The organism is Helicobacter monodelphidis (assembly GCF_003288845.1).
Taxonomy (GTDB): Bacteria; Campylobacterota; Campylobacteria; order Campylobacterales; family Helicobacteraceae; genus NHYN01.
Map to the genome: position 1 here is coordinate 1 of NZ_NHYN01000012.1, position 57,671 is coordinate 57,671.

Consider the following 57,671-nt stretch of genomic DNA (forward strand, 5'->3'; position numbering starts at 1 on the left):
TAGATTTAGACTTAGATACGATGGGTGAAGAATTAAATCTTGATGAAGCAATGGATTTAGACACTGAAGAATCTGCTACTACATCGCCAGATTCCATAGAACAAGATACACTACTTGATGATTTAGGGTTAGAGACTGAAGCTAAGGCAGAGGCTAACGAAGCTGATTTAGATTTAGATTTAGATTTGGGCATTGATGATTCTTCAGAAGAAACAACAGAAACAAAGGAAGAACCAAATCTTGACTTAGAGGCTGATACCGATTTGGGTACTGATTTAGAATCCGATACTACTTCAGATGACCTAGATTTAGACTTAGATACGATGGGTGAAGAATTAAATCTTGATGAAGCAATGGATTTAGACACTGAAGAATCTGCTACTACATCGCCAGATTCCATAGAACAAGATACACTACTTGATGATTTAGGGTTAGAGACTGAAGCTAAGGCAGAGGCTAACGAAGCTGATTTAGATTTAGATTTAGATTTGGGCATTGATGATTCTTCAGAAGAAACAACAGAAACAAAGGAAGAACCAAATCTTGACTTAGAGGCTGATACCGATTTGGGTACTGATTTAGAATCCGATACTACTTCAGATGACCTAGATTTAGACTTAGATACGATGGGTGAAGAATTAAATCTTGATGAAGCAATGGATTTAGACACTGAAGAATCTGTTGATGAAATGGATACGGCCACTACTGAAAGTATTCTAGATAGTCACGATATTGCTGAAGTTAAAAATCTACTTGAAGAACCTGAAGAAGTCCAAGATCCTTCAGATATTCAAGATTTGCTAGATTCTGCCCCTAGTGCACAAGATTTAGATATTGATATTGAAGCTGCTGAAGCTGCCGCAACAGCTGCAACAGCTGCAAAAACCGCAACAACAAGTGTTACAGAAGAAACTGATAACACTTTAGGTGAATTAAGCACACTCGATGAAGTAGAAGTCGGTGCAGCACTCGGAGAAACTATTCAAGAAACAAAAACAACAAACAAGGATAATGCAGTGAATGAACAAACAAACGACAACATAGAAATTCCTATTGATGATGATTCCTTAATGTTAAATATTCCAGCTATGGAAGACAAAAAAGAATCTGAAACTCAAGCCCAAGCCATACCACCAGCGAATGCAACAACTCAAGCCCTAAATGCTATGCAGGGGCTGCCCATCTCTGCATTGAAACAGTTACTTGATGGAATGCAACTGACAATTTCTATTTCCTTTCCAGATAAGAAAAAATGAAACCTCGTTATAAAGGTGGCATTCTTGTCTTAAGCGGTCCTAGTGGTGCAGGAAAAAGCTCATTAATTAAAAGCCTTTTTAAGCATTTTAGCAATGTTTACTTTTCTGTTTCTTCAACCACAAGGCAACCGCGTATGGGTGAAATTCATGGGCAACACTATTATTTTATCTCAAAAGAACAATTTGAATCAGATATTAAAGAGGGCAAATTCTTAGAATATGCCCGCGTACACGGCAATCTTTATGGCACAACAAAGATACAAGTGCAAAGAGCATTAGAAGAAGGTAAAATTCTTCTTTTTGATATTGATGTGCAAGGACAGAAAGCCATCAAAAAAGAATATGGCGACTACGCTACTTGCGTTTTTGTGACAACGCCCAATAAAAGTACATTACAAAAACGTCTTTACGAGCGAGGGAGCGATGAGGAAAATGTGATTCAAAAACGGCTAGAACACGCTAGCATGGAAATGGCGGAACTAAATTGCTTTGACTATATCCTTATTAATGATTGTTTTGAGGAAGCAGAAAGAAAAATCCTAAGCATTGCTGAAATTATCTTAAATCGTTGTATTTACTGCAATATTCAAAGCTTTATGCAAGATTGGAACACAAACTAAGAAAGCTAAAAGTATCTTAATAATATAATCCCCAAATAAAAAGGAGTAATAATGGGACCAAGCGTTCAACAACTACTAATTATTCTTGCCATCGTTGTTTTAATCTTTGGTGCAAAGAAAATTCCAGAGCTTGCCAAGGGTTTGGGTTCAGGAATCAAGAATTTTAAAAAAGCCGTCAAGGACGATGAAGGAGAAGACGATCAGGCTAATCAATTAAACCAGCCCAGTCAACCTATTGCTATGCAAAATACACAGCCCGTGCAACCAATGCAAACCACACAGCAACCTATGCAACAACCTGCACAACCCATTCAGGCTAATCCGGCACAACCTATGCAACAACCTGCACAACAGCCCAATCAAACAATGAATGTTGCAGGAGAACCCACAGCAAATCCTAAACAATAGGGGAATAGTTTGCACAATCAAGTTAAGCAACAAATTGCACAAGTACTTTCTTTGGATGCAGAGAAAATAATTTTGGAGCGTCCAAAAGACCAGAAATTTGGACATTATGCAACACCTATTTCCTTTGTTATTGCAAAAGAAAAAAAGCAGAATCCAAATATTATCGCAGAAGGTATCGTGCAGACATTGTTGGAATCACCCTTAAAGGATTCTATTTTTGCAAAGATTCAGGCTGTTGGCGGATTTATCAACTTCACTCTTTCAGCACAGTTTCTTTGTCAATTATGTGATTTGGCATTAGAATCGGGGGAGCATTTTGGTAAGCAACAAAAAGATAAAAAGATTCTTCTTGAATTTGTGAGTGCAAATCCTACAGGACCTTTACATATCGGTCATGCAAGAGGAGCAGTTTTGGGTGATAGCCTTGCTTCCTTAGGACGTCACTTGGGCTATCAAATCACAACTGAATATTATGTGAATGATGCGGGGAATCAGATTTTTCTTCTAGGCTTATCTGTTTATCTTGCAGTGCGAGAATCCTTAGGCTTGGATGTGGAATATCCAGAACAATTCTATCGCGGGGAATACATTTTAGAAATCGCAAAGAAGGCTTTGTGCGAGTTTGGAGAAGAGTTTTTTCATGCAGAATCCAATATTCCAATAATCTCTTCTTTTGCTAAGGATTTAATGTTGCAAGAGATTCAACAAAATCTTGCACAAATTGGTATTACATTTGATTCGTATGTTAGCGAGAAAACTCTCTATACGCAATGGGATTCCATCAAAAGTAAACTACTTCAAAATGGTGGAATTTATGAGCAAGATTCAAAAATTTGGATTAAGTCTGAATCTTTTGGCGATGAAAAGGACCGCGTTGTTGTGCGCGAAAGTGGTGAGCCAACCTATCTTGCGGGAGATATTATTTATCACCACGACAAGTTTAATCGTCATTTTGAGCATTACATTAACATTTGGGGTGCAGACCATCACGGTTATATTACACGTGTCAAGGCGGCAATCTCTCTGCTAGGATTTGATTCTAGCAAACTTGAAGTTCTACTTTCACAAATGGTCACCTTGCTTAAGGGCGGAGAACCCTATAAAATGAGTAAAAGGGCTGGAAATTTTATTTTGATGAGTGATGTTATCTCTGAAGTAGGAGCTGATGTATTACGTTTCGTTTTTTTAAGCAAAAAGAATGATACACATTTAGAATTTGATGTAGAGGATTTTAAAAGAGAGGATTCAAGCAACCCCATATACTATATTCATTATGCATACGCTAGGATACACACACTTTTTGAACGAAGCCAGAAAACGCAACAACAGATTAGGCAAACTTCTTTGGAAAAGCTTTTTTCTGATGAGACAATCAAAAAAGATGCACAAGATTTGCTTTTTTTAAGTTTGCAATTATCACAGGTGATTGAAGATGCATTCACAAGTCGCAATCTTGTAAAAATGAGCGATTACCTCAAAAATCTTGCAAATGTCTTCCATCGTTTTTATACAGAGCACAGAGTCATTCAAACACCACTTGAACTAGAATTACTCAAACTTTGTCAAATGGTTGCACTTTCCTTAAATGTAGGATTGGGGCTTTTAGGTATTCAGGCAAAAACAAGTTTATATAGGCAAGGGGCAGATAATGCTTAACTATACATTTTGGCAGAATCTTCTTTTTAAACTTGATGCAGAAAAGGCACACGATTTAACAATACGACTTGCAAAACTCTTAGGTTTTTGTCCTTTTAGCTTATCATTTCTAGCAAAAAAATATGCTTTTTTTGATTCAAGATTAGAGCTAAACATTGCCGGTTTACCTTTCAGTTCACCTGTGGGTTTAGCAGCAGGATTTGATAAAAACGGTGAAGCATTGGAGTTATTAACTAGTCTTGGTTTCTCTCATCTTGAAATTGGCACAATTACCCCAAAACCTCAAGAAGGAAACCCGCATCCTCGATTATTCCGACTCAAAGAGGATAAGTCAATCCAAAACGCAATGGGTTTTAACAATAAGGGGCAAGAAGTAATCGCTAAAAAACTAGATTCCTACACCCCTTTTATCGTCCCACTTGGGATTAACATCGGTAAGAATAAAACAACAGCGAATGAACAGTCTTTAAATGATTACGAAAGTTTATTAAGGAAATTATCACCTTATGCCTCCTATATAACAATTAATCTTTCTTCACCCAACACGCCAAACCTCAGAGATTTGCAGAATGAGGAATTTATTACGGAGCTTTTTTCACTTGCAAAAACTATCACACAAAAACCAATTTTTTTAAAAATTGCACCAGATATGAGCATTGATACCGCATTAGAATTGACTGAAAAAGCGATTGCAGAGGGTGCAAGTGGGATTATTGCAACAAATACAACAACCGACTATAGCCTAAGCTCAAGTGCTAAGGATTTTGGTGGGATTAGCGGACAGCTTTTAAAGCAAAAAAGCTTTGAAATGCTTCAATCTTTAGGTAAGGCTTTTTATTCACAAACCATACTCATCAGCGTAGGTGGTATAGATTCTGCACAAGAAGCCTACAAACGCATTAAAAAAGGTGCTTCTTTAGTGCAAATTTATACTTCTCTCATTTACGAAGGACCTCGCCTTATTTATTCTATAAAAGAAGGTTTGGTTGAGTGTCTAGAGAAAGATGGATTCTCACATATCACAGAGGCAATAGGGGCGGATATTCAATGAATAAGGCTTTATTTATTTTATTATTCTTTACAGGAGTGCTTATGGCAAATGCGTTACCCAAGCATTATGAAAAAACTTTAGAAAATGGGCTAAAAGTTGTGGTAATTCCTCTTGAAAACCACTCAAATGTTATTGCAACAAATATTTTTTACCGTGTTGGCTCTCGTAATGAAATTATGGGAAAGAGCGGAATTGCACATATGCTTGAACACCTCAATTTCAAATCTAGCAAAAATTTGAAAGCTGGTGAATTCGACCAAATTATTAAACGATTTGGAGGCACAACAAATGCATCAACTGGTTTGGACTATACGCATTATTATATTAAAAGTTCGACTAAGAATCTTGATAAATCCTTAGAACTCTTTAGTGAATTAATGCAAAATTTAGCCCTGAAAGATGAAGAATTCCAGCCTGAGCGAAATGTTGTTGCTGAAGAAAGAAGATGGAGAACAGAAAACGACCCTTTCGGTTATCTTTATTTTCGCTTATTTAACACCGCATATACCTATCACCCTTACCATTGGACACCGATTGGTTTTATGGCAGACATAGAAAATTGGACAATTGAAGACATTCGTTCTTTTCATAAAATCTATTACCAACCTAAAAACGCAATTGTTGTTGTGAGTGGAGATATTCAACCTGAAATCGTTTTCCAAAGTGTGGAAAAACATTTTAATACTATTAAGAATCAAGCGGATTTACCAACGTTCTATCAAAAAGAACCGCCGCAAGATGGACCTAGACGTGCGATAGTTAAAAAGGAGAGTGAAGTTGAGATGGTTGCTATCGCGTTTAAAACCCCCCCCTTTAATCATAAAGACCAGCTTGCCCTAGATATGCTAAGTTTCATTTTAGGTAGCGGAAAAAGCTCCCAGCTCAACCGTAACATTGTAGAGAAAAATCGCCTTGCTTCTTCCATCTATGTGCGTAACATGGATACTATTGATGATGGTATTTTCTTTATCTTAGGTATTGCAAATCCAAATATTAATGCAAAAAAAGTAGAAACAGGGATTCTTGACCAAATTGAAAAATTACAAAGAGGCGACATTAGCGATAATGAAATTGCTAAGGTTAAAAAAAATCTACTTTCAAGCTTTGTGTACTCCATTGAAAGTAGTAGCTCTATTGCAAGCTTGTTTGGTAGCTACTATGCAAAGGGAGACATTACACCCTTGCTAGAGTTTGAAGAAAAACTACAAAAAATTACTAAGCAAGATATTATAGCGGTAGCGAATCGTTATTTTACAAAAAATGTTCGCACCACTTTGATTCTAAAAAAATAAGGTTAGGGTATGGCTGAAGTAATTGGCTCAATGAGTGCATTGATTACACCATTCTTGAATGGGAAAATTGATTTTGTTACCTACGAAAAACTTATTAGGAGGCAAATTCAATATGGAATGGATGCTGTTGTTCCAGTTGGTACAACCGGAGAATCTGCAACACTCTCACATGACGAACATAAAGAATGTATTGAGGCTGCTGTGCAAATTTGTAAAAATAGTGGCGTTAAGGTTTTAGCAGGAGCAGGGAGCAATTCTACAAAAGAAGCGATTGACTTAAGTCAATTTGCACAAAAAATGGGGGCTGATGCCATTCTTTCTGTTACACCTTATTACAATAAACCTTCGCAAGAAGGGCTTTTTGAGCACTATAAGGCTGTTGCACAAAGCGTGGATATTCCAGTTATGCTATATAATGTGCCGGGTAGAACAGGCATTAGCATTGAAATAGAAACTATCACAAGGCTTGCAGAAATTAAAAATATCTACGCCATCAAAGAAGCAAGTGGTTCAATGGAAAGAACAATCTCTATTGCTACTTCAGTGCCAAATATTAAAATACTAAGTGGGGAAGATGCGATTAATTATCCTATTTTAGCCGCTGGCGGGGTAGGAGTTATTTCGGTTACAGGAAATTTACTTCCACGTCTTATTGCAAAATTAACAAAAAGTGCCATGAGTGGGGAAGATAAAGAAAGTCGACAAATTAACCAAACTCTTTATCCAATCAACCATACGCTTTTTGTGGAATCAAACCCTATCCCTATTAAAGCAGCGATGTTTATTGCTGGTTTAATACCAAGTTTAGAATATCGTTTGCCTTTACTAAAGCCTAACGAGGGCAATTATCGTTTAATTGAAAAAATCATCAAATTATATGAGGTGGAATTATGAAAGGAAAAACTTTAGTCATCAGCGGTGCGACACGAGGCATTGGAAAGGCAATCTTGTATCGGTTTGCACAAGGAGGAGTGAATGTTGCTTTTACTTACAACAAGAATGAGGAAGAGGCAAAAAAGATTAAAGATGATATAGAAAAAACTTACGGTGTTAAGGCATGTTATTATCCGCTGAATGTACTAGAACCCGAACAATATAAAGAGTTGTTTGTGCAAATCGATGCTGATTTTGAACGCGTTGATTTTTTTGTCAGCAATGCAATTATTTATGGCAAAAGTGTTGTTGGTGGATTTGCCCCCTTTATGCGACTAAAACCTAAAGGATTAAATAATATCTATACGGCGACCGTTCTAGCCTTTGTTGTGGGAGCACAAGAAGCAGCAAAGCGTATGAAAGAAGTCGGTGGAGGAAGCATTATTTCATTGAGTTCTACAGGAAATCTTGTTTATATGCCTAATTATGCAGGACATGGGAATTCCAAGAATGCCGTTGAAACAATGGTAAAGTACGCCGCGACAGAGTTGGGAGAATGGGGAATTCGTGTCAATGCTGTGAGTGGAGGACCCATTGACACAGATGCCTTAAAAGCATTTCCAGATTATGCAGAAATTAAGGCTAAGGTTGAGGAGCAATCCCCATTAAATCGTATGGGAACACCTAAAGATATTGCAGGAGCCTGCTACTTCCTTTGCAATCCAGTTGAAAGTGCATGGCTAACAGGACAAACTATTGTCATCGATGGAGGAACAAGCTTTCAGTGAGAAATATTCCTAATATTCTTACTTTTTCACGCATTGTTTTTTCTTTTTTATTATTGGGGGTTGTGCTCTATGGAGAATTTTTGCTTCCGCCACCCATTCACCCTAGCTGGAGGGATTATTTTGCCTGTTTGATTTTTATCCTAGCAAGCATAACAGACTTTTTTGATGGTTTCATCGCAAGAGAACACCAAATCACCACAACTTTTGGTGAAGTATTCGACCCATTAGCTGATAAAATGCTAATCCTATCAGCATTTTTGGCTTTATTGATTCTAAAGAGGGCTGATGTGTGGGCAATTTTTCTTATTTTAAGTCGAGAATTTTTTATTACTGGGCTACGCGTTGTTGCAATTAGCAAAGGTATTAGTGTTGCTGCTTCTAATTTGGGTAAATACAAGACAACTTTGCAAATTGGGGCTATTGGCTTTTTATTAATGGAATATATGCAAATTGGCACGGTTCTCCTATGGCTTGCCGTTTTGGTTACACTATATTCTGGCTATGACTACCTGAAGAGGTATTGGGGCTATACACAATAATCACAAGGATTAATATGAGAAATACACCTGCTTACACACACCTGCACCTGCATACTGAATATTCTATGCTTGATGGCATCAATAAAATTAAAGCCCTTGCCAAACGTGTCAAACAATTAGGAATGCATAGCGTTAGCTTAACAGACCACGGCACAATGTCTGGAGCATTGGAATTTTATTTAGCAATGAAGGCTGAAGGCATCAAACCTATCATTGGCATTGAAGCTTATGTCCACAATGGTGAGAAAATTGACGATAAAAGTCAACGCTACCATTTCCATCTTTGTCTGTATGCAAAAAATGAAGTAGGCTACAAAAATCTAATGAAGCTAAGCTCTGAAGCCTACATTCATGGATTCTACAGTAAACCGCGTATCAATAAGCAATTATTGTATGAATTGCGTGAGGGCATTATTTGCTCTTCAGCTTGTTTGCAAGGTGAAGTGCAATGGCATTTGAACACCAACAACAATACAGAAGAAAAGATTAAAAAACGCAATGGTTTAACCGCTGGAGGTTATGTAAAAGCCTATGAAATCGCTATGGAATATCGTGATATTTTTGGCGAGGATTATTACTTAGAAATTATGCGACATGGCATTAAAGACCAACTTTTAATCGATGAACAAATTATCCGATTAAGCAAAGAAACAAACATTAAGATTCTTGCCACAAATGACACACATTACCTCAACAAAGAGGATGCAGAAGCCCATGACGCATTTATGTGCATTGCTACAAACAGAGACTACAACGACACTAATCGACTCAAACATAGCGTTCATGAATTCTATCTCAAAAGCCCAGAAGAATTACATAAGCTTTTTTTAGATATTCCAGAAGCACTGGAAAACACACAAGAGGTAGCAGAGAAATGCACACTAGAATTAAAGTTAGGCAACCCAACACCACCTAGCTTTAAATTCACAAAAGAATACGCACAGCAAGAGGGCTTAGACAACACTACCGAAGATAAAGATTATTTTATTCATCGTTGCAAAGAAGGACTCAAAGAACGTTTAAAGCACATTCCACAAGCAAAGCATTCTCTTTATTGGGAACGTTTAGAATATGAAATGAAAATCATTAATGAGATGAAATTTCCGGGTTATATGCTAATTGTTTGGGATTTTGTACGTGCTGCAAAAGAAATGGGAATTCCAACAGGACCAGGAAGAGGAAGTGCTGCAGGAAGTCTTGTAGCGTATGCTTTACGCATTACAAACATTGACCCAATGAGCTATGCATTGCTTTTCGAACGATTCTTGAATCCAGAACGTGTAAGTATGCCAGATATTGATATGGATTTTTGCCAAAATCGTCGCGATGAAATTTTTGAATATGTCGTCAATAAATATGGACGCTACCATGTTGCACAAGTCATTACCTTTAACACACTTAAAGCAAAAGGGGTTGTGCGCGATGTTGCAAGAATTATGGGTATGCCTTATCAAGAAGCTGACGCAATGGCAAAACTCATTCCCGATGAACTAGGAATTACCCTCAATGGAATTGGGACCGAAGGGCAAGAGGGCTTTATTCCGGGTGCAATTCAAAAAGAACCTAAAATTAAGGAACTGATTTCAAGCAACGAGAATGCAAAGCAAGTTTGGCAATTTGCAAAATCGCTAGAAGGCTTAAAGCGCAATTCTGGAATTCACGCTGCTGCTGTCGTGATTGATTCTAATGCAGAATTATGGAATAAAACCCCCTTATATAAACCTAGTGGCGAAGAGAGAATCGTTACACAATATTCAATGAAATATCTTGAAGATATTGATTTGATTAAGTTTGACTTCTTAGGCTTAAAAACCCTCACGCTCATTGATGCAGCAATTAAACTTATTGAATTTCGCTACAATAAAACCATTGACTTAGATACCCTTGATATGAATGATACTCATATCTATGACCTTATCTCAAGTGGAATGACCATCGGCTTATTCCAAATAGAATCTAAAGGAATGCAGGATTTAGCCAAACGTCTGAGACCATCGTCTTTTGAAGACATTATTGCGATGTTAGCTCTGTATAGACCTGGACCTATGGAATCAGGAATGCTTGATGACTTTATTTTACGCAAACATGGCAAAGAACCAATCACCTATACCTTTGATTCACTAGAAGAGATTCTTCGCCCAACTTATGGCATTATCGTTTACCAAGAACAAGTGATGCAAATTGTGCAAAAAATTGGGAAATTCAGCTTAGGTGGTGCAGACCTTGTACGACGTGCGATGGGAAAAAAGATTAAATCTGAAATGGACCGCCTTAAAGGTGAATTTTTGCAGGGTGCAATTCAGCAAGGCTATGACAAAAGAAAGGCTGATGAGTTATTCGATTTAATTGTCAAATTTGCAGGCTATGGATTCAATAAATCCCATTCAGCTGCTTATGCAATGATTACATTCCAAACAAGCTATCTTAAGCATTACTATCCACATGAATTTATGGCAGCCCTTCTCACTTCAGAAGGTGGCGATACAGATAAAATTGTAGAGTACATAGAAGAAGCCAAACGTATGGGTATTGCTGTTTTACCACCAGATATTCACCACTCAAACATTGAATTCAGCGTTGCTGACAAGGGAGAAGAAAAAGTTATTCTTTTTGGTTTAGGTGCGATTAAAGGTGTGGGTGGAGTTGCCTTGAATATTTTACTAGAAGAAAGAAACAAATCTCCATTCAAAGATTTAGAAGACTTCATCTCAAGAATTGACCCACAAAAGGTGAACAAAAAAACTTTGGAATCCCTTATTAAAAGCGGTGCATTAAGCTTTGGTTACTCACGATGTGCCTTGCTAGAATCCATAGAAGATATTACAGAGGCGGCAAGAATGACGCACAAAGCAAAAGAAGAACAGAAAAATTCCTTATTTTGCAATGTAGAGGAATTTGTGCAACTCAATATCAATATTCAAGAAAAAGAAGAATATGGTATCAAAGAAATTTTAGAATTTGAAAAAGAAACTTTAGGCTTTTATGTTTCCGGACATCCACTAGACGCATTTAAGGAAAGAATTGAAAAAATTAACTACACAAAAAGCAATGAATTAGAACGTGTAAAAGATGAATCTACATTGCTTCTTGTTGGTAAAGTTGAAGACATTAAAATCAAATTTAGTAAAAAAGGAAATCGTTTTGGCATTATCTCCTTGCTTGATTTCTATGGTATTACAGAAATTACTGCTTTTGATTCCATTGTACAAGAATTAGAAAATCTTGGCGATAAATTACAACAAGAGCCTATCTGCCTTAAATGCAAACTTGAACGCGATGGAGAAAGAATCCGCTTGAGCGTCAATAGCATTATTGATTTCAACACTGCACATAAAAGCAAAGTGAACACGGAAATGATTAATGAAGATATCATTAATGACTCTACAGAACCATTGATTTTGCTACTAAATGCGGCAGATTCTCCATGCATTATTGAAGAACTTCACTCACAAGCTATTATTCATCAAGGACGACGAGAATTACATCTTAGCATTAAAAGCGGAAGCGATGAACTTTATATCCAAACAGCAATGCAAGTATGTAGCCGAATCAAAGAATCCTTACCAACACTACAGTGGCGCGATGGGGCATAGAATGCGTTTAAATCAATATCTTGCCCACAATTCACAATATTCAAGACGCGAAGCAGACCGCTTAATTAATGAGGGATGCGTAAAAATTAACCATAGGATTGCAAAGCTCGGAGATAGTGTTTATAAAAATGATAAAATCTTTGTAAATGGGCAATTCATCAAAGAAAAAGATAAAAATCAATACTCTGTTATCATCTATCACAAACCAAAAGGGGAAATTGTAAGCAAGAAAGACGATAGAGGAAGACGCATTATCTATGATTCTTTGCCTTCTGGTTTTTCTCATTTTATCCCTGTCGGGCGGTTGGATTTTGCAAGTAATGGACTCTTAATGCTGACTGATAGCCCAATGGTTGCACAAAAGCTAATGCACAGCTCATTAGAAAGAATATACTATCTCAAAATAAAGGGTTATGTGAATGAGCAAATAAAAAGAAGTATGCTGGAAGGTTTGAAATTAGAAGATGCAAGAGCTGGAGGACATAGATTAAACAATATTCAATCAATGGAATTTGCACCCTTTACCGGCTTTGAGATTATTCAAGAAAGCGGAGGATATACGCGTTTGAAAGTAGGCATTGTTGAGGGGCAGAATCGTGAATTGCGTAGATTCTTTGCGGCATTTGATACGCATGTTATGGACATTAAACGCGTTCGCTTTGGTTTTGCTTCCTTAGGAAAACTCGCTTTACAAAAATGGAGATTTCTAGAAAAATCCGAGTACACCAAATTACACCATTTCTTAAAAAAGGAAAGTGAATGAAAAAATTTCTAGTTTTATGTCTTATCGTCATTATAGGGATAGCTACATTCGCTCTATTCAATAGTGCACTTTTTGAAAGTAGCCCTCCAACCATTCATAGCAAAAATGAGATTTATTGGAATTATAAAGATCCCTTAAAAATTAAAATTACTGATGATTCAGGCATTCAGAACTACCGCGTCTATATGAATAGTAGCAAAGAAACATTACTTTTAGACTCTGTGAACCCAGAAGGCACACCCAAAGAAGTTGAGATTGAGATTGACCCACCAAAAAACACGATGTTTATGCAAGAAGATGGCATAGAAATTGAAATTGTCGCGACAGACTCAAGCCTATTTTTTGGAAACTCTACTTCCTTGAAGATTCAAGCAAAAGTTGACACTAAACGTCCACAAATTGAAGTCATTGCACATTCTTATAAAATCACTAAGGGTGGTGCAGCTTTTGTTGTTTTTCGTGCCATCGACGACAATTTAAGCAATATCGTTATTAAAAATGGACAAGATGAATTTGTGCCAGTTTATTTTGCTGATGATGGATATTATGCCGCTCTACTTAATTGGAACATCAAGAGCGAGGGCTTCAGTGCACAAATTTTTGCAAAAGATAAAGCGGGAAATGTCTCTAGTGCCATCATTCCTTTTTATCGCCAAAACAAAAAATACAGGGAATCTACAATCAAAGTTGACGATAGCTTCTTAGAAGGTAAAGTAAGCTCTTTAATTCAAGAAGTAGGTGAAAGAGAATTGCAATCCTTTAATTCTCTTGCAGAACGTCTCACCTATATTAATCAAAAAGTGAGAGGTGAGAATGAAAGTAATATTTTACGCATTGGACAAGCTTATGACACAGGACTTGTGAATCCACAAAATTTTCGCCTAACCGCCTTCTATCCTTTGCGTAACGGGGCAGCTGTTGCTGGTTTTGGCGATCATCGCTTTTTCTCTTACAATAATGAGATTATTAGCGAATCCTACCATTTAGGTATCGATTTTGCAAGCGTTAAACAAGCACCCATCGTTATTACAAACGGTGGCGTGGTAACCTTTGCTGGATTCAATGGCATTTATGGTAATATGGTATTAATTCACCATGGAATGGGTTTGATGAGCCTATATGCACATATGACACAAATCGATATCAAAGAGGGTGATAGACTAGAAGCAGGAACAACAATCGGCAAAACAGGGCTTACAGGGCTGGTATTGGGTGACCATTTACATTTTGGAATCACCATTCAAGGCTTAGAATCCAACACTGCTGAATGGCTTGATAAGCGATGGTTGCAAGATAACATTTTTCGCGTTATCGAGAATGCAAATAAACTCATTCAGTCACGGACAAGATAAATTGCTCTTAAAAAAGCTTATGTTTCAGACGATATAAAAGGAAATCAAATGAAGGTAGATGATGATTCACGCAAAGCAAAAAAACTTAAGAATTTTTGAATTTCAACCCAGTGACGAGAATGCATTATGGCAGTATATTGAACGCAACAAATTCTTGTTACAAGGCTTTTTATTGCTTTTACCCACAGAACCAAGTAGCGAATTTAAAGCATTTTTGCAACAAGAAAATCTTATCTTTATGGATTCGACATACCTTAATCCACTTCTCACTAAAACCAAACAATCTAACCACAGCATCTTACCCACGCGAGAACCAAACATTCCCCAAGAACAAACCCAACAGAATAATCAACAACCACACAATCTTTATCTTAATCGGATTATTCGTAGTGGCGAGGAGATTCATTGCGAAGGTAGCATTATCATCTATGGACGCGTCAATAGTGGAGCTAGAATTTATGCAAAAGGGGATATTCAAATTTATGGCAATATTGATGGCATAATAGAATGCGAGGGAAATTTTATGATACTCACACAAATTACACATGGAAGTGTTTTGTTCGGTGGAGAAATCATTAATCCTGCATTATTTGATGATGGAAAAATGCGTATTCTCACACATAGAGATGGCATTCTACAAGTTCAAGAAATTCAAACTATCTAAAAAAACCTATTCAGAATCTACCCCCTACTTTTAGCTTATTGCAATCATTTCAAGCATATAATATTATATTCTAATATTTGGAGAAACTATGAAATTACTCGCCTTAATCATCACAACAGGTATCCTCTTTCCGTTATATGCAAAAACAACTTCCCCTCTTCCCCCCTCTTTTTTACAACGTCCAACACACCAAAACACTGCTTATAATGGTTCTACATTCATTGCCACCACAAACAAAAGCAACCCAAAGCCCCTACAAATCGATAAAAAAACCTATCAATGGATTCCACACCCCAAAAATCCTCACCAAAAAATCTCTCTTATTGGTATTAACTACCACAAAAAACCTCAAACAATCCAAATTGGTGAGGGCATTACATTGCAAATTCTGAAAGGAAATTACAAACAAGAGCAAATTCAAGTAGAATCAGGCAAGGCAAAACCCAACCCAAAAAATGCAAAACGAATCGCAAAAGAGGCGAAAGAGGCGGCAGAAATTTATGCAAAATATACTCCTCAACGCTACTGGAATAGCCCTTTTATACTTCCAATGAAAAGTAAAATCACTAGCCCTTATGGCACAGCACGCACATTTAATGGGGAAGTCAAAAGCTACCACAGCGGAACAGATTTTAGAGCACCAATTGGAAAAAAAATTTTTGCTAGTAATGATGGCATTGTTGTAATTGCAAGAGACAGATTCTTGTCAGGCAAGGGTATCGTCATCAGTCATGGGGAAGGCATTTTCAGCATGTATTATCATTGTAGCGAACTCAAGGTTAAAGAAGGACAAATCGTTAAAAAGGGTGAGTTAGTTGCATTAAGCGGTAATAGCGGTAGAGTTAGCGGACCTCATTTACATTTTGGCTTTCTTGTAAATGGTGCATCTGTTGATCCTATGGATTTCTTGGAGGCTGTAAATGCTTTATTTTGATGTTTCACATGAAACAAGGGACAAAAATGCTTAAATTTAACTCTATTCCACCAGAGCAATTCCTTGATGTATACGCAGCCACTCCAAAAAAGTATGAAAATTTTCAACAATCGTTAAAAAATTACTTAGAATACCTAAAATCCAACAAAACAGATAGCGAACGTGCCCTTGTGTCAAATGCACTCAAAAATTTTTTTGAGCAATTAGGGTTTAAAACAAAAGTCGAGCAAACTTCAGGCAAGGGTAATTCTAACATCGACCTAGCTTTAATGTGCAATGATAGAGTTAAAGTGCTTATTGAAGCAAAAAAGCCAAATTCTAAAGATTTCTTTTCATCCAACAATGTGAATTGTAAAGCCCTACACGAAGCAATATTATATTATTTTCGCGAACGAGAACAAAACAACTATCCATAATTTATTATTTTGAGTGACTTTTATCGATTCTATATTTTTAGAGCATCGATTTTTGAATTTTATTTCTTCAAGAACAAATCTTTTCAGCAATTTTACAAGAACTATACCGACCCAAATTCACTTTTTAGACACCTCAATACAAATTCAATTAAGACCGAAGAATTTTACAATGAAGCAAAGAGGATTATAGATTCTGAAGAGTATTTATCAAATCTCAAAAAAGAAAACTTGGATAATTCCCTGCAAGGCTATTTTGTAGATTTTAGGCAAATAGACTTGCAGGCAGGAAATAATACATTCTACAAAACTCAAGCTATATCAAAATCACTTGAGAATATTATCTCTATATTTTCGCCAAATTTCTTACTAAATATCCATAGTGTTGATGCAAATGAACTCAATAGAGATTTTTATAACGAGCTGATCCATATCTTAGGGTTAAAAGAATTTGATAATAAAGGCAAGATTCTCATTGTCATTGATGACACCAAAAAAGAAAGTTTTGCAAAACATATTTTAACTAAACTTCAAGATAAATCTAATGAAATGCCAGAATTACTTACAGAAATCACGATGGGACTTTTGATTGTATGGCTTAATAGAATTCTATTTCTTAAACTTATTGAAGCAAATTTAATTGACTTTAATGATAAAAGTCTCGCTTTTCTTAGCTTTGATAGAATTAAAGATTTTAGTACACTTTCACATTTATTTTTTGAAGTTTTGGCCAAGAAAAAAGAAGAAAGAAATTTAAATAAGGGCTTTAACAATCTCCCTTATCTTAACTCATCACTTTTCACACAAACCGAACTAGAAAACAAATATCTTGAGATAAATTCTCTTGATAATACCTTAGAAGTCGAGTATTTTACTCATACTAGAATCTACACAAAAGATAAAAGGCATCAAGGCAAAGTGCGATTTTTACAATATCTTTTTGAATTTTTGAGTATATGGGATTTTGGAAAAATCAAAGGGCAGGACAGGACAAAACTTATCAACTCTGCTGTACTAGGACTAGTTTTTGAAAAGCTCAATGCTTACAAGGAGGGAAGCTTTTATACGCCAAGCTTTATCACAATGCATATGTGTAAAGTTTCGCTAGAACGAATTGTATGCAAAAAATTTAATACTCAATTTCAATGGAACGCAAAAAATCTACAAGAGTTAAGAGAAAACTTTATCGATAGGGATTTTTCGCAAGACAAGAAAATATTATATAAAGAAGTCTTAAAATCTATTCGTATTTGCGATCCTTCCGTTGGTAGTGGCCATTTCCTTGTCTCTGCACTTAATGATCTAATTTATATTTATTACAAGCTTGGCTTGCATGATTTTACTTGTGAATTAAAGATAGATAATGACGAACTTATTATCATAAATAAAAATGGTGAATTATCCTTTGTGTTGCCAAAACAAATTTCATACAATAACATATTTTTAAAGGATAAAAAATGACATACGCATATACAAGGGTTTCTAGCGATAAGCAAACAACAGAAAATCAAAGATTTGAGATTGAAACTTATGCTAAGAAAAATGACATACGCATTGATGAATTTTGGGAGGAAACAATGAGCGGTAAGGTTGCCATAGACCACAGAATCTTAGGGAAGCTAAGAAAAAAGCTAAAAAAAGATGATTTGCTTATTGTGCCAGAACTTAGCCGATTAGGCAGGAGCTTACTGAATGTTATGGCTTTTTTAAATGAATGTGCAGAAAAAGGCGTAAGAATATATTCACTTAAAGAAAAATTTGAGTTAGGAGACAATATCCAAAGTAAAGTCATAGCCTTTGCATTTAGCTTAAGTGCAGAGATAGAAAGGCAACTTATCTCACAAAGAACTAAAGAAGCTTTAGCAAGACTAAAAGTAGAGGGCAAAATACTAGGGCGACCCACAGGAGCTAAGACAAGATTAGAACTCCACCCTTGCTTTCACGCAAGAGAAAGAATCTTAGAATGGGATTTAAAAGGCGAATCCCACGCAAAAATAGCAAAAAGACTAGGGGTGCATAGAGACACATTAAGGCGTTGGTTTATCATAAGCGGCAATGAGAAACTTTTAAAAGGAAGGAGTTATTGAATGGTGAAACTATAAATATATTAATTTTCAAATAGATTCTACAAATAAATCTTTGTGTGATGAGATAGTGGCTTTGGTGGAGAGAATATTAGAATCTAAAGCTAGAGATTCTCATTTGAATACAAATATGCTAGAATCTGAAATAGATTCTTTAGTGTATAAATTGTATAATTTGAGCGATGAAGAGGTAAAAATTATGGAAAATAAGCTACTTTAAATAACAATTAATGCATAATACTCAAAATATTAGGAGGTGTAGTATGGCAATAAGTGCTTTAGAGCTTGCAAAATACATCCTTAACAAATCAGATAAGGAATTGAGTAATCTGGAATTACAAAAAACATTGTATTTTACAGAGCTTGATTATATAGAGAATTTTAATGAACATTTAATTGCAGATGATTTTGAGGCTTGGCAATATGGACCTGTTGTAAGGGAAGTTTATGGTGAATATCGCAATTATGGAGCTAATTCGATAGATAAGCCAGAAAAAGAAACTTTATTGGGACTTGATGAAAAAAAACTAGAAGTCATTAATCAATCCATTGAAAAATGCAATAAAAAGTCTTATTGGAAACTAGTCGAAGAAAGTCATAGAGATGGTGGTGCTTGGAAGAAAAGTTTTAAGGAAGGTAAAAAAGAAATAATAAGTAAAGCTTTAATTAAACAAGAAGCGAAAAATAATAATGGTTTCTAAAGAAAAAGATAAAAAATTAGAAAAAATTGTTAGATTGTTATGTGAGGAGCAAAACCTATCTGACAAGCAAAATGGCATAATTAATGATCTTGTTGAAATTTATACGGGAGAGGATAAGTATAGACATCAGTATTCAAAAATTACTACTATTATTCTATACTCAAAAGACAGAGAACAAAGCCTTATGACGCTTGCACAAAATATAAGAATGCTTGAGGATATTGTTGATGAAGAAGATAATGTTGATAAAAAATACAATGAAAGGTTAAAGGATATTAAACCTGAATTAAATAAACTTTATGATCACATTAATCTTGAATGTATTAGACTGCAAGATTTTGATGGTAAAATAAGCGAGATTAAAGAGATGTCTAAAGATGTTGAGAGGGGATATAAGGATTTAAAAAATAATCTAGACAAACAACAAACGCAATATGTTACTATTTTGGGAATTTTTGCTTCTATTGTATTAGCTTTTGTGGGTGGATTAGTGTTTTCAACATCTGTTTTATCTAATATCGATAAAGCAAGCATTTATCGTTTAGTTTTTGTTATGGCTTTTATAGCTTTATTCTTTGGAAATATTTTATACGCTTTGTTTAATTTCCTGTCTAAAATAGTTTTTACTAAGAGTGATAGTGAAATTTGGGATAAGACACCTGTTTGTTGGTTTAATGCCATTATCTGTATAATAATAGTCTGTAACTTTATTGTATATATGTGCAATCATAGATAACTAAACCTTTAAGCGATAAGATAAGTAGCTTTGGTAGAGAGAATCTTGGAAACTAGAGCTTAAAAATTCTGCCACTGATACAAAAGAACTAGAATTTCGAATAGATTCTATGATATATCAACCCTATAAAAGGTAAAATATTAGAATCTTTAAAATCCCTATATTTCTAATCACTTCATCAACACAATCTTTAGTAGATTCTAGGAGAATAAAATTTGCGATTAGAGTAGCAAAATTATTTCTAGTGTTAATAAAACTTAATGGACAAAATCTCAGATATCACTATCCCTCCAATTACCTTAAAGATTACGCCAAGCAAGACCTTTATGGGATATACCTTGACAATAATAGCTCCTCACAATAAAATACACTTCGATATTCCACAAAACCAAATTATCATACAAAAATTGACTATCTCACACATAATCTTATATAATCCCAAAAGTAAATTTATTTAGGATAAGGGTGATTGTGGAAAAATCTAGCATACTTGAGATAATGTCAATAGATACACAGAATCTTCTTGCATATCTCAAATCTTGTGAAAAATATGTGAGTAATCAAAATACTATTGATTTCAAGGAATTTCTAAAGTGGCTTAAGCAAAACTCTCCTGATAAAAAGATAGAACTCCGCATTACTCACGATAATCAAGGTAGAGAAGTAGAGATTGCTTGCACAGATACACCAATATATTTAAATTTTAATAAAATTAGTAATACAAAAATTAAAACTTTAGTGTTTAAAAATATCGAAATAGATGGGATAAAGATTCAAGGGTTTGGTGGAGAGAATATTAGAATCTAAGGCAAAGATTCTAACTTTAATACAAATATGTTAGAATCTGAGATTGATACTTTAGTGTATAAACTCTACAATCTCACAGATGAGGAAATTAAAGTTATTGAGGGTAAAGGATAAATCTATGGAAAATAATACACTAACCATAAAAATAGATAGCGATCAACTTAAAATAGACAATCTTTTTCAAGCTTTAAAAAGCATCGAGGAAGGAATACAAAAAGAATCCTATACAGAAACTGAAATCTATATCAAAGAAGTTCGCAAGGGTTCTATTATTATCGAGCTTATTCAAGTTATTTTAGCAGGTAGTCTGCCTTTTGCTGAAAATGCTAATAGTATTATTTCTTTTATTGAAAAAATAAATAAATATAAAACAATGCTTTTGTCTTCCAATAAAGAACGGATAATCCAAGAGAAAGATATTGATAAATCTGCAATAAAAGAACTGGATACAATAGCAAATGCTATATCAAATAATCCTAATGCAAATATTCAAATTAATACTTTTAATAATTGTAGCTTTAGTTTAGACTCACAAGAATCAACACAAATACAGAAAAATAGCCAACAATATCTATCTGATAGCCATTCTAATGAAGATAAGTCTCGCAGTCAAATTGTATCAAATGCTTTAATATCTTTTGTTCAAACAAATACAAAATCCAAAAAAGCCGATAAAGCGATATGTGAAAAAATATCTAAAAAAGAAGTAAAAACTTTTATTGAGAATACCGAAGTAAAGAAAAATATCTTAAAGAATCCCTATAAATATAATTTTATTGTTGATTTGGAGGTTCAATATAAAGACAACAAGCCCACACTTTATACCATTTTACAATTAAAAGAAAAATTTGAAAATGATGATTAAGTGTAAACTTAAATTATTAAAGGAAAAATATAAAACAGCAAAAATAATAAAATATAAAGTTAAACTTATTGGAGATTTGATAAATATTGATTAAGGCGAATCCCACGCAAAAATCATATTCTATAAAAGATTTTGCTATCATTGCAAGATAAAAATATCATTTGAAGGCGGGTATGGACAATCAACAATACCTCATCATCATCAAGGGTGAGGACAAAACAAGCGAGATTATAAGCTACGCATTTCAAGGCGAAAAAGTCGAAATTACTTATCCAAATAAAACATATCTCTATGCGAAAAACAATGTCGAGATTTTTACCAATCCGCTTGATTTGGGCGATAAGATAAGCTTAAAGCAAGGGGATTTGCTCTGTGTGCAACAAGCCCTCAAATTTGATACCTATATCAAAATCTTTTTTGACAATGGCACGGAGGAGATTATCCCCTCAAGTGCGCTTCAAGCAAGTTCAGATTCTCACGCAAAACCCCATATAATCCTATTTCTAAGCTCTCTTACACTCTAAGGAGCTTTATATTTTATGATATAATTTATCTTGAATTTCACACTTTAATATTTGAGTATGTTATGGCAAAAAAAGAAATAAAAACAGATTTGTGGGTATATGAGCTTTTAAAGGAGGCTAATATTAATTTAAGTCCGCAAGGCAGTGATATAAAAGAACTTAGCGAAGCTTTAAGCAAAGCTTCCAAAAAAGGCACAGGAGGAGTGGGTTACCCCGAATATGTGGGCGTGGTGAAAGATTTTGTAATCGTGATTGAGGATAAAGCGAGTGTGGATAAGCACATAAAGCACGATGAAAACAATCTCATCTCACAAAAGCAAAAAGATATAGAAAATTATGCGTTAAATGGGGCTTTATGGTATGCAAAAGCAATTATTAAACATCAAACTTCGTATAAAAAAGTCTTTGCTATTGCTGTGAGTGGTAACGAGAAAAACCATAGAATCACTCCCTTATTTATTGATGATGGTGCATTTATTAGAGAGCCTTTAGAAGATATAGAAACTTTTATGCTTTTAAATGAGAAAAATATAGACGAGTATTACAAACGAGAAGTTTTAAAAGAAGATTCGCCAAAACAAAAAACCAAAGAAGAAATAGAAAAAATCGCTACAAGATTACACGAAGATTTAAGAAATTATGGAGCATTAGACGATAGAAATAAGCCTTTGGTTGTCGCTGGAATCTTATTAGCCCTTGATGAGATGAAAGCACAAAATTTAACATTAGAGCATCTCAATAATGATACAATTAACACCGATGGCAATAAGATTTATGGATTAATTGAATCCAATCTCAAACGCTCTAGTCTCTCTCCTCAAGTCAAATTTGACAAGGTTCTTACTCAATTTTCTGTCATAAAAGATACAAAAAAGATAAATGAAATATGCGAAATAACCGATAAAAAAGGTTCGAAAATTAATTCGACACCCTTAAAATATTATGCAAAAACTATTAAAGAAGAAATTTTTGACTCTATTCATATCATAAAAAATTCTTATGATTATTTAGGAGTGTTTTATAGCGAATTTATGCGTTTTAGTGGCGGAGATGGACAGACTTTAGGAATTGTTTTAACCCCTACGCACATTACAGAATTATTTTGTGATTTAGTTGATTTAAAGATGAGTGACAGAGTGCTTGACCCTTATTGCGGGACAGCTGGATTCTTAATCACCGCTATGGATTATATGCTTCTTAAGACAGATAAAGAAGAGCAAAAAAGACAAATCAAACAAAATCAGCTTTTTGGTTTTGAGCTTCAATCTTTTATGTTTGCAGTCGCTACGACAAATATGGTTTTGCGAGGAGATGGTAAAAGCAATCTAAATGATGAGGATTTTTTAAAACAAAATCCCTTAAAACTCCAAGAAAACTTTATGGCAAATGTTGGCTTTATGAATCCTCCTTATTCTCAAGGTAAAATTGACAAAAGACTAACAGAAATCGCATTTACAGAACATTTATGTGATTCTATACTTAAGGGTGGTAAAGTAGTTGTCATCGTCCCTCAATCAGCAATGACAGGGAAAAGCAAAGAAGAAAAGGCTATTAAAGAAAATATATTAAAACATCACACTTTAGAAGGGGTTATTACGCTTAATAAAAACACTTTCTATGGGGTAGGGACAAATCCTTGTATCGCAGTTTTTACCACAGGCTTACCCCATGATAAAGAGAAAATTTGCAAATTTATCAACTTTGAAGATGATGGTTTTGAGGTGCAAAAACATAGGGGCTTGGTAGAGACTATCCACGCAAAAGATAAAAAAGCTCATTTGCTCGATATTTGGTTTGAGAGAAAAGAAGCCCCTTCAAAATTCTGCGTAAAAACAACCATAGAATCTGATGATGAATGGCTGCATAGTTTTTATTATTTTAATGATGAGATTCCAAGTCAAAGTGATTTTGAAAAGACAATGGCTGATTATCTCACATTTGAGTTTAATATGATAACGCATGGCAGAGGGTATTTATTTGGACTTGATGAGAATAAAAATAAGATAGAGGCTAAAAATGAGTGAAAAGCTAAGTTTAGATTCTGTAGAATGGGGAGAATTTGTAATAGGGGAGATTTTTGAGGTTACTTCAACTTTAAGTGGTATTGATAAAAATAAACTAAATGGCAAGGAAGGTAAAATCCCATATATTACAAGAACAGATAAACAAAATGGCATAGATAGTTTCATTGATACCCAAGAATTATATACTAGAAATGATGGGAATGTGATTACCATTGGGCTTGATACACAAACAGCTTTTTATCAAAATAACTATTTTTATACAGGACAAAATATACAAATTTTGTTTAATAAAAAACTCAATAAATATAATGCTATATTTATTTTACGAAATCTTAAAGTGTTTATGACAAAATTTAATTGGGGTGGCAATGGAGCAACTCTTACTAGACTAAAACGAGGCAAAATTTTGCTTCCAAAAACTACCGATAATAAACCCCATTGGGAATTTATGGAAAGCTATATGAGACAAATCGAGCAAAAACATCTAAAAACTATCATTGCTTATTATCACTCTAAAATTGATTCAGATTCTAATGGGGGGGGTAATAACCTTTGATTTAGAAGAATACAAAACATTTTGTGATAATTTTAGAACTCATAACAGCCTCCATACTTGCAAATGGAGAGAATTTTATTTTGATGAAATTTTTACCAAGATTCAAAGAGGTAAAAGGCTAATAAAAGCAAATCAAACTCAAGGTAAAACCCCTTATGTCTCATCGAGTGCTATAAATAATGGAATTGATAATTTTATAGATAATGATAGTGGGGTTCGTAAATTTCAAAATTGTATTAGCATAGCAAATAGTGGTAGTGTGGGAAGTGCATTTTTTCATCATTATACATTTATTGCAAGCGACCATATCACAAAGCTTGAAAATAAACAATTCAGTAAGTTATGTTTATCTTTTTCTTGTGCCACTTATTCATCGTTTGAGTGAGAAATATAGCTTTAATCGTGAGATAAATGATAAAAGAATTAAAAGAGAGAAACTTATATTACCCATAGATTCTAAAGGTAATCCTGATTGGAAATTTATGGAATCTTATATGAAAAATGTAGAAAAACAACAATTAGAAAAGTATTTACAATATTTGAAATTAAAATAATTTTTGATACAAAATGTTTAGATTCTATCTTTGAGAAATATAACGCACCCTTGCTCCGCCTTAGCACGATAGGGAGCAATGAAGAAGTGATGATAGAATCTAAAATCAGAGAGGAGTTAAGGAAACCTCATGATAGCACAATATCCAATTCGTCACACTAAAGCAAATGCGAAGTATCCAAAAAAGACAATGTAGATTCTAAAACTATGGATTCTTCAGTCGTTACACTTCTTCAGAATGACAAAAAATATTTTAAAATGAGAGGTGCATCAATAAATAAAAATATACTAGATTGTGCTTTGTAGAACTTCACGGAAACTTTATTATTGATAATAAATTCAGTATAGAATCTCAATGAAACAAGCATACCAAACAAATGACTAAATTATAATTCCATAAAAAGCATAAAAAGAGCTTTTTCTATTTTTATGATATAATTCAACTTTTTAAGTAAATAGTATTGAATATAAATTTTAGGGATTTTTATGAGTGCAAAAAGTGTAAGGCAATTAGCTTTAGAGGAATTTCGCAACAATCAAGATAGCTTTTGCATTATCGATATTCGTGGGAAACAAGCCTTTCACGCAACACATTTACGAGATTCTATCAATCTGCAGACTTTGGAGGAGATTTTGGATTTTCTATGCTCTTCGCAAGTTACAAAACCACTTTTACTTATCTGCTTTAGTAGTGCAAAAGCTAAACAAATAGCTTTAAAACTTACAAAATCTCTTTCAAATATATCCGCAACAATCTATCAGGGAAGTGTGTATTATCTCAATGCGGGGATTATGGAGGTTGCTGATAACGGGATTCCTATCACAGAATCACAAGCAAATCCTTACTCAAACACCATTACTATGGGGGGGGGGGGCGACTACCTCCTTTGGTCGCCCATACCATAGAGGATATTAAGTCTAAATATCTCTCATCAAAAAGAGCTTTTGTCGTCGCCTTTAGTGGTGGGAAAGATTCGACTTGTGTTTTACAGCTCGTCTATGAAATGCTTGTATCCTTGCCACAAGAGCAGAGACGACCGACATTTGCCATAGCCTCAAATACACTTGTAGAAGCTCCTCATATAGAGAGATTCCTGCAATCAGTCATCACTTCAATCAACAAACACGCAAGAGAAAATGGGATTCCATTTGAGGTCATAGAAGTCGCACCAGAATCTAAAGATGAATTTTGGGTAAATCTCATCGGCAAAGGCTATCCAAGCCCGACAAGGACATTTCGCTGGTGCACCGATAGATTGAAAATCACACCGACAAAATCAACAATTGCAAATATCACTCACAAGTTTGGAAGCGTGTTATTATGTCTTGGCACAAGAAAGCAAGAATCCACTAATCGCAAAAAATCTATGGAAAAACGTGTATTAAACGAAGATGGCTATTCACAGCACCATGAATTCCCAAACACTCTCACTTATTCACCGATAGCACAATGGAGTACTGATGATGTCTGGGGATATTTGATTGGCAATAAACCGCTATGGGACAAAGACCATAGTGAGCTTTTTGCACTCTACTCTAAGGCAAGTGGCGATGAATGTCAATTTATCACGGATTTGAGACAAAGTAGCTGTGGCGGGAGTCGCTTTGGGTGCTGGGTTTGCACGGTGGTCAATGAGGATAAATCCCTACAAGGCTTTATAGGTAATGGAGAATCTCATCTCAAGCCACTTAATGAGTTTCGCAATTTTATCAAAGATTTAAGGGAGAATCCACAATCAAGGGCAGATTATAAGCGAGATGGCAGGGCTGTATATAAAGTCGGTGGGCTTGGACCGTTTTTAAGCTCAACACGAATTGAGATTCTACATAGGCTTTTGGAAGCTGAAAAGGATTTTAAAAACAATGGTGGAGATAATTTAATTTCAGATTCTCAAATCTTGGCTATTCAAGAAGAATGGGATAAAGATTTTGACTTTAATGATACTGCAATAAACCTAGCAAAGGAGTATAACAGAATGGAAAAATACGAAGTAAAAACGCAAAGTAATATTTTGCATAAAGAAATTTTAGAAGAAATCATAGCAAATGATAGTGAGAATCTAGGATTAGATTCTCAAAAAGTAGAGAATGTCATTGCAAAAAGTATTGAAATTTTTAATGACAATGGCAAGACAAATGCTAATCGTAAAATCAAACAAGAAATTGAAAAAATACTTGATGATAAAACGAGCAAATCTCAATTCTAAAAGGAATAATCAATGTTTATAGAAAAAATTATAATTTGCAATATATTTGCATATTATGACAAGGTTGAGGTAGATTTTATCCATATCCCAAATAAAAATCTCTATTTTATTTATGGCAAAAATGGCTATGGAAAAACAAGCTTTATCCGCTGTGCAAAGTTACTTTTTCTAGGAAGTGGGCTTTTGGAAGAAAATAATAAGATTCCAGAAATTATTGAGAGATTTGGTAAAAATATCAAGCTACCATCTCCTTATATATTTATCGAGGGAAGCAAGACAAATTCTTGGAATGGAATCCTCAATAAAACTGCAGTAAGCGAAGAAAAAAGAGAATATTATATAGAGTTTCAAGGCAAAATTGACAATAAAGCTTTTTGCCTTAAGCGAAGTTGGAATAAGTCTTTTAAAACAAATGAATTAAATGAGAGTTTAGAATTAGTGATTAATAATGAAACATATAAAAATGAAGAGGCTCAAAATGAAGTAAATAAATTTCTACCTCCTAATTTTGTAGAATTCTTTTTCTTTGATGGTGAAGAGATTGAGGATATTAGCGATAATTTACGCTCTTCACTTAAAGAAAAAATTAGTGCAATTTTACAAATCACTCCGCTAGAATGTATCATTAAACAAATTGATAAGATAAAAGATGAATTAAATCAAAGCCAGATTCAAAATCAAGAAGAGAAAAATAGATTTGAAGTAAAGAAAAAAGAGTTAGAATTACATCAAACTAAGCTAGAAAATCTCAATAACGAAATTACTCAAATTGAAAATATGCTTCAAGAGGAACAAGATAAGAAAAAGTCCAAAGAAAATGAAAAAAGCACACTTATTGCCAATCAAAGCGAACGACATAATGAGCTAGAACGACAAAGGGTTAAGCTTGAAGAGGATATTGCTACAACGAGAAACGAGCTTCCTAGCCTCTTACAATCTATCGTCTTTACAAGCAATCCGAAGCTTATTACGAATCTAAAAAATGAAATCGATGAGATATACTCTAAAGCAAATAAAAGTGATATTGAGACGCTTAAAAGGCTTTTACCAGAAATAAAGCATTGTTTCTCTCAAATGCTTGATAGTATTAATGAAATACGAGATTCTAAGGCTTCAAATAAAATTTTAGATTCGCTAGATACTTTGCCAGATTCACTGCAACAACGACTCACATATTCAAATTTACCATTCAATATTATTGAAAATATTAAAGATATGCTGATACGACTTGAAAGCAATAATGCTAATAATCACATAAAAACAATGCAAAGATTAAAAAGAGATTTAAAAGAGATTAATGAAGAAATAAGGGATTTAAACCTTGATGATAGCACAAAAATTAAAGAAGATAATCTCAACGATGAAATAAACAAAATAGAAAGCCAGATAAAACAATATCAAGAAAAGTTAGATTCTAAGAAGGAAGGGAGAATGAAATTAAAAATTGAAGAAGAGAATTTAGAAAAAGATATTCATATTATCGAACAAAGAATTAATACAGAGAGAATTGATAATAAATTAAAAATATTAAAAAAACTAAGGACATATATAGAATCTTATAAAGATAAGCTAGTTATGCAACTTCGAGAAGATTTGCATACAAAGATTATAGAGAATTATAAGATTCTATTACCTGATGATAATATCGCTGATTTAGAGATTAATAATGATTTTGAAATGACTTTAAAAGATAGTTATGGCAATAATATCAATGTGGCAAATCAAAGCAGTGGGCAAAAACAGATTCTAGCTATTTCTATCTTTTGGGCATTAAGCAAACTCTCGCAATCCCAAATTCCGCTTATCATCGATACACCATTAAGTAGGATTGATAGGGCAAATCGCAAAAGGATTATCCAGCAATATTATGCTAAGGGTGCAGAACAAGTAATTATACTTCCTCACGATGGCGAAATGGGATATGAGGAATATGAGTATTCTAAAACTTATCTTGCTGGATTATATAAGATAGATAATCCAAGTGATAGACAACACGCGACAATCAAAGAAGTAGCAATAGAAAATATACTTAATTAGGACGGAGGAAAGAAATGGCAGATTTTTATACAAATAAAGCAGAGGAGTATTTGATTCAAAGAATTATTGGCAGAGATGGTTTAGGATTTAGTCCCGATACTTTGCCTAAATATTTCATACTGCGTCTCGCCCTCTCTCTTGCCCTTAAACTCCCACATCTCCCACTTCATTCACCAGAATGGGAGAGGAAACGATTAGATGCTCAAAGAGATAAAGAATATCATTTAGAGCAACTCACAGGCAAAGGAAAATCCAAACAAGAAGACTTTGATAGCCTCACACGAAGCATATTCTATATCAACCACAAAGATGAACTCAATGACAAAAATATTGATATTTTTTCTCACGATGAAAAATACTTAGAGATTCTCTCCAAGTACATTCATCGCGGTTTGTATGAGATACACAATACTTGGAAAAATAATGACTGCTTTTATCAATGGTGTATTGATAATCTCAAACTTGACTTCCCCCCACAATCGCACAAAAATATAGAATCTTCCACACAAAATAAGGATTTATTTGAACAAATCAAACAATATTTTTCAAAATTCAGTATTGATGTAGAGCATATCAATACCACACAATCCTATCGTCACGATATTTGCCGCATACAGATACTTGATTCTAGTAAAATAGAATCATTTAAAAATAAAGCAAAAAATCTCGAAGATGAACTCGGCGTAGAGAGCGTATTGTTGCAATCGTGTAAAGAAAATAATCTCTCCAAAACCTATGATATTCAAGTGGCAAAACCACAAGATAAATGGAGCAAAATCACTAAAGATGACTTTAAACAAGGCATAGAATCTCTTCATACTAAGGACTACAAGCTAGGAATCTTCGCAGGATTTGGTATCGATAAAAATCCTTATTGTTTTGATTTGGCTTCAGCCCCTCATCTCTTTGCCGCAGGGGCAACCGGGAGTGGAAAAACGATTTTATTGCAAAATATCATTATCTCTTTGCTAAAAAATAAAAATCGCATTGATATTATCATCATAGACCCCAAAAATGGCACAGACTATAAAATTTTTGAATCTCACTTGGAAGAATTTATTATCGATATGCGTCAAGCAAGTAAAAAGCTTGATGAATATATCGATGAAATGGAGGAGCGTTACAAGCTACTTGCAGGGCATAATGCAGATGATATAAACGCACTTAATCTTCCTTATCAAGTCATCATCATCGATGAACTAAACGACCTTGTGATGAGTGATAAAACGATAAATGACAAACTCACACGACTAGCCCAAAAATCTCGTCAAGCAGGAATCCACCTCATACTTGGCACACAGAGACCAGATTCTAAAGTTTTCACAGGAGGCTTGCGGAGCAATATCCCTACTAGAATCGCCCTCAAAGTTTCTAAGGCAAGTGATTCACGAATAATCCTTGATGAAAATGGTGCAGAAAAGTTACTTGGGCAAGGCGATATGCTTATCAAAACCACAAAGTCAAGTGAGCTTAAACGCGTGTTTGGCGCGAAGTTAGAGGCTAGTGAGATACAATCTCTCATTGTAAGATAAATGATTTTTTTTACAACCTACCAACTTTATGATATGGATTGTGTTGTTTGAAAATACTTAGACAATAGCACCACATATCTAAGATTCTTTATTTTACTTAATCACACTATCGCCCTTTTAGCGCATTTTCACATCATTTATGCTAAAATCTTGGTTTTTTATAGCAATATTCACAGATTGTCATAGCTTTTTGGCAAAGTCTCACAACATAGATAATTTATAGAATCTTAACTTATATAAAACACAACACTTGGCTTGATGGTTTTGGAGGTTATTATGCAGCATTCACATAAAAAGCTTACATTTTTGGCACTTGCACAAGCAGTGCTAGAGGAGAGCAAAATCCCGCTTAATGCAGGGCAAATATGGGAGGAGGCACAAGCAAAAGGCTTGGATAAGGAACTAGGGAGTATTGGCAAAACACCTAGACGAACACTTGAGGCGAGACTCTACACAGACATTAAAAGCGAAGATTCTCCCTTCATATTTGCCTCAAAGAAGCCCACGACTTTATGGCTCAAATCTCGCGAAAGTGAGCTAGATAAGCCACATATAGAGGAGCAGATTTTAGAGAGTGAAAAAGTTTCAATGCAAAAAAGTAAATTTAAAGAACGCGATTTGCACCCATTGCTTGTGAAGTATTTGAGTGAAAATGAGCATTTCAGACTCTATTGCAAGACAATCCGCCACGAAACAAGCAAGAAATCTCAAAGTGGGCAGGATAAATGGAATTACCCTGACATTGTTGGGATTCACTTCGCATTTAGTGATGATTATGAGAGCGAGACTTTGGAATTACTTGATGCTATCGGCTATTCGAACTATAAACTTTGCTCTTTTGAGCTAAAAATTGCTTTAAATTTTAGCAACCTCAAAGAATCTTATTTCCAAGCCGTCTCTAATTCAAGTTGGGCGAATGAGGGATATTTGGTGGTATTTGAGGAGATTGATGATGAGATTCTCACTGAATTAAGGCGGCTAAATACGAGCTTTGGGATTGGGGTGATTCAGCTGACAAGTGATATTGTAAGCTCAAAAATCCTCTTATCCTCACAAAGTAGGGATATAGATAGTGAAACACTCAATATGCTTGTGAGTAAGAATCCTAATTTTAGGGACTTTGTGGATTCTGTGGTAAAAGATATTGACATTAGAGATGAAAAGCGAATCGTCAAGGATAGCTATGATGAGATTCTCAACGACAAAGAGTTAGAAAAATATTTGAAAGATAAAAAATAGAAAACAATACTTAAATCCTACTATAATGGCATGAAAATGGCTTGTTGCCCTATCTGCTATCAAACAACTTATGACAAAAATATGTTCCTTAATCTACAAAAACTCATCTCATGAAAGATTAAGGTTAAGCTAAAAACAAAAGACAAAATGCTAAACACCACAAAGACTGGAACAAGATTTAAATTTAATCCTCATCGCTAAAATATGTTTCACATGAAACATATTAACGAATAAACGCAATTACTTCTTCTCTTTTACTCTGTGCAAATTCTTCTTTTGTACCATATTCAATAATTTTCCCCTCAAAAAGCATAGCAATGTCGTCTGCTGATTTAAAGCTCTCCTTAATGTCATGGCTAATTAAGATAGAAGTTACATGCAATTCGTCTTGCAAGTGGCGAATCATTTGTGTAATATGATTGCTTGAAATAGGGTCTAAACCACTTGTAGGTTCATCGTACAAAATCACCTTAGGATTCATCGCAATACTTCTCGCAAGCCCAACTCTCTTTTTCATACCACCACTCAATTCATCAGGAAAAAGATTTAAAACAACATTAGGCTTTAAACCTACAAGTTCTAATTTCTCACAAACAATGCGATAAATCTCCTTTTCACTCATCAAAGTATGCTCCCTTAAGGGAAATGCAACATTCTCAAACACATTCTTAGAGTCAAACAATGCACCTGATTGAAACAAGAATCCAATCTGTTTGCGAATTTCATACAATCTCTTTATTGAAAGCTGTGTAATATTTTCGCCACCTATCAAAATATCTCCGCGATTAGGCTCAATCAAACGCACAATTAACTTAATAATTGTTGATTTTCCCCCACCAGATGTCCCGAAAATGACGGTTGTGCGTCCGGGTTTAATGGTTAGATTCACGCCTCTTAAAATTTCCCGCTCTCCAAAAGATTTGTATATATTTCTCAATTCAATTTTCATATTTTACTCTCTTAGCAAATCGAATCTTATTTAAAATTTTATCTTTCAATGATTCTCTTTGTGGCTTAGACTGACGATTTTGATGGATCAGAGCATAAATCAAAGGTAAATAGTAAAGATTCAGAACCGTTCCCCACGCAAGTCCAAAGCCCAAACAAATAGCTAGAGGTTGCAAAATCACCGCTTGCCCAGATGGAAAAAAAATCAATGTAGCCAATCCAATAAAAGTTGTAATAGAGGTTAGCATAATAGGTCTCAGACGTTTGGTTGCATTTGCAAAAAATTCCTGCACATTCTTTGCCTTGCGTAAAAAATCAAGCATTACAATCCCATCATTTACAACAACTCCACACAACCCCAAAAGCCCAAGCAAAGAAGTCATAGATAAGTTTACGCCCATAATCAAATGCCCAAGAACCGCACCAAGCAAAGATAGTGGAATTACAGAAAGAACGGCAAAAGAAATCGCTAAAGAATTAAACATTAAAAGCAAAGTTATAAAAATTAATGATAGGGCAACTGCACTTGCAATAATCATATCCTGAAAGAGAATCACATTTTGTTCATATTCTCCGCCTAAACGCACAGCAATACCTTGCTGTTTGAATTCTTCCAATGTAGGATTTAAAAGCGACAATATCGAATTTGCATTCGTTTCTTCAGCATTCACATTAATTGAAAGAGTACGTGTACGATCACCCTCTTGCTTTTTTATACGTTCAATGGTTTGTTGTTCAGTGATTGTTGCAACATCTTTTAATAATACCTGTTTTTCTCCAGTATTTACCACAAAATATTTCAATGTATTCAAGTCATCTTTATATGTATCTTCGATTCTTATCTGAACAATCCCATCAGAATCAAGGCTTTTTCCACGTTTTGCAAACAAAAAAGAATCACTTAAGGCAGCACTCAACTTACCCTCATTCAGCCCTAAGCTTTCTCCATAATTATTGATAGAAATTTTTAACTCCGTAATTCCATCTTTCAAATCATCTTGCACATCTCTTATGCCACTTAACCCCTCTGCTTCCGCCTTTAACCTCTTTAAAGCAGAAGCGACTTTCTCATTAGAACCAATTAGAGAAATTTCTATATCTGCATCTGTAATACCCGTTTGCACAGACTGCACAGAAAATTCTACAAAATCCTTATCGCTAATATAAGCCTGAATCTTCTCATTTAGTTCTTTTGCAATAATAAAACTTTTTACCACACGTCGCCCTTCATTACGTTCCTCAAACCAATCAAATGCAAGGATAGGCGTAATGTAACGTTCCAAAAAATTATCCTCCATTGCATCTTCTAATTCCACTTTTACCATAAACACATTACTTGCTTGTTCTGACTCCATACCCTTTTGGCGAAATCCGCTAAAAGCAGAAGTTGAACGGATAAAATATTGTTCCTTGTGGGAAAGAATCTCTTTTTCTAAGCCATTAACAGCTTTAATAGTCTCTTCAAGAGTATAAGAACTAGGTAGTTGCCCATTGATATGAATCTCATTGCCATCAAAAGTTGTAAAAAGTTGATATTTCATAAAAGCATAAATAAAGCAACCAATCGTTAAAATCGGCACAACAACCAAAAAAAGTGTAACTGCAAGCTTTCTCCATGCAAAAATCCATTTCAAAGAAGCATAATACATTTTTAGCACTCTACCCCAACGACGTTGTTTTTCAGCCTTACTAAGAGTATGGGCGGCATGCAGAGGTAAAAAGAAAAAAGATTCAAGCAAAGAGGCAATAATTAAAATAACAATGGCAGCAGGAATGAGTTTAGCAAATGTACCAACATCTCCGCGTATAAAAAACATCGGCAAAAACGCACAAATTGTTGTTACAGCCGCAACAACAACTGGTAAAATTACCTCTTTTGTGCCGTCAAATGCTGCTTGCATAGGGCTTTTTCCCTGCTCAATGTGCCTTTGAATATTTTCAGAAACAATAATCGCATCATCAACAAGAATCCCCACAGCAATTAATGCACCCAATAAACTAATGAGATTCAAACTATAACCAAGAATATAAAAAATTAATGCACCCAACAAGAATGCAAATGGAATACCAAGTGAGACAACAAAAGCTATACGCTTGTTAATCAAAAGCCACATACACCCACCCACAAGCAAAAATCCAAGAGTAATATTCGAAATAACCGTACTTAAGCGATTGCTTACAGGAATAGAACTATCTAGCGAAATAGAAAAAGTAAGATAAGGAAAAGCAGTCTTTAAACGTTCTACTTCCTCTTTAACTCTCTTTGAAAGAGCTATTGCATTGCCCTTCTCATCTTTAGAGATATTGATTGTGAATGATGGAAAACCATTAAAGCTAGAATGCGTACTGCTTTCACCATAGCCATAATAAACCTCTGCAAATTCACGCATTAAAATCCGCTTACCGCCCACACTTACAAGAGTATTGAGTAATTCCTGTGGGTCCTTTTTACCATAGGTTGTAGAAAGGTAATATTGTGCTTCACGGGTTTCAATTGTACCTAATGGAAAAATATACGAAAGATTGGCGATAAAACTTGCGACTTCTTGAGCATTCAGCCCATATGCCTTTAGTTTACTTGAATCAATACGAATCTGAATTTCTTTCTCTGCTTCGCCCAAAAGTTGCACATTACTTAAATTTGGAATTGCTGCAAGCCTCTTTCTTACCTCCTTCGCTTCGCTCAATAGCTGATCTTTATTTAAAATTGCCTCACCATTACGAACTTGTGAAGAAATAGCAACAAGAATTAATGGCATTTGAATATCAACATTCTGTGCAATAGGTTCGTCCATATCACTAGGCAAATTAGGACGTGAAAGTGCAATTGCATCTTTAATACGATTTAATGTGTCACTTTTATCGCTCCCATTCGCTAACTCAACAATCATACTAAAAAAACCAGATTGTATTGTGGATTCTATTTTTGTAATGGCTGGAATAGAACGTAATTGGTCCTCAATATCACTCACCGCCATTTTATCCAAATTATCTGCACTTGCACCAGGATACGCACCTGAAATCATTATTTTATCGGAAGCAAAAGGGGGAAACATCTCACGCGGTAAAGCAGAGTATGCATAAAAACCTGCCAACATTAGAAAAAATGTAAGCGTATAGTTTAATCGATAATTATGGAGGAAGAACTTAATCAAATTTTCTAGCAACCTAATCTCCCATATCTAAGATAAGATATTTGAATTTAACATCCTCAAGTTGTTTTTTTAAGTGCTTGTTCTCCTCCCTCAATGCATCAGCCTGTGTTTGCAAATGCAAAATATTGCGACTTGCATAATAAATATTACTGCGAATATAGATTTTTGGGGCAAAAAGTGCTAATATTAAAAAAAGTAAAATAAATATTGTGATCAAGCTTTTTAGATTAAGATTATTACTTTCTTCTTGATAGCGATCATATTCTTGTAATAATTGTTCTTTTTCCTCTCGCTTCACATCTGTATTTTGTTCAATTGCCTGCTCCATCTCAATGCCTTCAATAGTTTGCTATTTTTGTGAATTATACCATAGTTTCACCACCCTACCCGCCTTTCTTTAAGCCTAATTTGTATATTCTTATCCAAATAAGAATCCAAAATGAGAGGACGCGATGTGCACAAAAGCCCTTTTTTTAGACCGCGATGGAGTCATTAATGTGAATACAGAATACTTACATTCCGCATCTCAACTGACTTGGGTGGAGGGTATTTTCGAGATTTTAAGCTTTTTTAAGCAAAAAGGTTTTTTGCTATTAATGGTTACAAACCAATCAGGTATTCACCGCCACTATTTTTCTTTTTCTGAGTTCAGCACTCTTAGCCTTTTTATGCAAGAATATTTACATTTTCAGCTTGGCTTTGGATTAGACCGTATCTACTTTTGCCCCCATCTACCGCAAGAAGAATGTGCTTGTCGTAAGCCTAAAGCAGGTATGATAGCTGAATCTCTACATGATTTTCCACAAATTCAACTTTCCTCATCGGTACTGATTGGAGATTCTTGGACAGACATTCTTGCCGCAAGAAATGCAGGAATCCAAAAAAGTTTTTGGCTGAATTCAAGCACCACAAAGGAAGAATCACTACAAGAATTAAAACCTAATGAAATACGCATTTCTCATCTTCAAGAAGTTATAGATCTTTTTTAGGTTTCTGATGCTACAATTCGTTATCCACAAAAAGGCATAACATTGCAATTGCAAGAGATTCTTAAAAAGGGTACTTCGCAACTCCGGAACATTGCCGAAAGACCGCTTTTAGAAAGTGAAATTCTACTTAGTTTTATTTTACAAAAAAATCGTGTTTTTTTACACACTCACCCCAACCTCATACTTACAAATTCACAAATAAGAGCCATTCATAAACTTTTTAAACGTCGTGAAAATGGAGAACCTATTGAATACATCACCCATTCTGTAAGTTTTATGGAGTATTTTTTTTATATTACTAAAGGGGCTTTGATTCCGCGTCCAGAGAGCGAAATTCTTATTGAAAAAACAAAAAGTCTTATACTGCAAACCAACGCAAAGAATGTCGCTGAAATTGGTGTTGGTAGTGGTGCTTTAATATGTAGTCTTTCCCTTTCCTGCCCAAATATCCAATTTTTTGGAAATGATATTTCACTAAAGGCTTTGCGTATTGCAACAATCAATATTAAGCGACATTCACTGCAAAAACGCATTACATTGAATCAAAGCTCTTTGTTAGATAAAATACCTCAAAACATCGAAATTATCTATTCAAATCCACCCTACATTCAAAATAACATACCTCTTCCCAAGCCTGTATTGTATGAGCCTAAGGAAGCACTATTTGGGGGAGAAATGGGCGATGAAATCCTCAAGCAAATCATTTTTTTAACCCATCAGAGAAAAATTCCTTACCTTTTATGCGAGATGGGTTATAATCAACGAGAATCCATAGAAGCATACGTTCAACAATTTACACCTAAAAAGATTACATTCTACCAAGACTTAGCAGGGCTGGAACGCGGATTTATTATTGAATTTGGCGGTTAAAAACATTAAAAATAATTTTGTTTTATAGATTTATTGATAATTTTATACAAAATATTGGATAATCACTGCGTTATTTTAACTTTGGCGTTGCTTTAAAGTGTGTTTATGAGCGTTTTTGGTTTTTGCTGGATTTTTTGAGAATCAAAAAATCAGCACATATGAGGAGTGAACCATGGTCGATATGGAAGAGAATGTCCAATTCTTTGCAAATAATCAAACTAGAGGACCTGCACCCGCAATTTCAAGCGTAGAGGTTGTCAGAGTAATATCCGATCAACATCCAAATGGAGAGTCGATTGATCCTTTCCAATTCACAACAACACTAGACCACGATACAGGTATTAAGGCGGTTGTGGGCATTATAGGATACAACAACACCATGCTAGATGTTATGCGTTTTGCTGGACAAGAGTTTGGAAAAAATCCAAGATTACTTAGTCACACAGCTATTCATACGGATGGCGATGGATTTGTCGATGGCTGGCAAGAAACTTGGGACTTATCAGGACTTCCAACAGAAGGTTCATTTCAGCTGATTGCTCGTTCGCTTAGCGGAATTTCTCGCACAGAATCTGATTCTATTTACATTCTTTAGTTTCAGGAATCCTTTTTGCTTATCTTTGAATAAGAATAAGCAAAAGGATTCATTTATGATTACTTCTATAAACTCCAAAAAGGATTTCTCTTATTTACCAGATACAAAAAAACAAACGCTTTCTAACATTTTTATAAAAGACTTACAGAAAGCTCAAAAATCAAAATACACAGAATCATCGATCAATATAGAGCAATTAACTGCACATATCAACAAACAATACAATCTAACGGCACACCCTAAAAGCGACCAAGTTACACAGGAACAAGCCCAAAGAGCCCTTGAAAACAATGAAATTGTCTTTGATGATCAAGGCGAAGTTGTTGGAATTGTCATAAGAACGGGTTCAAAAGAAGGTGGAAGTGGGTGGACAGCTAATCTGCTCGCGGTTGAATTGCAAAAAGTAGGTGCAAAAGAAGCCGCAAAGGCAGTAAGTACACTATGGGAACAAAGTAACAGGGAAGAGAAAAATTTTCTATTAGAGGCAATTGAAAACAAACGGCGAAGAAGAATGTATGAGGAAAATCAACCTTACAGTTTACTTGATCCAAACACTCCCACTTTTAAAAACACGCGAGGGGAGGCGGCAGTTTGTGAATTCTTACATGGACTTGAGGAGCATATCTCACTTGTTAAACTTAATCAAGGGGAAGAACCTGCGGAACGCATTCGGGCTAAAATTAACCTTTTCAATCAGCTTTCGGAATCACTAAGAAACACCTTGAGTGAATCGGGATTAAATGATTTTTTAAATGGCACTTATCAACCCAAATTTTCATCTAAAAATCTTTCGGAATCCATTCAAGAGCATTTGAAATTTTTAGTAACAGGAAAAACAAAAGAAGATGAGGAAAAAGAAATGTTTAATCAGATTCTTAAGCGTTTCAACGAAAAAGATCAAGGGGGAAGTATTTTTACGCAAGTCTTGCAAGAAAAGGAAAAGCATTAATTCACTGCAAAAACCAATAAAATCCCTTAAGATACCTGCTTGCTAGAATTCTATCCTAATTGTATTAAAGCCTTAAGGAGCATTAAGAGTGCGTAATGTGTGGCTTGTTGCTGGATATAAATTCTATCGCCTTGAAATTGCAGACGTTCTACCTGCGTTGAAGCACCTCTTTGTGCCACAGCAATATAAACACAACCCACAGGCTTTGTTGCACTTCCTCCACCAGGTCCAGCCACCCCGCTTGTTGCAATTCCAAATTCTACCCCTGCTTTTTGTATAATCCCTTCTGCCATTTGTTGAACGCAGAATTCACTCACACTTGAATATGTTTTTAAAATGCCTTCATCAACCCCTAACCAGCACTGCTTTAGATTATCTTGATAGCTAACCATTGTTCCATTAAATACACAAGACGCACCCGCCAAAGCAGTAATTTTTGCTGCAACTAGTCCACCTGTGCAACTTTCGGCCGTTGCCATACGCATTCTTTTTTCAAGTAATAGCTCCGAAACTTTAACCTCAATCCCACCACGACAAAAAACAAAATGATTGCCAAAATATGCATTCACTTCTTTCATAAATTCTTCATTCTGCCCCTTGATTAAAAATGCATTACTTATCGTTATTACAGGAATTAGCTCAACATCAAAAGATTGTGCAAGCGGTGAAAGAAACAATATTGCCGTATCTTTCTCAAAACCCAAAGAATAAAGCCATACTTCATTACTACAAACATAAGGTTGCTGAAAATAACCGGGTACATAAACAGACAATAAGGGATTTTGCAACCTCAAAGACTTCAATGCTTCTAAGTGTGATTCAAAACAAATTACGATACCGTCTTCATAAATTTTAAGGATACTTTGAATAATCTCACAATAATTCTCACTCTCTAAAATGCGAAATACAGCAGAAACTCTTCCATACTTTTGAATCACTTGTCGATGATAGTAATCAAAAAATGCGTTATCGTAAAAAAATGAATCACCGATGGTTGCAAAAAACTTTTTCATTCACTCCCTTTTATTCTATGTTCAGTGAAAAATTAATTATTGTGTAATTGTTTTTATACTATACTCAAATCTGTTTTTTAAATTTCTTAAAAGGAGTAGGAATGGCAAAGCAAATTGTAATTCGCCCAGAAGAAGCGAATCCACAAAAAGCATTTAAGAAAGATGGTCGCATGAAGAGGGATTTTTATGAGGAGGAAATCAGAAAACTTCAGATTGAGCTTGTTAAGCTTCAAAATTGGGCAAAAGACCAAAATAAGAATATTATTATCATTATGGAAGGACGCGACGGTGCTGGCAAGGGTGGGACAATCAAAGCCTTGACAGAACATATGAATCCTAGAGGTTGTCGTGTTGTTGCGTTGCAAAAACCTAGCGATGTGGAACGGACTCAATGGTATTTCCAACGTTACATTAGTAGTTTTCCAAATGGTGGTGAGATTGTTTTCTATGACCGTAGCTGGTACAATCGTGCAGGGGTAGAACGTGTGATGGGATTTTGCTCTGTAGACCAATACAAAGAATTCATTTATCAAGCACCAAATTTAGAACAAATGTTGCTAGGAAGCGGATTCTTACTATTTAAATACTTCCTTGATGTTGGGCAAGATGAACAACTTATGCGCATCAAACGAAGAGAAACTGACCCTCTTAGAATGTGGAAACTTAGCCCCATCGACTCAAAATCACTCGATTTATGGGATGACTACACAGAAGCTTTCCAAAAAATGTTCTCACGTACACACACACCTTATGCTCCGTGGGTGATTGTTGACTCCAATGATAAAAAACGTGCAAGATTAAATTTAGCAAGAGATTTACTCTCACGCATTGACTATGAAGGAAAAGACCAATCTAGCGTTTGTTTGCTTGCAGATCCTAGCATTGCATCGCGTTATTCGCAAGGCTACACCGCTCAAGATAGCAAACGCAAAAAGAAAAAGGACAAGTGAGTAGAATCAATGTCTACTACCCCGCATTTTGTGGGGTTTGTTAGCTACTTCACGATTATGTGACTCAGATTTTAAAGAACAAGTAACAATGTTAAAGAGATATCAAGCCCACTCCAAAACACAGGATTCAGGCTTTTAACTTTAATTAGACACAAAATTAGATTTTACATACAAGGGGCAAAATGCTTGATGTTGGACTCATTATTTTTTTAAATGTGGTAGTAGTCATTGGAATAGGAAGCTTTCTCTATTATGCCTATTTCAAAAAATAAATTTTAGCAACAAGAATCTATCTTTGTGCGTTTGCAATTAAAACACCCTCCAAAATATCGTCTAAATCGCCATCTAAAATCGCCTCTGTGTTACTGTAAGCAAGATTAGAGCGAACATCTTTAACTTGCTGATAAGGATAAAGCACATAATTACGAATCTGATAGCCCCAACCATTTTCTCCCTTAATATCCACCTCACCTTGTGTAGTTTTTTTCAGCATCTCCAATTCATAAAGTCGACTTTTTAACATTTTAAAAGCAGTAGCTTTATTTTTATGTTGACTACGGTCATTCTGACATTGCACGACAATGCATGTCGGAATATGTGTGATTCTCACGGCAGATTCTGTCTTATTAATATGTTGCCCACCCGCCCCACTTGCACGATAAGTATCAATACGAATATCTTTATCTAAAATTTCAATTTCAATATCATCATCAATTTCTGGACTTACCACAACAGAACTAAAAGAAGTATGTCGCTTTCCATTTGCGTCAAAAGGGGAAATCCTCACTAAACGATGAATTCCGCTTTCTACTTTCAAATAACCATAGGCGTTATCCCCTTTAATCAAAAAAGAAACATCTTTAATCCCTGCTTCCTCTCCCTCTTGATAATCCAATAATTCTACCTTAAACCCTTTGCGTTCGCTATAACGCAAATACATGCGATAAAGCATACTTGCCCAATCTTGTGATTCTGTTCCTCCAGCACCCGGATGAATCGTTAAAATTGCATTCGCACTATCATACTCACCATTCAGCATGACTTCAATCTCTAGGCCTTTGAGCTGTTTTTCAAGCTCCACAGATTCCTGAAATAGCGAATCTAACATACTTGCATCATCTTCACTTGTCGCAATTTCAAAAAGCTCCCTTGCATCTTTGAGTGCATTTGCATTCTGGTAATATTTATCTAAAACTCTTTCAATATGCCGCTTTTCTTTTTGTAATTCACTCGCCTGCTTTGCATTCTCCCAAAATATTGGGTCTTGTTCTTGCTTAGCAATATCATCTAAACGCGTATGAAGTTTATCAATGCGAATAATGCTCTTAATGTTTTCAATCTTGATTTCAAGTATTTTCAGCAACTCGCCATACTCATAAATATCCATTAAAATTTAACTCCCAAAAGAAAAATTTTGTATAATTCACACTTCAATTCTACACAACTAAGGCTTAAGGTATGCAAGTTATCCAAAAGATAGAAGAATTACGACAACATATCACACATTTAAAAGACAATTCTCTAAGTATCGGTTTAGTCCCAACAATGGGGGCTTTGCACAATGGGCATATTTCTTTAATCCAAAAAGCAAAGGAAGAAAATCAAAAAATCATTGTTTCTATTTTTGTGAATCCAAAGCAATTTGGTAAGGGTGAAGATTTTGAACGTTATCCACGCACATTGCAAACAGATATAGATATCTGCCAAAAAGCAGGAGTGGATATTTTATTTACCCCAGATGCTGATGAAATTTATCATAATGATCCAATCAAGATTCTGGCACCAAGCAAAAGTGGTAACATCTTAGAGGGTGCTAGACGAAAAGGGCATTTTGATGGTGTACTAGAAATTGTTTTGCGACTCTTGAACCTTACTCAAGCTAATCGTGCATATTTTGGCAAAAAAGATGCACAACAGCTACTCATCATTCAACAAATGGTAAGGAATCTATTTTTACCTGTAAAAATTGTGGGGTGTCCTATCATTCGCGATTCAAAGGGGTTAGCACTCAGTTCCAGAAATCGTTATTTAAGCAAAGCAGGTTACGAACAAGCCCTACAAATTCCTCTTGCACTAGAGACAATAGGACGTAAAATTATGGGAGGAGAATATTGCTGTGAATCCCTCAAACAAATTGGTTTGGAGTCTTTGAGGCAAATAGAAGTTGATTATCTAGCGATTGTTGATCATCAGCTCAACGATATCAAAGAAATCAAAAAAAATGAAAGTCTCATTTTGTTAGTTGCTAAAATTGAGGGTGTTAGATTACTGGATAATCTTTGGATTTAAGAGCTAAATTAATTCTTATCGAAACTTTTTAAACAAAAGGAACTAAAGTTTTTCATAACTTAACCGATATAGATGATGTAAACCCCCAGAAAGGAATAGGGGAAGAAGATATCAATATGCGGAGAAGGAACCATGGATGGTTTAACGACATCTTTTCAACAATATAATCGATTGAGTTCATTCGCTTTTGGCGAATCTGGCAAGGCTACAGAAGAGGAAAGAACCCCCTCTAAAGGCAAAAATCCACACAGTAGCACTAATACTAACACCAATGATCGCGTTGCAACATTACAAGAGCCTATTGCAGGCGTAAGTGATAAACAAGAAGGTCAAGGCGGTGGAAATGGTAGTGGCAACTCCCAATTTCAACAAAATACTATTCAAGCAGGCGTCATAGAAGGGCCTAGCTTTGGCGAAATTCTAGACAGCAAAAGAATAACTGAAGCCATCATTGATAAGGCTTTACAAGTTGTAAGTAGCATTCGCGATGTTTTTCTCATAGAATATGCAAAAATGCTTGGCACAACAAGAGAACAAGCCTCTGATATTGCAGATAGCATTCAAAAGGGCAACGGGAGTTCCTTTTCAATGATTTTTGATTCAGTCATTCAGGGTGCGGATATGTCGCAATATGTCTTTAAAACTGAAATTAGCTTCTCAAGTAGCTTTATGCAACAAAACTTTTTTAATGGTGCAGATGGCACAACTGCTGGTATGGATTTCTCTTTCACAAATATTTCGTTTGGTGCAAGCATGAGCCAAACCAATAATGGCAATTCAATAACCACAAACTTTAACTTCATGTTCAACTCCACACAAATCAACGCTAGCCTTTCAGGTACTCCAGGTGGAAATTCTACATTAAATCTTATTGACCCATTAATTATCGACTTGGGTGGTGAGGGAGTAGAGTTAAGCACAGACTATTTTCAATTTGATTTAGATGCTGATGGAGAGCTTGACCAAATCTCTCGCCCAGCAGGAAATAGCGGATTTTTGGCATTAGATAAAAATGAAGATGGGGTAATTAATGACGGAAAAGAGCTATTTGGGACACAAAATGGCGATGGATTCAAAGATTTAGCACAACATGACTCTAACAATGACGGGAAAATTGACAAGAATGATCCCATTTTTGAAAAATTACGTATTTGGCAGCCTGGTGCCGACGGCAAAGGTAAATTAATCGGGCTTGGCGAAGTTGGAATTGGTGCAATTTACTTGGATGCACAAAAAAATCAACATATCTTTGAAAGTGCGTCTGGCGAGGTTTTAGGTGTTCAGCAGAAAAGCGGAACATACGAAAGAGTTGATGGCACAACAGGTGGAATTCATCATGTCGACCTTGCAAAACGACAAGAAGAACAACAAGAAGAGACAACATCAAATGCAAGTAAAGAAAAAGGAATTGCGAGATACAAACAAAGTCAAGGCGACCTCGAACGCTTACGATTCCTTAACAATAAACCAACAAGCGCTGAAGACAAAATTAATCTTAATGAGGGTTTCAGCGAAGAATTCTTAACTTCTATCCTCAAAGATATTACGCAAAAACTCGGCAAGGAGAATGTGGGCTTACTGCAGGGAAATGAAGATGCATTCTTGCAACGATTTTCAGCCTTACAGAAAGGTGAAATTAGCAACGAAGAGCTAACAGCAATGCAAATTGATTTCATTTTTAGCAAGAATCGCAATCCTAGTTCGCATGCTTCTATCTTAAACAGTATGATTTTTGGAGATAACCTTAGTCAGGTCAATGCTTCAATGTTCCAGTATGACGCACTACTAAGAGCACAAAGACTACTTACTTAGATATAACATAAAAGGGGGTGGGTATTTAAGCCCACCTTCGTAACATTAAAATCATTTTTACCGACAACTAAACTGCACGACCGCTTGAGAACTAAACTCCCTATCTTGTACAATAGGCGTTGTATTTTTTGCCATTCTCAAAGAACCTCCATCAGCCATAGGTGATGCTGCAAGCATACGAGGTACAATATGCCCATTGCCAATCTGCATTGTTACAACCCTGCACTGACGATTCAAGATTTTAGAATAAGATTCTGCATACTTTGAAGCTTTCAACAAAAGCTCCTCATACATTTTATCTTCATTTTCATTCATTTCTTCTGTGCTAAAAGTTTGTTCTAATGCAGGAATATTTAACGTTGCATATCCACTTTCTGAAACAAAACGATCTAAATCATGCAAAAGTGCACTATAGGATTCAAGCTGCTCCTTGGTAATTTTACATTGCAATCGTGAATCTAATTCCTGCCCAATTATATTCCTTGCACCTTCTTCATAGCGATAAATAGGACGCACTTCATAACTTCCGCCACTACAAAATTTCTCACGAGAAACACGTTCTAAAATTTTTGCAAATAAATCGCCGACTGCAACTTTATCTTCGCTTGTTAATTCTGCCTTACTGCTCAAAAGTTTTGCAGCATTGAATGTTGGAGTTGAGGTAAAAAGTGTTGCCATCATCATAGAATTCACACTGATATTACGGCTAAACTCTAAATTTTCCTGCTCCAATTCTTTTTTGAGTTTGTCTGTAAGAATTTCAAAAAAAATTCCTCCAACAAAAGCACCCACAATGCAAACCCCAGCAACAACATACTTAAGAATATGTAACCATTTCATTCCACCTCCTTAAAAAAGCGAAATTGTAGCTTGTATACAATTAACCCTCCATTAACTTTGATATGCAAAAATGTTTCTATGTTTAAAATAAAAATTTTAGGAACTAATTATGATTCAGTCGATTCATCAAATACAAAGCCAACTAACCATTCTTAATCATCAAGAACCTACATCGCAGTCTAATCGCTTTAACGATATTCTTAACGCAATCAAGCAAAAAGATTCAACTCTACCAATAAAATCCATTCTACCTTCTTTAGAGGATAAAGAATCTGTCGCAAGAGAAAATCTAGCTATGCGTATCGAAATAGCACAGCAAGAAATAGCACAAGAAATACGCAAGGGGCAAAGAATGGAACATTCTGTTAAAGCCGTTGTCGGACTTGTAAATCAAGACTTCTGGCGACAAGCCTTCAGTCCTGCCATTGAAAATCAAGAAAAAAGCAACAACCCCACCCTAAGTCTAGGAAATGATCATACGCAGGTGGGGGAAATCAGCACCTTTGCCGATATGTCCCTATTGAGTGGCGGAATCAAGGACAACTGACTCTTAATGCACAAGCACTAGACGCGGATTCTCCTGCCCATTTGCACGGAAAGCTTCACTAAAAGCTTTCTGTAGTGCTATCGTTAGAGCGATTTGACTTTCATACTCCACTGCCTCCTGTGGATTTTTAGCCATTTGCTCCAATGTCCCTTTACTTAGCACAAAATTATCCGTTTTACGATTAGGCATGGCCACATCGATACTAAACTCAACCTCCTGGAACCGATTCTTTAAAGCATTAAAGCATTCTCTTGTTGTTTTTGTCTCATTCATTTTGCTTCTCACATCCTTTTGCCTTGTAGCAAAAAATTTAAATTTCTGCTTTAGTTTTCAGCAATTAATGTTCCACATTGGTATATTTTTATTATATAAAAAAGTTTTAATAATTTATAGATTCATATACCTTTCTGTGATAGAATGGCAAACTTCATTCTAACAAAAAGGGGTGGTTTCAAAATGAGATTCTTGGGCTTAATGATGTGTTTTATGATAGCACTATCAGCAAATAGTTTTGCTGCTGTTGTGCAAGAAGGTATTTGGGGAAATGGTGTAACTTTTCTTGATTTTTTAGATAAACACAAAATTCCTCAAAATCTCTACTATAACCTTTCTCCAGAAGATAAGGAGTTGGCAACGGAAGTGATAAGTGGTAATAAGTACTTTATTCTTAAAGATGATAAAAATGGGCAACTTTTGCAAGCATTGATTCCAATCGGTGAAGACAATCAAATCCATATTGTTAAAGATGATTCCACAGAAAATGGCTACCACTTTGGCACTATTCCTGTACAATTCTTCCAAAAGCAACAATCCATTGCCTTAGAATTGAGCAATTCCCCCTATCATGAAATTACGAAAGCCACCAATGATACTCGATTAGCAAATGAATTTGCAATTGCCTTTAAACAATCTTTCAATATTAATAATTTACAAGTTAAAGATAAAATTGCTCTTATTTATAACCGCAAATATCGCTTAGGTGCTCCTTATGGTTCTCCTGAAATTGTTGCTGCTTTTGTTAACACAAGAAATAAACCTTACTATGTCTTTGCTTACAAAGATGGGCGCTATTACAATGAGAAGGGTGAAGAATTAGCAAGATTTCTACTCACTAATCCCGTACGTTATACGCGCATTTCTTCACGTTTTTCAAATGCAAGAAAACACCCTATTTTGGGTTATAAACGCCCACATTTAGGTGTGGATTATGCGGCAAAAAAGGGTACGCCTGTTCATGCTGCTGGTGATGGAAAAATCACTTTTGTTGGAAACAAAGGTGGCTACGGACGCACAGTCATTATTAACCATACCGATGGCTTTAAAACGCTTTATGCCCACCTCAATGGTTATGCAAAAGGTATCCGCTCTGGGCAGTTTGTGAAACAAGGTAAAATCATCGCTTATGTTGGTAACAGCGGATTAAGCACAGGTCCCCACCTGCATTTAGGTTTATACAAACATGGACGTGCAATTAATCCCCTTAAAAGCGTAAAAGTTGCAAAAAGGGTACTAAACAAAAATGAAATTAAAGAGTTTAACCTATTGGCAGTTGACTACAAAGCCCGTATTCAAGAAGTTCTTGCCCAAGAAAACTTGCCCTTCTATGAAAAAGCAGTTGAATATCTTGCCAAGCACGACACTAACAAGGATTTATAGAAGTGAATAGCGACAATATCAAAATTTTACATACTGAAGAATGCCCAAACTCTCCTTATATTCGCACTAAAAGGGTGCATTACCTTGAGAAAGGTTGCCAAAAAAGTTGGGATATTCTAGATGCTCACGATAGTGTTGCAATTTTGATTTTTGACAAGACACAACAATCCTTAATTGTCGTCAAGCAGTTGCGTATTGCAGTTTATGCAAAAGAAAACATCCCTTACACTTATGAGCTATGTGCCGGGCTTGTCGATAAACAAAAAAGCTTAAGAGAAATCGCAAGTGAAGAAGTTTTAGAGGAATGTGGCTATGCTATTTCTCCAGATGCATTAGAAGAAGTTGCTCTCTTTTACTCTTCTGTGGGCTTTGCCTCCACAAAGCAACATCTCTACTATGCAGAGGTTGACGGCACAATGAAGATGAATGAGGGCGGGGGCATTGATGATGAAATGATTGAAGTTGTCAGCATTCCCATTCAAGAATTACAACAATTCATTTTCGATTCTCAATATGCAAAAACATCGGGGCTACTATTTGCCTTTTTGTGGTTTTTAAGGAAATACCCGCAATGATTATACGAAAAATAATTTTTGGATTTTTTTTAGCTATTATCTGGCTACAAGCAGAGGACTTTGGGAATCGTATTTCCATTCCTATTTTAGAATTAGGAGAAGAATCTGAATTTTTCTACACACCCTCTATGGATTTGAAAGTAGGCGAAAGTGGCTTTGTTGTCCGCCAACTTGACAATAGACATTCAGCAATTATAGCACGTACCGCTGTTGTTGGCATTCAAGACGGACGTGCTAAAATCGCCTTTGAGCGATTCAAAACACTAGACCACGCCTCTTTTCCACGCCCTATAATTCAACCAAGCATTGGCGACAATATTGTTTTTCGCTCCTTAAACCATCGTGCAATTCTTATCTCGCCTAATCAGGATTTATACACAAAAATTACAAATCGTTACACGGGGGTTGAATGGATTCACCCTGATCTTTTTGCAGCATATTTAGTCAAAGAAGGGAAGTCTGCCCCTAGACGCAATGATTTTCGTGCATTATGTGATAGTTATGGAGTAGGGATCGTTTACATTGTCGGTGTTGGTAGCGGTGAAATCAGGGATTGTCAAACCTTTGGACTTCTTAAACAAGATTCTTTAAGCGAAGTGAGTACGGAAACGCAGCAGGTGCACCCATTCTTTTCACGCATTGGAGAATTAAACAATAATTGGTTTAGTTTTGGAAAATTAGAGATGGACGATTACTACCGCTTTTATAGGGATCTGGGTAGGGGTGCGATTAAAGATGACGAAAGAGGATTTTTTAACACAATTTTTAATATCATCATCGACCAAGAATAAGGAGGAATAATGATTAACGAACAACATATCAAAGCCTTAAAAGCGATTGTTGGTGAGGAGAACTGTTATGATGATATCGCACACAAACTTGCATATTCCTACGATGCAACACGCAACCGCTATGAACCCGATGCCGTCATATTTCCACGCGATGAGCAAGATGTAAGCCAAATTCTTGCTTATTGCAACACACACAGAATCACTATTACACCACGAGGTGCGGGAAGCGGATTTACCGGTGGTGCATTACCTATCAATGGAGGCATCATTCTTGCCTTAGAAAAGCATATGAACAAAATTCTTGAAATTGATATGGAAAATATGTTAGCACGTGTACAACCGGGAGTTGTGAATAAAAAATTCCAACAAGCCGTAGAAGAAGTCGGGCTTTTTTATCCCCCCGACCCTGCAAGTGAAGAATACTCCACGCTTGGAGGTAATGTGAGTGAAAATGCGGGCGGAATGCGGGCAGCTAAATACGGCATTACAAAAGATTTCGTAATGGCATTGCGTGCAGTTTTACCAAGTGGAGAAATTATCCGTGCAGGTAAAAAAACCATCAAAGATGTTGCGGGCTATAATGTTGCTGGAATTCTTATTGCAAGCGAAGGAACACTTGCTGTCATCACAGAAATTACACTAAAGCTATTGAGTAAGCCTAAATTACGTCAAAGTGCAATGGGCGTTTTTCCCACAATTCAAGCCGCCATGAATGCAGTGTATAAAACGATGTCTGCTGGGGTTACACCTGTTGCGATGGAATTTTTAGACAATCTTAGTATTCGTGCTGTAGAAGAACGCTTCCACAAAGGGCTACCTAAGAATGCCGGTGCAATTTTGATTACAGATGTTGATGGAAATTTACCTGAAGAAATTGACTATGCTATCAACAAAATTCAAGAAAAATTTTACGAAAATGGTTGCACAGAATTCAAAAAAGCGACAACTGATTCAGAAATTGCCGACCTATGGTTTGCAAGACGAAATGCAAGTCAAAGCATTACAATTTATGGAAGCAAAAAACTCAATGAAGATATCACTGTTCCACGTAGCAAGCTTCCAGAACTTTTAGAAAGGATTGAGCAAATTGCCCAAAAATACAGTGTTGTTGTGCCATGTTTTGGGCATACTGGTGATGGTAATGTACACACAAATGTAATGGTTGATGGTAATGATCCAAAAGAATTAGAAAAGGGACATTTAGCTATTACGGAAATTTTCAAAGTTGCAATTGAATTAGGTGGCACCCTAAGCGGAGAACATGGCATAGGTATTGCAAAAGCACCTTTTATGCCCCTTGCATTCAATGAATCAGAGATGAATTTATTTCGTGCAATTAAAAAAGCGTTTGACCCTAACAATATTTTAAACGGAGGAAAAATGGGATTATAACTTTTTAAAGAGCCTAGCTATTTCTTTAGTGATATTTTCTTGTCATTTTTAGAAACAATTTTGATAAAACTCTATTATAGTTTTGAAAATTTAGGGCAAAATTTAGAAGTTTATTGTTATAATTGAGGGTTTATTTTAGAGGTTTTACTCTAAAAGATATATGGAGTGCAAAAAGGGAATGAAATTTAAAGCAGCATTACAATCCTTACAAACCTATGAGGCAGGGAAACCAATAGAATTAGTTGTAAGGGAATTTGGCATTTCTGCAAACGAGGTCATCAAGCTTGCAAGCAACGAGAATCCGCATGGCTGTTCAAAAAAGGTTCAGCAATGTGTAGCACAAAAGCTTGCTTCAATGCACCTTTATCCTGATGATTCATTTTATCAACTCAAAGAGGCTTTGGGGGCAAAGCATAAAGTGGATACATCGCAGATTATCATTGGTGCGGGTAGCGATCAGATTATCGAATTTGCAATTCATGCGAAATGTGCTAAGAATGATGGCATTTTAATGGCTGGTGTAACTTTTGCTATGTATGAAATTTATGGGAGAATTGCTGAAGCAAAGATTATCCGCACAAAAAGTTCCACCCATAATCTTTCTGAATTTACAGAATTATATAAGCAGCATTCACCCTCTATCATTTTCTTGTGTGTCCCCAACAATCCATTAGGAGAATCGCTAAAAGTTTCTGACATTCAAACATTCTTAAAACAAATCAATAAAGAATGCCTTGTTGTCATTGATGGGGCATATCAAGAATATGCAACATTTAAAGATGAAGAGATGCGAATTTCTGTGGCTGAATTTATTAGGGATTTCCCAAATGTATTGTATTTAGGAACATTCTCAAAAGTTTATGGCTTGGGCGGAATGCGTGTAGGTTATGGCATTGCACAGCAAGAGATTATCCAAACACTTTACAAATTACGTCCCCCATTCAACATTACAACCCTTTCTTTGGTGGCGGCCATAGAGGCATTAAAAGATGAAGAGTTTATAAAATATTCATTGCAGGATTGCTTCACACAAATGAAGCAATACGAAGATTTTTGTCGGCAACGTGGAATTCGATATATTCCTTCTTTTGCGAATTTTATTACTCTTTTCTTAGATGGGTTGGGCGATTCGACGACTCTTGCACAAAAAATGCTAGAAAAAGGCGTCATTATCCGCAATTTAGCATCATATGGGCTAAATGCAGTCAGAATCACCATAGGCACAAAAGAGCAGAATCAAAGGGCTTTATCGCTTATGAGTGCTCTTTTGTAAGGATTAAATACTAAGGGATAAATATGGATTTTCAGGCAATATTTAGGCAAATTCAAGCAATTTATAAAAAACAGAGTTTTCGCCAACGACTTGTGATTATTGGGACAATCGTGGCTGTTATTTTGATGATTGCTTTTTTGTTTATTTACAATGGACGAAGCAGTCAGCAAACTTTAGCAGGTTATTCAACGCTGTTTGAGGGACTATCTCCTCAAGATTCAGCTTTAGTGTTACAACATTTGCAACAAAACCAAATTCCTTATGAGATTCCTAAGGAAAATACAATTGCTATTCCATCAGAACAAGTTTTGCAACAACGCATTATCCTTGCCGGAAATGGCATTCCAAAAACTTCTAAGGTCGGTTTTGAAATTTTTGATGTTCAACAATTTGGTGTAACTGACGAAGAACAAAAAGTAAAGTTCTTACGTGCAACAGAGGGAGAATTAAGCCGTACAATCGAAAGTCTTTCTCCTGTGCAAAAAGCTATTGTGAAAGTTGCACTACCTAAACAATCTGTGTTTACACAACAATCTACACCACCAACTGCCTCTATTGTTTTACACTTACAACCCAATATGGCATTAACCCCCGCACAGATTATGGGAATTAAGAATCTCACGGCTGCAGCTGTTACAAGCCTCACACCCGAAAATGTGAAAATCACAAATTCAGATGGTGATCCACTCGGTGAAGATGATGCCCTTACCTCCTTAAAATCTCAGTCTGCAATGCAACGTGCACACCAAAAGGCAGCCGAAACCGCCTTAGAAGAAAAAATTACCTCGATTCTTGCTGCTGTCGTAGGTGGCCCAGATAAAGTTGTCGCAAAAGTTACAATGGAGTTTGACTTCTCCCAAAAACAAAGTACAAAAGAAAGCTATGGTCCCAATAGTTTTGTGTTTAGTGAACAAAATATCGAAGAAAAAAGGGAAGGTTACAAGCCTAAAGAAATTGGAGGCGTTCCGGGTACGGTGAGCAACATTGGTCCTGTGCAAGGGTTGGACAATCAAGATATTCGCGAAAAATATGAACGTTCTGAAAACACAACAAACTATGTTACAGACAGAGAAGTTGCAAGCATTAAGGGTGAATTTGCAACATTGAAACGTTTAACAGCTGCTGTTGTTGTTGATGGGCGCTATAATGTCGAAATTGATGATGTGGGCAATGAAGTTTTGCGTTATTCTGCTTTGGATGATGACACGATGACAAGAATCCGTGCACAAGTACGCGATGCTATTGGCTTCAATCCCGACCGTGGCGATACCGTTAGTGTTGATAATTTTGAATTCAGTGCAACAACTGCTGCATACATTCCAAAAACTGCCTTTGAACGTTTTATGGAAGGAATGCAAAAACTGCTTGGACCATTCACGCCATTGTTTAAGTACCTTGTTGTGGCATTCATTCTATTTGTGTTTTACAAAAAAGTTATTGCACCCTTTATGGAACGTATGCTTGAAATTCACGAAGATGAGGACGATGAAATTGAATCTCTCATCAAACTTGATGAGGACGATGAAGATAGTCGCAATAAACTCAATGAAATGCGCAAAAGAGTGGAGGATCAACTTGGACTTAGTTCAGGCTTGAATGAAGATGAAGTTAAATACGATATTCTGCTTGAAAAACTCAAGGCATTAATCCAGGACAAACCAGAAGATGTCGCTAGTGTATTCCAGGCACTTGTACATGATGAGTTAGGCATTGACGATGCCAAAGCATTAGCAGAGAAAAAGTAAAAAGGAGTCAGAATGGCGTTAACACCTCGTCAGCAAGCACAATATGATGAAATGAGTATGGCGGAGAAAATTGCCATACTTCTTCTGCAGGTCGGTGATGATTTAGCAGGGGATATTCTTGCACGGGTTGATTTGGATACTATCACAGAAATTTCAAAATACATTGCACAAAATACTGGTATCGATAAACCCATTGCAACAGCGATTTTAGAAGAGTTCTATGCCATTTTTCAATCCAACCAGTACATTGCAGCAGGAGGCTTGGAGTATGCAAGAGAGATTCTTTATCGTGTGCTTGGTCCAGAAGAAGCAAAGAAGGTTTTGGATAAGCTTGCAAAGTCTATGCAATCTGCACAGAATTTTTCTTACCTTTCAAAAATTCGCCCACAACAACTTGCAGACTTCATTATTAATGAACACCCCCAAACCATTGCATTAATTCTCGCCCATATGGATCCTACAAATGCAGCAGAAACCCTAAGTTATTTTACCGATGATTTGAGGGCGGAAATTGCTATTCGTATGGCAAATTTGGGGGATATTTCACCTAATGTTGTTAAAAGGGTTTCAACAGTGCTAGAAAACAAACTAGAATCACTCACAAGCTATAAAGTAGAAGTGGGCGGAACAAGGGCGGTTGCTGAAGTATTTAACCGCTTGGGACAAAAAGCTGCAAAGGCAACGATTGCTTATATTGAACAAATCGATGAGCAATTAGCTAATGAAATTAAGGAAATGATGTTCACCTTTGAAGATATTGAGAAGCTTGATAATGCGGCAATTCGTGAAATTCTCAAAACTGTGGATAAAAAAGAGCTTACTTTAGCGCTTAAATCTGCACCAGAGGAATTAAAGCAAAAGTTTATCTCCAATATGTCTCAAAGGGCAGGAGAGCAGTTTATAGAGGAAATGCAATTTTTAGGTGCCGTCCGCGTTAAAGATGTGGAAGGCTCACAAAGGAAAGTTGTAGAAGTCGTTCAAGCTTTAGCAGAGCAGGGCGTAATTCAAATTGGCGAACAAGAGGATATGGTTGAATAATTTACAGCATCAAGAAAATGTCATCGCAACAGATAGACGCAGTCGGCACGATATTAGGCGGTATGAATTCAAGGCGCTTGAAGTTCCAAGCGAAGAATCTCTACCAAAACTGGATTCACTTCCTGTGTTAGAACAGGACACTCCACAGGAAGTAACACAAGAAAGTATAGCCCCAACGGCACAAACGACGCAGGAAATGCCACCTCCACAAGTGATAAGCGGTATTGAAGCAGAACTAATTGAACGTTTACTGGAACGGAGTGATGATCTTGCAAAATCTTTGGATTCTGTCCAAGCAAAGCTTGAAAAACAACAAGAAGAGATGGAAAAGATTTTAAGAGAAGCAAAAGAAGAATCCAGAATGCAGGGCATTAAAGAAGGTGAGGAGCAAGCACGAGCACAAATGCAAGCTGAAATTGATGCCGTGATTGAAAAATTTGGTGATTCTATCGCAGGCATTGGTGAAACATCTCTAAAAATGGAAGAGCATATTAATGGCATAGAAAAAGACTTAAGCCTTATTGCAATTGATATCGCAAAGGAGGTCATTGCAAGAGAAGTGAGCGAACAAAGCGGTGAAATTGCACTTTCTCTTTCTAAAAAACTCCTAGAATCTCTAAAAGAAGCCACAAAAATTCTTATCAAACTCAATCCGGAAGATTATGCTATTTTACTCAAACGTTTTGATGGAGATAGTCGCATTAAACTTCAGGCAGATAAAGCCATCACAAAAGGCGGAGTGGTCGTTGTCAGCGACAGTGGTAATTTAGATGGAACAATCCATTCTCGCTTTGAAAATCTTAAACGTTCAATTCTAGAAGGCAATCAAGGATGATTTTGGAAAAAAGTGAACTCAACATCAAAGAAAAAAGCATCGAAGAATTAGAAGTACTTTGCTCTTTAATCCGAAAACGCATCTTGGAAGTTGTTTCTAAGAATGGGGGGCATCTTAGCTCAACGCTTGGTGCAACGGAACTCATTGTCGCGATGCACTTTGTTTTTGATTCACCTAACGATCCTTTTATTTTTGATGTCTCGCACCAGGCTTATGCACATAAGTTATTAACAAATCGTTGGGAAGAGTTTGAATCTTTAAGGCAAACCGGCGGTTTAAGTGGCTTTACTAAACCGCAAGAAAGTGAACACGATTATTTTATTGCCGGTCATAGCTCCACCTCCATTTCTTTGGGTGTGGGTGCAGCTAAATCTATTGCCATCAAACAAGAAAACAGAATTCCTGTTGTTCTTATTGGTGATGGTTCACTATCGGCTGGATTATGCTATGAGGCGTTAAATGAATTAGGCGATCGTAAATATCCTTTAGTGATTATTTTAAACGATAATGAAATGAGTATCGCTGAACCTATTGGTGCAATCAGCAAATATCTTTCACAAGCCATCGCGGGAGGATTCTTCCAAACTCTTAAAGCAAAGGCAGAACCCATCTTTAAAAAGCTACCAGAAGGTGCGACTTATATGGCTAAGCGGTTTGAAGAATCCCTTAAACTCATCACGCCAGGGCTACTCTTTGAAGAATTGGGGTTAGAATATATCGGACCCATCGATGGACATAACTTAAAAGAAATTATTGAGGCATTACATATCGCCAAGGGGCTTAGAAAACCCATTGTCATTCATGCACAAACCATTAAAGGAAAAGGCTATAAGATTGCTGAAGGACACTTTGAATCATGGCATGGTGTTTCACCCTTTGACCTAAGTAGCGGAAAAGCCTTGACTCCAGTCAATATAACTAATGCCCCAGCACCAACAAGTGTATTTTCTAAAACCTTACTAGAATTAGCAAGAAAAGATGAAAAAATTGTCGGGGTTACGGCTGCTATGCCAAGCGGAACTGGAATGGACGCACTCATCAAAGAATTTCCCAACCGCTTTTGGGATGTTGCCATTGCAGAAGCCCATGCTGTTACCTCAATGGCAGCTGCCGCTAAAGAGGGGCTTAAGCCATTTGTTGCCATTTACTCCACATTCTTGCAACGTGCTTTTGATTCTTTAATGCATGATGTTGGGATATCTTCATTGCCTGTGCGATTTGCAATTGATAGGGGAGGAATTGTGGGAGAAGACGGAGAAACACATCAAGGGCTTTTTGATGTTGGCTATTTGCGTTTAATTCCACATTTTACACTCCTAGCACCCTACTGCAATGCCCAACT

The 57,671-nt window shown here is 35.8% G+C and carries 54 protein-coding genes and 3 pseudogenes (1 of these 57 running past the window's edge); 50 read left to right on the forward strand and 7 right to left on the reverse strand.

Annotated features, from left to right (window positions below; genetic code table 11):
- The 33 genes and pseudogenes from CCZ01_RS10380 to CCZ01_RS06210 form a co-directional block, all read left to right on the forward strand.
- Positions 1 to 1,256 (forward strand): annotated as a pseudogene (locus CCZ01_RS10380) (hypothetical protein); the annotation flags it as partial.
- Positions 1,253 to 1,876, forward strand: a complete 624-nt coding sequence (gene gmk, locus CCZ01_RS06065; protein WP_112052337.1) for a guanylate kinase — start codon at positions 1,253 to 1,255, stop codon at positions 1,874 to 1,876. The pseudogene CCZ01_RS10380 and the gene gmk, both read left to right, overlap by 4 nt.
- 51 nt (positions 1,877 to 1,927) lie before the next feature.
- A pseudogene (locus CCZ01_RS06070) lies at positions 1,928 to 2,066 on the forward strand (twin-arginine translocase TatA/TatE family subunit); the annotation flags it as partial.
- Between the two features lie 227 nt (positions 2,067 to 2,293).
- The gene (gene argS, locus CCZ01_RS06075; protein WP_112052338.1) at positions 2,294 to 3,940 is read left to right on the forward strand and encodes an arginine--tRNA ligase; all 1,647 of its coding nucleotides are present in this window, start codon (positions 2,294 to 2,296) and stop codon (positions 3,938 to 3,940) included.
- Positions 3,933 to 4,991, forward strand: coding sequence for a quinone-dependent dihydroorotate dehydrogenase (locus tag CCZ01_RS06080; RefSeq protein WP_112052339.1), 1,059 nt, complete (start codon positions 3,933 to 3,935; stop codon positions 4,989 to 4,991). Before argS ends, CCZ01_RS06080 begins: the two co-directional genes overlap by 8 nt.
- A 41-nt stretch (positions 4,992 to 5,032) precedes the next feature.
- Positions 5,033 to 6,283 (forward strand): M16 family metallopeptidase, encoded by a 1,251-nt coding sequence (locus CCZ01_RS06085; protein ID WP_112052388.1) that lies wholly within the window; start codon positions 5,033 to 5,035, stop codon positions 6,281 to 6,283.
- A 9-nt stretch (positions 6,284 to 6,292) separates the two neighbouring features.
- The gene (gene dapA, locus CCZ01_RS06090) at positions 6,293 to 7,177 is read left to right on the forward strand and encodes a 4-hydroxy-tetrahydrodipicolinate synthase (RefSeq protein ID WP_112052340.1); all 885 of its coding nucleotides are present in this window, start codon (positions 6,293 to 6,295) and stop codon (positions 7,175 to 7,177) included.
- Entirely contained in the window at positions 7,174 to 7,944 is a 771-nt protein-coding gene (locus CCZ01_RS06095) for an enoyl-ACP reductase (protein ID WP_112052341.1), read from the forward strand. The genes dapA and CCZ01_RS06095 overlap by 4 nt, the downstream gene beginning before the upstream one ends.
- Positions 7,941 to 8,483 (forward strand): CDP-diacylglycerol--glycerol-3-phosphate 3-phosphatidyltransferase, encoded by a 543-nt coding sequence (gene pgsA, locus CCZ01_RS06100; RefSeq protein ID WP_181566340.1) that lies wholly within the window; start codon positions 7,941 to 7,943, stop codon positions 8,481 to 8,483. Before CCZ01_RS06095 ends, pgsA begins: the two co-directional genes overlap by 4 nt.
- Before the next feature lie 14 nt (positions 8,484 to 8,497).
- A complete protein-coding gene (gene dnaE / locus CCZ01_RS06105) occupies positions 8,498 to 12,076 on the forward strand; it encodes a DNA polymerase III subunit alpha (RefSeq protein WP_112052343.1) in 3,579 nt (1,192 codons plus the stop codon).
- A gap of 1 nt (position 12,077) precedes the next feature.
- Positions 12,078 to 12,839 (forward strand): pseudouridine synthase, encoded by a 762-nt coding sequence (locus CCZ01_RS06110; RefSeq protein ID WP_112052344.1) that lies wholly within the window; start codon positions 12,078 to 12,080, stop codon positions 12,837 to 12,839.
- Positions 12,836 to 14,191 carry a M23 family metallopeptidase gene (locus tag CCZ01_RS06115; RefSeq protein WP_112052345.1) on the forward strand — a complete coding sequence of 452 codons (1,356 nt, stop codon included), beginning with the start codon at positions 12,836 to 12,838 and terminating at the stop codon, positions 14,189 to 14,191. The genes CCZ01_RS06110 and CCZ01_RS06115 overlap by 4 nt, the downstream gene beginning before the upstream one ends.
- A 58-nt stretch (positions 14,192 to 14,249) precedes the next feature.
- On the forward strand, positions 14,250 to 14,855 hold the full coding sequence (locus CCZ01_RS06120; RefSeq protein ID WP_112052346.1) for a septum site-determining protein MinC: 606 nt from the start codon (positions 14,250 to 14,252) through the stop codon (positions 14,853 to 14,855).
- A gap of 88 nt (positions 14,856 to 14,943) precedes the next feature.
- Positions 14,944 to 15,789: a peptidoglycan metallopeptidase Pgp3 gene (gene pgp3 / locus CCZ01_RS06125; protein ID WP_112052347.1), complete on the forward strand. Its 846-nt coding sequence runs from the start codon at positions 14,944 to 14,946 to the stop codon at positions 15,787 to 15,789.
- A gap of 26 nt (positions 15,790 to 15,815) precedes the next feature.
- A complete protein-coding gene (locus CCZ01_RS06130) occupies positions 15,816 to 16,205 on the forward strand; it encodes a DUF7149 domain-containing protein (protein ID WP_112052348.1) in 390 nt (129 codons plus the stop codon).
- 9 nt (positions 16,206 to 16,214) lie between these two features.
- The gene (locus tag CCZ01_RS06135) at positions 16,215 to 17,663 is read left to right on the forward strand and encodes a type IIG restriction enzyme/methyltransferase (RefSeq protein WP_112052349.1); all 1,449 of its coding nucleotides are present in this window, start codon (positions 16,215 to 16,217) and stop codon (positions 17,661 to 17,663) included.
- A complete protein-coding gene (locus tag CCZ01_RS06140; protein WP_112052350.1) occupies positions 17,660 to 18,289 on the forward strand; it encodes a recombinase family protein in 630 nt (209 codons plus the stop codon). The genes CCZ01_RS06135 and CCZ01_RS06140 overlap by 4 nt, the downstream gene beginning before the upstream one ends.
- Before the next feature lie 67 nt (positions 18,290 to 18,356).
- Entirely contained in the window at positions 18,357 to 18,506 is a 150-nt protein-coding gene (locus CCZ01_RS06145) for a type II restriction endonuclease (protein WP_258436873.1), read from the forward strand.
- Between the two features lie 43 nt (positions 18,507 to 18,549).
- Positions 18,550 to 18,987, forward strand: coding sequence for a Panacea domain-containing protein (locus tag CCZ01_RS06150; protein WP_112052352.1), 438 nt, complete (start codon positions 18,550 to 18,552; stop codon positions 18,985 to 18,987).
- On the forward strand, positions 18,977 to 19,723 hold the full coding sequence (locus CCZ01_RS06155) for a hypothetical protein (RefSeq protein ID WP_112052353.1): 747 nt from the start codon (positions 18,977 to 18,979) through the stop codon (positions 19,721 to 19,723). The genes CCZ01_RS06150 and CCZ01_RS06155 overlap by 11 nt, the downstream gene beginning before the upstream one ends.
- A gap of 471 nt (positions 19,724 to 20,194) precedes the next feature.
- On the forward strand, positions 20,195 to 20,530 hold the full coding sequence (locus CCZ01_RS06160; RefSeq protein ID WP_146745222.1) for a hypothetical protein: 336 nt from the start codon (positions 20,195 to 20,197) through the stop codon (positions 20,528 to 20,530).
- A pseudogene (locus CCZ01_RS11010) lies at positions 20,505 to 20,644 on the forward strand (type II restriction endonuclease); the annotation flags it as partial. The gene CCZ01_RS06160 and the pseudogene CCZ01_RS11010, both read left to right, overlap by 26 nt.
- 4 nt (positions 20,645 to 20,648) lie before the next feature.
- Positions 20,649 to 21,395, forward strand: a complete 747-nt coding sequence (locus CCZ01_RS06165) for a hypothetical protein (protein WP_112052355.1) — start codon at positions 20,649 to 20,651, stop codon at positions 21,393 to 21,395.
- A gap of 173 nt (positions 21,396 to 21,568) precedes the next feature.
- Positions 21,569 to 21,919: a hypothetical protein gene (locus CCZ01_RS06170; protein WP_112052356.1), complete on the forward strand. Its 351-nt coding sequence runs from the start codon at positions 21,569 to 21,571 to the stop codon at positions 21,917 to 21,919.
- Positions 21,920 to 21,981: 62 nt separating this feature from the next.
- Positions 21,982 to 23,943: an HsdM family class I SAM-dependent methyltransferase gene (locus tag CCZ01_RS06175; RefSeq protein ID WP_112052357.1), complete on the forward strand. Its 1,962-nt coding sequence runs from the start codon at positions 21,982 to 21,984 to the stop codon at positions 23,941 to 23,943.
- A complete protein-coding gene (locus CCZ01_RS06180) occupies positions 23,936 to 24,499 on the forward strand; it encodes a restriction endonuclease subunit S (RefSeq protein WP_112052358.1) in 564 nt (187 codons plus the stop codon). The genes CCZ01_RS06175 and CCZ01_RS06180 overlap by 8 nt, the downstream gene beginning before the upstream one ends.
- Positions 24,477 to 24,884, forward strand: a complete 408-nt coding sequence (locus CCZ01_RS06185; RefSeq protein ID WP_220106542.1) for a restriction endonuclease subunit S — start codon at positions 24,477 to 24,479, stop codon at positions 24,882 to 24,884. The genes CCZ01_RS06180 and CCZ01_RS06185 overlap by 23 nt, the downstream gene beginning before the upstream one ends.
- Positions 24,885 to 24,971: 87 nt before the next feature.
- Positions 24,972 to 25,214 carry a hypothetical protein gene (locus CCZ01_RS10385; RefSeq protein WP_181566346.1) on the forward strand — a complete coding sequence of 81 codons (243 nt, stop codon included), beginning with the start codon at positions 24,972 to 24,974 and terminating at the stop codon, positions 25,212 to 25,214.
- Between the two features lie 324 nt (positions 25,215 to 25,538).
- The gene (locus tag CCZ01_RS06190; protein ID WP_112052359.1) at positions 25,539 to 25,958 is read left to right on the forward strand and encodes a rhodanese-like domain-containing protein; all 420 of its coding nucleotides are present in this window, start codon (positions 25,539 to 25,541) and stop codon (positions 25,956 to 25,958) included.
- Complete coding sequence (dndC, locus tag CCZ01_RS06195; protein WP_258436878.1) at positions 25,940 to 27,259, forward strand: DNA phosphorothioation system sulfurtransferase DndC; 1,320 nt, start codon at positions 25,940 to 25,942, stop codon at positions 27,257 to 27,259. The genes CCZ01_RS06190 and dndC overlap by 19 nt, the downstream gene beginning before the upstream one ends.
- Before the next feature lie 12 nt (positions 27,260 to 27,271).
- Positions 27,272 to 29,296: a hypothetical protein gene (locus CCZ01_RS06200; protein WP_112052361.1), complete on the forward strand. Its 2,025-nt coding sequence runs from the start codon at positions 27,272 to 27,274 to the stop codon at positions 29,294 to 29,296.
- A gap of 14 nt (positions 29,297 to 29,310) precedes the next feature.
- Entirely contained in the window at positions 29,311 to 30,828 is a 1,518-nt protein-coding gene (locus tag CCZ01_RS06205) for an FtsK/SpoIIIE domain-containing protein (protein WP_112052362.1), read from the forward strand.
- A gap of 276 nt (positions 30,829 to 31,104) precedes the next feature.
- Complete coding sequence (locus tag CCZ01_RS06210) at positions 31,105 to 32,067, forward strand: HTH domain-containing protein (protein WP_112052363.1); 963 nt, start codon at positions 31,105 to 31,107, stop codon at positions 32,065 to 32,067.
- Between the two features lie 223 nt (positions 32,068 to 32,290).
- Here CCZ01_RS06210 and CCZ01_RS06215 read toward each other — a convergent pair whose 3' ends face one another.
- The 3 genes from CCZ01_RS06215 to CCZ01_RS06225 are packed head-to-tail and all read right to left on the reverse strand — an operon-like array spanning position 32,291 to position 36,498.
- Complete coding sequence (locus tag CCZ01_RS06215; RefSeq protein ID WP_112052364.1) at positions 32,291 to 33,016, reverse strand: ABC transporter ATP-binding protein; 726 nt, start codon at positions 33,014 to 33,016, stop codon at positions 32,291 to 32,293.
- Positions 33,006 to 36,182, reverse strand: coding sequence for an efflux RND transporter permease subunit (locus CCZ01_RS06220; RefSeq protein WP_181566341.1), 3,177 nt, complete (start codon positions 36,180 to 36,182; stop codon positions 33,006 to 33,008). Before CCZ01_RS06220 ends, CCZ01_RS06215 begins: the two co-directional genes overlap by 11 nt.
- Before the next feature lies 1 nt (position 36,183).
- Positions 36,184 to 36,498: a hypothetical protein gene (locus CCZ01_RS06225; protein ID WP_112052366.1), complete on the reverse strand. Its 315-nt coding sequence runs from the start codon at positions 36,496 to 36,498 to the stop codon at positions 36,184 to 36,186.
- 124 nt (positions 36,499 to 36,622) lie between these two features.
- On the opposite strand from CCZ01_RS06225, the gene CCZ01_RS06230 reads away from it, so the two are divergent.
- From CCZ01_RS06230 to CCZ01_RS06245, 4 genes are all read left to right on the forward strand, one after another.
- Entirely contained in the window at positions 36,623 to 37,159 is a 537-nt protein-coding gene (locus CCZ01_RS06230) for a D-glycero-alpha-D-manno-heptose-1,7-bisphosphate 7-phosphatase (RefSeq protein ID WP_112052367.1), read from the forward strand.
- Between the two features lie 42 nt (positions 37,160 to 37,201).
- Positions 37,202 to 38,029 carry a HemK/PrmC family methyltransferase gene (locus CCZ01_RS06235; RefSeq protein ID WP_181566342.1) on the forward strand — a complete coding sequence of 276 codons (828 nt, stop codon included), beginning with the start codon at positions 37,202 to 37,204 and terminating at the stop codon, positions 38,027 to 38,029.
- Between the two features lie 172 nt (positions 38,030 to 38,201).
- Positions 38,202 to 38,624 carry a DUF4879 domain-containing protein gene (locus CCZ01_RS06240; protein WP_112052369.1) on the forward strand — a complete coding sequence of 141 codons (423 nt, stop codon included), beginning with the start codon at positions 38,202 to 38,204 and terminating at the stop codon, positions 38,622 to 38,624.
- Positions 38,625 to 38,679: 55 nt separating this feature from the next.
- Positions 38,680 to 39,573, forward strand: a complete 894-nt coding sequence (locus CCZ01_RS06245; protein ID WP_112052370.1) for a hypothetical protein — start codon at positions 38,680 to 38,682, stop codon at positions 39,571 to 39,573.
- Positions 39,574 to 39,623: 50 nt separating this feature from the next.
- Here CCZ01_RS06245 and CCZ01_RS06250 read toward each other — a convergent pair whose 3' ends face one another.
- A complete protein-coding gene (locus CCZ01_RS06250) occupies positions 39,624 to 40,586 on the reverse strand; it encodes a CinA family protein (RefSeq protein WP_112052371.1) in 963 nt (320 codons plus the stop codon).
- 101 nt (positions 40,587 to 40,687) lie between these two features.
- Here CCZ01_RS06250 and ppk2 point away from each other — a divergent pair, with 101 nt between their 5' ends.
- Positions 40,688 to 41,536: a polyphosphate kinase 2 gene (ppk2, locus tag CCZ01_RS06255; protein ID WP_112052372.1), complete on the forward strand. Its 849-nt coding sequence runs from the start codon at positions 40,688 to 40,690 to the stop codon at positions 41,534 to 41,536.
- A gap of 289 nt (positions 41,537 to 41,825) precedes the next feature.
- Here the strand turns inward: ppk2 and prfB are convergent, their stop codons facing one another.
- Positions 41,826 to 42,923: a peptide chain release factor 2 gene (gene prfB, locus CCZ01_RS06260; protein WP_112052373.1), complete on the reverse strand. Its 1,098-nt coding sequence runs from the start codon at positions 42,921 to 42,923 to the stop codon at positions 41,826 to 41,828.
- Positions 42,924 to 42,994: 71 nt separating this feature from the next.
- Here prfB and panC point away from each other — a divergent pair, with 71 nt between their 5' ends.
- Together panC and CCZ01_RS06270 are read left to right on the forward strand one after the other, a co-directional pair.
- The gene (gene panC / locus CCZ01_RS06265) at positions 42,995 to 43,825 is read left to right on the forward strand and encodes a pantoate--beta-alanine ligase (protein WP_112052374.1); all 831 of its coding nucleotides are present in this window, start codon (positions 42,995 to 42,997) and stop codon (positions 43,823 to 43,825) included.
- A gap of 132 nt (positions 43,826 to 43,957) precedes the next feature.
- Complete coding sequence (locus CCZ01_RS06270; protein ID WP_112052375.1) at positions 43,958 to 45,637, forward strand: hypothetical protein; 1,680 nt, start codon at positions 43,958 to 43,960, stop codon at positions 45,635 to 45,637.
- Positions 45,638 to 45,694: 57 nt separating this feature from the next.
- On the opposite strand, the gene CCZ01_RS06275 is transcribed toward CCZ01_RS06270, so the two are convergent.
- On the reverse strand, positions 45,695 to 46,477 hold the full coding sequence (locus tag CCZ01_RS06275; RefSeq protein ID WP_112052376.1) for an SIMPL domain-containing protein: 783 nt from the start codon (positions 46,475 to 46,477) through the stop codon (positions 45,695 to 45,697).
- 109 nt (positions 46,478 to 46,586) lie between these two features.
- Here CCZ01_RS06275 and CCZ01_RS06280 point away from each other — a divergent pair, with 109 nt between their 5' ends.
- Positions 46,587 to 47,024 carry a hypothetical protein gene (locus CCZ01_RS06280; protein WP_112052377.1) on the forward strand — a complete coding sequence of 146 codons (438 nt, stop codon included), beginning with the start codon at positions 46,587 to 46,589 and terminating at the stop codon, positions 47,022 to 47,024.
- Between the two features lie 3 nt (positions 47,025 to 47,027).
- Here the strand turns inward: CCZ01_RS06280 and CCZ01_RS06285 are convergent, their stop codons facing one another.
- Positions 47,028 to 47,297 (reverse strand): hypothetical protein, encoded by a 270-nt coding sequence (locus CCZ01_RS06285; RefSeq protein WP_112052378.1) that lies wholly within the window; start codon positions 47,295 to 47,297, stop codon positions 47,028 to 47,030.
- Positions 47,298 to 47,480: 183 nt separating this feature from the next.
- Between CCZ01_RS06285 and CCZ01_RS06290 the strand changes: the two genes are divergently transcribed.
- From CCZ01_RS06290 to dxs, 9 genes are all read left to right on the forward strand, one after another.
- On the forward strand, positions 47,481 to 48,680 hold the full coding sequence (locus CCZ01_RS06290) for a peptidoglycan DD-metalloendopeptidase family protein (RefSeq protein WP_181566343.1): 1,200 nt from the start codon (positions 47,481 to 47,483) through the stop codon (positions 48,678 to 48,680).
- Positions 48,681 to 48,682: 2 nt separating this feature from the next.
- On the forward strand, positions 48,683 to 49,255 hold the full coding sequence (locus tag CCZ01_RS06295) for an NUDIX domain-containing protein (protein ID WP_112052380.1): 573 nt from the start codon (positions 48,683 to 48,685) through the stop codon (positions 49,253 to 49,255).
- Complete coding sequence (locus tag CCZ01_RS06300; protein ID WP_112052381.1) at positions 49,252 to 50,046, forward strand: plasminogen-binding N-terminal domain-containing protein; 795 nt, start codon at positions 49,252 to 49,254, stop codon at positions 50,044 to 50,046. Before CCZ01_RS06295 ends, CCZ01_RS06300 begins: the two co-directional genes overlap by 4 nt.
- Before the next feature lie 9 nt (positions 50,047 to 50,055).
- Positions 50,056 to 51,438, forward strand: a complete 1,383-nt coding sequence (glcD, locus tag CCZ01_RS06305) for a glycolate oxidase subunit GlcD (protein ID WP_181566344.1) — start codon at positions 50,056 to 50,058, stop codon at positions 51,436 to 51,438.
- 178 nt (positions 51,439 to 51,616) lie between these two features.
- A complete protein-coding gene (gene hisC / locus CCZ01_RS06310; RefSeq protein WP_112052382.1) occupies positions 51,617 to 52,711 on the forward strand; it encodes a histidinol-phosphate transaminase in 1,095 nt (364 codons plus the stop codon).
- A gap of 23 nt (positions 52,712 to 52,734) precedes the next feature.
- Positions 52,735 to 54,456, forward strand: a complete 1,722-nt coding sequence (gene fliF, locus CCZ01_RS06315) for a flagellar basal-body MS-ring/collar protein FliF (RefSeq protein ID WP_112052383.1) — start codon at positions 52,735 to 52,737, stop codon at positions 54,454 to 54,456.
- A gap of 12 nt (positions 54,457 to 54,468) precedes the next feature.
- A complete protein-coding gene (gene fliG / locus CCZ01_RS06320) occupies positions 54,469 to 55,494 on the forward strand; it encodes a flagellar motor switch protein FliG (protein WP_112052384.1) in 1,026 nt (341 codons plus the stop codon).
- Entirely contained in the window at positions 55,487 to 56,329 is an 843-nt protein-coding gene (gene fliH / locus CCZ01_RS06325; protein ID WP_181566345.1) for a flagellar assembly protein FliH, read from the forward strand. The genes fliG and fliH overlap by 8 nt, the downstream gene beginning before the upstream one ends.
- Positions 56,326 to 57,671 carry the 5' portion of a 1-deoxy-D-xylulose-5-phosphate synthase gene (dxs, locus tag CCZ01_RS06330; RefSeq protein ID WP_112052386.1) on the forward strand. Its footprint extends 520 nt past the window's final position, so only the first 1,346 of its 1,866 coding nucleotides appear in the window; it begins with the start codon at positions 56,326 to 56,328; the stop codon falls past the right edge of the window. Before fliH ends, dxs begins: the two co-directional genes overlap by 4 nt.

What these genes read in the sequence shown, in the direction of transcription:
- gmk (WP_112052337.1), top strand. Translation starts at nt 1,253, where the DNA reads ATGAAACCTCGTTATAAAGGTGGCATTCTTGTCTTAAGCGGTCCTAGT.
- CCZ01_RS06080 (WP_112052339.1), top strand. Translation starts at nt 3,933, where the DNA reads ATGCTTAACTATACATTTTGGCAGAATCTTCTTTTTAAACTTGATGCA.
- CCZ01_RS06085 (WP_112052388.1), top strand. Translation starts at nt 5,033, where the DNA reads ATGGCAAATGCGTTACCCAAGCATTATGAAAAAACTTTAGAAAATGGG.
- dapA (WP_112052340.1), top strand. Translation starts at nt 6,293, where the DNA reads ATGGCTGAAGTAATTGGCTCAATGAGTGCATTGATTACACCATTCTTG.
- CCZ01_RS06095 (WP_112052341.1), top strand. Translation starts at nt 7,174, where the DNA reads ATGAAAGGAAAAACTTTAGTCATCAGCGGTGCGACACGAGGCATTGGA.
- dnaE (WP_112052343.1), top strand. Translation starts at nt 8,498, where the DNA reads ATGAGAAATACACCTGCTTACACACACCTGCACCTGCATACTGAATAT.
- CCZ01_RS06110 (WP_112052344.1), top strand. Translation starts at nt 12,078, where the DNA reads ATGCGTTTAAATCAATATCTTGCCCACAATTCACAATATTCAAGACGC.
- CCZ01_RS06115 (WP_112052345.1), top strand. Translation starts at nt 12,836, where the DNA reads ATGAAAAAATTTCTAGTTTTATGTCTTATCGTCATTATAGGGATAGCT.
- CCZ01_RS06120 (WP_112052346.1), top strand. Translation starts at nt 14,250, where the DNA reads ATGATGATTCACGCAAAGCAAAAAAACTTAAGAATTTTTGAATTTCAA.
- pgp3 (WP_112052347.1), top strand. Translation starts at nt 14,944, where the DNA reads ATGAAATTACTCGCCTTAATCATCACAACAGGTATCCTCTTTCCGTTA.
- CCZ01_RS06130 (WP_112052348.1), top strand. Translation starts at nt 15,816, where the DNA reads ATGCTTAAATTTAACTCTATTCCACCAGAGCAATTCCTTGATGTATAC.
- CCZ01_RS06140 (WP_112052350.1), top strand. Translation starts at nt 17,660, where the DNA reads ATGACATACGCATATACAAGGGTTTCTAGCGATAAGCAAACAACAGAA.
- CCZ01_RS06150 (WP_112052352.1), top strand. Translation starts at nt 18,550, where the DNA reads ATGGCAATAAGTGCTTTAGAGCTTGCAAAATACATCCTTAACAAATCA.
- CCZ01_RS06155 (WP_112052353.1), top strand. Translation starts at nt 18,977, where the DNA reads ATGGTTTCTAAAGAAAAAGATAAAAAATTAGAAAAAATTGTTAGATTG.
- CCZ01_RS06165 (WP_112052355.1), top strand. Translation starts at nt 20,649, where the DNA reads ATGGAAAATAATACACTAACCATAAAAATAGATAGCGATCAACTTAAA.
- CCZ01_RS06170 (WP_112052356.1), top strand. Translation starts at nt 21,569, where the DNA reads ATGGACAATCAACAATACCTCATCATCATCAAGGGTGAGGACAAAACA.
- CCZ01_RS06175 (WP_112052357.1), top strand. Translation starts at nt 21,982, where the DNA reads ATGGCAAAAAAAGAAATAAAAACAGATTTGTGGGTATATGAGCTTTTA.
- CCZ01_RS06180 (WP_112052358.1), top strand. Translation starts at nt 23,936, where the DNA reads ATGAGTGAAAAGCTAAGTTTAGATTCTGTAGAATGGGGAGAATTTGTA.
- CCZ01_RS06185 (WP_220106542.1), top strand. Translation starts at nt 24,477, where the DNA reads ATGGGGGGGGTAATAACCTTTGATTTAGAAGAATACAAAACATTTTGT.
- CCZ01_RS06190 (WP_112052359.1), top strand. Translation starts at nt 25,539, where the DNA reads ATGAGTGCAAAAAGTGTAAGGCAATTAGCTTTAGAGGAATTTCGCAAC.
- CCZ01_RS06200 (WP_112052361.1), top strand. Translation starts at nt 27,272, where the DNA reads ATGTTTATAGAAAAAATTATAATTTGCAATATATTTGCATATTATGAC.
- CCZ01_RS06205 (WP_112052362.1), top strand. Translation starts at nt 29,311, where the DNA reads ATGGCAGATTTTTATACAAATAAAGCAGAGGAGTATTTGATTCAAAGA.
- CCZ01_RS06210 (WP_112052363.1), top strand. Translation starts at nt 31,105, where the DNA reads ATGCAGCATTCACATAAAAAGCTTACATTTTTGGCACTTGCACAAGCA.
- CCZ01_RS06215 (WP_112052364.1), bottom strand. Translation starts at nt 33,016, where the DNA reads ATGAAAATTGAATTGAGAAATATATACAAATCTTTTGGAGAGCGGGAA.
- CCZ01_RS06225 (WP_112052366.1), bottom strand. Translation starts at nt 36,498, where the DNA reads ATGGAGCAGGCAATTGAACAAAATACAGATGTGAAGCGAGAGGAAAAA.
- CCZ01_RS06230 (WP_112052367.1), top strand. Translation starts at nt 36,623, where the DNA reads ATGTGCACAAAAGCCCTTTTTTTAGACCGCGATGGAGTCATTAATGTG.
- CCZ01_RS06240 (WP_112052369.1), top strand. Translation starts at nt 38,202, where the DNA reads ATGGTCGATATGGAAGAGAATGTCCAATTCTTTGCAAATAATCAAACT.
- CCZ01_RS06245 (WP_112052370.1), top strand. Translation starts at nt 38,680, where the DNA reads ATGATTACTTCTATAAACTCCAAAAAGGATTTCTCTTATTTACCAGAT.
- CCZ01_RS06250 (WP_112052371.1), bottom strand. Translation starts at nt 40,586, where the DNA reads ATGAAAAAGTTTTTTGCAACCATCGGTGATTCATTTTTTTACGATAAC.
- ppk2 (WP_112052372.1), top strand. Translation starts at nt 40,688, where the DNA reads ATGGCAAAGCAAATTGTAATTCGCCCAGAAGAAGCGAATCCACAAAAA.
- prfB (WP_112052373.1), bottom strand. Translation starts at nt 42,923, where the DNA reads ATGGATATTTATGAGTATGGCGAGTTGCTGAAAATACTTGAAATCAAG.
- panC (WP_112052374.1), top strand. Translation starts at nt 42,995, where the DNA reads ATGCAAGTTATCCAAAAGATAGAAGAATTACGACAACATATCACACAT.
- CCZ01_RS06270 (WP_112052375.1), top strand. Translation starts at nt 43,958, where the DNA reads ATGGATGGTTTAACGACATCTTTTCAACAATATAATCGATTGAGTTCA.
- CCZ01_RS06275 (WP_112052376.1), bottom strand. Translation starts at nt 46,477, where the DNA reads ATGAAATGGTTACATATTCTTAAGTATGTTGTTGCTGGGGTTTGCATT.
- CCZ01_RS06280 (WP_112052377.1), top strand. Translation starts at nt 46,587, where the DNA reads ATGATTCAGTCGATTCATCAAATACAAAGCCAACTAACCATTCTTAAT.
- CCZ01_RS06285 (WP_112052378.1), bottom strand. Translation starts at nt 47,297, where the DNA reads ATGAATGAGACAAAAACAACAAGAGAATGCTTTAATGCTTTAAAGAAT.
- CCZ01_RS06290 (WP_181566343.1), top strand. Translation starts at nt 47,481, where the DNA reads ATGAGATTCTTGGGCTTAATGATGTGTTTTATGATAGCACTATCAGCA.
- CCZ01_RS06300 (WP_112052381.1), top strand. Translation starts at nt 49,252, where the DNA reads ATGATTATACGAAAAATAATTTTTGGATTTTTTTTAGCTATTATCTGG.
- glcD (WP_181566344.1), top strand. Translation starts at nt 50,056, where the DNA reads ATGATTAACGAACAACATATCAAAGCCTTAAAAGCGATTGTTGGTGAG.
- hisC (WP_112052382.1), top strand. Translation starts at nt 51,617, where the DNA reads ATGAAATTTAAAGCAGCATTACAATCCTTACAAACCTATGAGGCAGGG.
- fliF (WP_112052383.1), top strand. Translation starts at nt 52,735, where the DNA reads ATGGATTTTCAGGCAATATTTAGGCAAATTCAAGCAATTTATAAAAAA.
- fliG (WP_112052384.1), top strand. Translation starts at nt 54,469, where the DNA reads ATGGCGTTAACACCTCGTCAGCAAGCACAATATGATGAAATGAGTATG.